Genomic DNA, 54,942 nt, shown 5'->3' on the forward strand with positions numbered 1-54,942 from the left:
TTGCTCATCGCTCCCCCTCCAGGACGGCGACCAGGTTCTGTTGCAGGCACGGCCCCGAGGTGGCGTGCGCCAGGGCGCGGTCCGCCTCGCCGCGCTGGACGGCGGCGGCGGCCGCGCCGAGCCGGATCAGGCCGGCGGCCATCATGGGGTTGGCGGCCAGCGCGCCGCCGGACGGGTTGATCCGGACCGCGCTGCCGGGCCCGTCCAGCCGCAGTGCGCGGCGCAGCACGACCTCCTGGGAGGTGAACGGGGCGTGGATCTCGGCGAGTTGGACGGGGGCGTCGAAGGCGCCGGCGCGCTCGGCGGCGAGCCGGGTGGAGGGCGAGTCGGTGAGGTCGCGGACGCCCAGGGCGTGCGCCTCGATGCGGTGGTCCAGGCCGCGGATCCAGGCAGGCCGGTCGGTCAGTCGGCGGGCGGTGTCGCCGGCGGCGAGGACCACCGCGGCGGCGCCGTCGACGACCGGCGGGCAGTCGCCGGTGCGCAGGGGCCCCACGACCTGTCGGCCGGGGTCGGCGTTTGGGCTGCCGCCCCGGCTGCGCGCGCCGATCGCGGCCAGTTCCCGGGCGTCGGTGTGGCCGGCGTCGAGCAGCGCCTGGGCCTGGAGGGCGGCGAGGGCCACGGAGTCGGGCCAGAGCGGGGCGACGTAGTACGGGTCGAGTTGGCGGGTGAGGACCTCGCGCAGGTCGCCGGGCGAGGACTTGCCGTACGCGTAGACCAGCGCGGTGTCGGCCTCGCCGGTGAGGATCTTGACCCAGGCTTCGTGGAGCGCCCAGGCGCCGTCCATCTCCACGTGGGACTCGGCGATCGGCGGCCAGGCACCGACGCCGTCCAGCGCCATGGTGAACGAGAAGGCGCGTCCGGCGAGGTAGTCGGAGGAGCCGGAACAGGTGAAGTCGATGTCCCGGGCCTTCAGGCCGGTCTGCGCGAGGACATCGTGCAGCACCGGCATCACCATCTCGACCTCGGAGGTCTCGGCGCTGTCCCGGACGTGCGGGCTCTGTCCGAAGGCGACGACGGCGACCTCGCGCACCGGGCCGCGCACTGGCTCGGGCATCAGATCAGCTCCTTGTAGCTGTCGTAGTCGGCGTCGGGTTCGCCGGTGGGGCGGTAGTGGTCGGGGAAGCGGGCGTCCTCGGTCCAGACGGGCTCGACCCGCAGCCCCATCCGCACCTGGTCGTAGGGGATGCCGCCGATCCGGGCGTGCAGCGCCAAGTCGGCGCCGTCCAGGGCGATATGGGCGTAGACGTAGGGCACCTCGATGTCGAGGTTGCGGGCCTTGATGTTGACGATGCAGAAGGTGGTGACGGTGCCGCGGGGGCCGACCTCGACCTGTTCGCCGGTGGCCACCCCGCAGGTGGGGCAGGCGCCACGGGGCGGGACGTACACCTTGCGACAGTCCGGGCAGCGCTCCCCGAGGGTGCGCCGCTCGGCGAGCGCCTGGATGTACCGGGACTGGGCACGACCGGGCGCGTAGGTGTAGTCGAGCCGGGCGGGGGCCGTGATGCCGGCGACGGGGTCGCGGAACTGGCCGGCGTGCGGCACGGGTTGACGCTCGCCGGCTTCTTGACGCCCGCCCTCTTGGCGCTCACCGGTTTCTTGACGCCCGCCGACCTCTTGATGCTCACCGACCGCTTTACGCTCGCCAACCTTTTGACGCTCGCCGGCTTCTTGACGCTCGCCGTCCGCTGCGGGAATACCACCCCGCCCGTCCACGTTGTGGCCCCGCAGGGGGCCCGCGCCACCCCTACGGGATCCGTTCGCCTCCCCCCTAAGTGCCCCCGCCGCCCCCTCCGTAGCCCCGCCCGTCGCCCCGCCCGTCGCCCCGTCCGCGGGCTCGAAGCAGGCGATGTCGGTGATCGCGCCGGTGCGTTCGGCGGCCCAGCGGATGCGGACCCGCATGCCGGTGCGCACGGCGTCCGGGCCGGGCGCGGCCAGGGCGTGCAGCAGCGCGGTGTCGGCGCCGTCGAGCCGGACCAGGACCCAGGCGAAGGGGGCGTCCAGCGGCTGGCCGCGGCGCGGGGACGGGTTCCAGGCCCAGGTGGTGACGGTGCCGGTCGGGGCGACCTCGACCAGGTCGCGGAGCTCGTCGGCGGTGACCGGGTCGTACTCGACGGGCGGCACCACCACCCGGCCGTCGCGGGCCCGGACGCCCAGGACGGTGCGCTCGCGCAGCCCGGTGAGGAAGGCGCCGATGACCGGGCCGAGCGAGCGGGTGAAGGGGAATTCCACGACGAGTGGCGCGGTGAGGACCTCTGGCATGGGGGACTCCTCGATGGGGTGGGGTCAGGCGCGCCGGAAGACCGGGGGGCGCTTCTCGGCGAAGGCGCGGGAGCCCTCCTTGGCGTCGGCGGTGTCGAAGATCGGCCAGCCGCGGGCGAGTTCGGCGGCGAGCCCGTCGGCCTCGGCCATCCCGGCTGTCTCGTAGACGGACGCCTTGATCGCCTCGACGGCGAGCGGGCCGCAGGCGTTGATCCGCTCGGCGATCTCCAGCGCCTTCTCCAACGCGGTGCCGTCGGGGACGACATGACCGATCAGGCCGATCCGGGCCGCCTCGGGGGCCGGGTACGGACGACCGGTGAGCAGCATCTCCAGGGCGTGGGTGCGGGGGATCTGGCGGGGCAGCCGCACGGTGGAGCCGCCGATGGGGAACAGGCCGCGCCGGACCTCGTAGAGGCCGAAGGTGGCGCCCTCGCCGGCGACCCGGATGTCGGTGCCCTGGAGGATCTCGGTGCCGCCGGCGACGCAGTGCCCCTCGACGGCGGCGATGACCGGCTTGCTCGGGCGGTGGTGACGCAACATCGCCTTCCAGTGAAGGTCCGGGTCGGCGCGCAGCCGCGCGCGGTACGCGTCGCCGCTCAGTCCGCCGCCGGCCAGCGCCTTGAGGTCCATGCCGGCGCAGAACGAGCCGCCGGCGCCGGTCAGCACGATCGACCGGATCCGGTCGTCGGCGTCGGCGGCGAGCCAGCCGTCGTACAGGCCGACCAGCATCGGCAGGGAGAGCGCGTTCTTGGCCTCCGGTCGATTGAGGGTGAGCACCAGCGTCGCGCCGGTGCGCTCCACGGTGAGGTGTTCGGTGGCCGCGTCCTCCGGCCGAGCCGGCGCGGTCGCGGCGTGTTCGGTCCCGCCCATTCGGTCCTCCCGTCTCACGACGTAGAACAGGTTGCAGTAGCCGCACGGCGAGTTCAAGGCTTTTCTGACGGCTAGTCAGTTTTCTTGGCCCGGACCCTTCCCTGCGTTCGGCTACGGCGCTCTAATGACGCCGAGCCGACGCCCCCGGTCTGGAGGAGCCATGGAGTACAACCTCGCCGACCTCTTCGAGTCGATCGTCGACACCGTCCCGGACCGCGAGGCGTTGGTATACCTTGACCATCCGGGCACCGGCGCCGAACGACGGCTCAGCTACGCGGAGTTGGACCGGGCCGCCAACCGCCTGGCCCACCACCTCGCCGACCGCGGCATCGGCCCCGGCGACCACGTCGGGCTGCACCTCTACAACAGCGTCGAGTACCTCCAGTCCGCCTACGCCTGCCTGAAGCTCCGCGCCGTACCGGTCAACGTCAACTACCGTTACGTCGAAGACGAGTTGGTCTACCTCTACCGGGATGCCGATCTGGTGGCGCTGGTCTTCGACGCGGAGTTCACCGACCGGGTCGCCGGGGCGCTGCCGAAGGCGCCGAAGCTGCGCCACCTGGTGCGGGTCGGCACCCCGCCCGCCGGGGCCGCCGAGCCGGCGATCGCGCCGGTGCCGCTGGCGGCGGCCGAGGCGACCGGCTCCCCCGCCCGCGACTTCGGGCCGCGCTCCGCCGACGACCGCATCGTGATCTACACCGGCGGCACCACCGGCATGCCCAAGGGCGTGGTCTGGCGCCACGAGGACCTCTTCTTCTCCGGAATGGGCGGCGGTGCCCCGACCGGCGAACCGGTCGCCCGCCCAGAGGAGTTGGCCGAGCGGGTGGCGGCCGGCGGCGAGGGCCTGGTGTTCTTCCCGACGCCCCCGCTGATGCACGGCACCTCGACGCTCACCGCGTTCATCGCCTTCCACTTCGGCCAGAAGGTCGTCGTGCACCGCAGGTTCGCGCCACAGGAGGTGCTGCGCACCATCGAACGGGAGCGGGTGACCAGCGTCTCCCTGGTGGGCGATGCGATGCTGCGCCCCCTAGTGGACGCGCTCGCCGGCCCGCTCAAGGGGACCGACTGCTCGTCCCTGTTCAGCGTCAGCAGCTCCGGGGCGATCCTCTCGGACACCGTCCGCGCCCAGTTCGCCGCGCTGGTCCCGAACGCGCTGCTGCTGAACAACTTCGGCTCCTCGGAGTCCGGCTTCAACGGCACCGCCACCGACGACTCGGGCCCCGACAAGGGCTTCCGGCTGAACGTCAATGCCCGTACGGCGGTGGTCGATCCGGCCACCCATCGGCCGGTCGCGGCCGGCGAGGTGGGCCGACTGGCACTGCGCGGCCATGTGCCGCTCGGCTACTACAACGACCCGGCGAAGACCGCGGAGACCTTCTTCGCGGCGGACGGGGACCGCTGGGTGTTGCTCGGCGACATGGCCACCGTCGACGCGGACGGCGTGGTCACGGTGCTGGGCCGGGGCTCGCAGTGCATCAACTCCGGCGGGGAGAAGATCTATCCGGAGGAGGTGGAGCAGGCCCTGAAGGCGCATCCGGACGTCTACGACGCGCTGGTGGCCGGCGTCCCGGACGAGCGCTGGGGCAGCCGGGTCGCCGCCGTCGTCCAACTCCGGCCGGACGCCGACCCGTTGGACCTGTCCGGCATCCAGTCCCACTGCCGGACCCGGCTGGCCGGCTACAAGATCCCCCGCCAGGTCGTCTTCACCGACCGGATCCAGCGGTCACCGAGCGGCAAGGCGGACTACCGGTGGGCGAAGGCGGTGGCGGCGGGGGACGGGGAGGCGTGAGGGGGTAGGTGAACGGGGGCCGCTCTCCAACGGCTGGTGCTATCTGTCCGTTCGCACACCTCCACCCTTGCCTGCCCATCCCGGTCCGACTTCCCCGCCGTCCGCCGTCCGCCGTCCGCCGTCGACTATCCCCCGCACACCGACCGCAACGAACGGGCCAACCCGGCCGCGTGCAGCAGGTCGAGCCGGCGCTCGTCGCCCACCCGCAGCGCGGCGAGCGCCAGCCGCGGCCCGCAGCCCGGTGCCGTACGGGCCTGCGGGGACGCGGCAATGGCCAGGACCAGCTCTCCGTTGAGGCGGTTGATCTCCTGGCGGACCCGGGTGAGATCAGGGCGGGTGGTGGGCGCGTGCGCCGGATCCGCGTCCCAGCGGCGGTGCAGCCCGCGCTGGACCAGCTTGTTCGCCTCGATCTGGTCCCGGAAGATCCGCACGGTCGCCTCCGGGGCGGCGCCCGCCTGGCGGGCCTGCGCGGCCACCGCGGCCAGCACCTCCCGCTCCCGCGCCGGGTCGTCGATCGGGCTGCCGGTGCCCCACTTCGCCGCGGCCACCAGGTCGGCGGTAGCCAGCCGTTCGGCGGAGAGCGCGGCCAGCGGCCGGAGTTGATCGGCCGGGGACGGCGCGAAAGCGGCTGACGGTGCGAGAGCGGCGGTGCCGGCCGGGCCGGCGGCCGGGCGCGGTACGACGGCCATGGGTGCCGCGGCGGCGCTGCCGGCCCCGGCCCCGGCGAACAGCACCGCCGCGGCGGCCCCGGTCAGCAACGCACGGCGCATCGAGGTGATCACCTGCACATCGAGCCTTTCATCAAGACGTCGAGCACTTGCCAATTCGCTCAACGATCCGCTCAGCGATCCGTTCAGCGCGCTTCCATGGAACCACGGCCGGTCGGCAAACCCGGCCGGTCACCCGCCAGTTGACCGCTCGTCAACCCCGCAGGAACGACGTCACCGCCGCCAGATACTCCCCCGGCCGCTCCTCGTGGACGAGATGGCCGGCGCCCTCGACGGTGACCAGGCGGGCGTCGGGGATGGCGTCGGCCACCTCGGCGAGGTGGTGTTGGGGGATGTGGCTGGTGGGGCCGCCGGCGATCACCAGCGTGGGGGCGGTGATCGCGGACAGGGCCGCCCGCCAGTGCGGCGCGGGGGCGTTCCTCTCGGCGACGACGGCGGCCTTGGCCCGCCAGTCGAAGGCCGCGAGGCCGGGCGGCGGTGCGGGGACCTGCTGGGGCGGGTCGGCGGGGACCGGCGGGGCCGGTTCCTCGGCGATCAGGCGGGAGACCAGGTCGGGGCGGTGGGCGGCCAGCAGCAGGGCGGTGGTGCCGCCCAGCGAGTGGCCGATCAGTGCGACCGGGCCGAGGTCGAGCGCCCGGACGAAGCCGATCGCATCGTCCCGCCAGTGCTCGAAGCCGTACTCCCCCGGCCAGTCGCTGCGGCCGTGCCCGCGCTGGTCGAGCGCGAAGACCCGGTGCGTGGTGGCCAGTCGGCCGACCACCCCGCGCCAGTCCTCACCGTCCTCACCGAGGCTGTGCAGCAGGACCGCAGGGGGCGCGTCCGCCTCGCCCCACCCGCGGTATGCCAACTGGACGTCACCGACCTGCACCTTCCGTACGTCACTCATGCGCGGGACGCTACCCGCGGGTGGTCCGCGGCACGCCCCTTGACGTGCTCGCCGCGCGCTGATTACTTGGTTCCGCAATCGCGGCTACCGAATGATCGGTAGGGAGACGAGGCGGTGAGATCCATGCCGGAAACGGCGACGGACAGCGGGACGGGCGACGGGGTCTGCGGGGCCGACTGGTGCGACGACGCGGAGCGGCTGTCGGCGGACGCCCTGCGCGCGCTGCAACTCACCAGGTTGCGCGCCTCGTTGCAGCACGCCTACGACCACGTCCCCTTCTACCGGACGGCGTTCGACCAGGCGGGCATCCGGCCCGAGGACTGCCGCACCCTGGCGGACCTGGCCCGCTTCCCGTTCACGGTGAAGGACGACCTGCGGGCGCACTATCCGTTCGGCATGTTCGCGGTGCCGAAGGAGCGGGTGCGGCGGCTGCACGCCTCCAGCGGCACCACCGGGCGGCCCACGGTCGTGGGTTACACCGAGCGGGACCTGTCGAACTGGGCGGATCTGGTGGCCCGTTCGATCCGGGCGGCGGGCGGCCGCCCGGGCCACACCGTCCATGTCTCCTACGGGTACGGGCTGTTCACGGGCGGCCTGGGGGCGCACTACGGTGCGGAGCGGCTCGGCTGCACCGTCGTCCCGGCCTCCGGCGGGATGACCAGCCGCCAGGTGCAGCTCATCCAGGACTTCCGCCCCGAGATCATCATGGTGACGCCGTCGTACATGCTCACCCTGCTCGACGAGTTCGAGCGCCAGGGCGTCGATCCCCGCACCACCTCGCTGAAGGTGGGGATCTTCGGCGCCGAGCCCTGGACGCAGGAGATGCGCCGGGAGATCGAGGGGCGGTTCGCCATCGACGCGGTGGACATCTACGGGCTTTCCGAGGTGATGGGGCCCGGTGTGGCGCAGGAGTGCGTGGAGACCAAGGACGGGCTGCACCTCTGGGAGGACCACTTCTATCCGGAGGTGGTCGATCCGATCACCGGCGAGGTGCTACCGGACGGCGAGCACGGCGAGTTGGTCCTCACCTCGCTCACCAAGGAGGCCATGCCGGTCATCCGCTACCGCACCCGGGACCTGACCCGGCTGCTGCCCGGGACCGCCCGCCCGGCCTTCCGGCGGATGGAGAAGATCACCGGGCGCAGCGACGACATGATCATCCTGCGCGGGGTCAACCTCTTCCCCGCGCAGGTCGAGGAGATCGTGCTGCGCACCCCCGGTGTCGCCCCCCACTTCCAACTCCGGCTGACCCGCGAGGGTCGGCTGGACCGACTGACCGTCCGCGCCGAGGCCCGGCCGGACGCCACGGCGGACGACCGCGCGGCCGCCGTCGATCGGATCGCCCGCGGCGTCAAGGACGGCATCGGGGTCACCGTCGCGGTGGAGATCGTCGATCCGGAGACGCTGGAGCGCTCGGTGGGGAAGTTCAAACGGATCGTGGACGCCCGCCGGGACGGCTGAGACGGATGACCGCGGGGCGCCGAACCGGCGTCCCGCCAGCCCGCCGTCCCCGCCGACGCGCCAACCCACCAGCCGCCCAAGCCGTTGCCCCGCCATCACGCCCTCCTCGGCTCCCCCTTGAGCACTGCGAAGGGCGCGCCGGCCGGGTCCATCACCATCGCCAACCGGCCGATGCCGGCCGCGTCCATCGGCGCGATCAGCGGCGTGGCGCCGAGCTGGGTGGCGGTGTCGTACATCGCGTCGCAGTCGGTGACGCCGAAGTACGGGTGCCACTCCGACGTCGAGCCGGCGTCCAGATGCATCTGCTGGAGCTGGAGGATGCCGCCGTGCGCGGTGTCGTCCCCGCTGCCGGCGCCGGGTGCGGAGGCGACGCTGTAGAGCAAGTCCCCGCCCATCGTCATGTCCTGGTAGGTCCAGCCGAACACGGTGCGGTAGAACTCCTGGGCCGCGGCGGCGTCGGTGGTGTAAAGCTCCGTCCAACACAGGGTGTTCGGCTCCATGACCGCTTCGAGGCCCTTGGTGTCGCCCGGCTGCCAGACCGCGAAGTCGGCGCCCGTCGGGTCGGTGAACGTCGCGAGCCGACCGGCGGTGAAGACGTCCATCGGCGCGGTCCGCACCCGGCCGCCGGCCTCCTCCACCGCCTTGCTGGTGGCCTCCGCGTCCGCGGTGTGGAAGTACGGCGTCCAGGACGGGTCGGCGCCCTCCTCCTGGCAGGGGCCGACCGCGCCGACCGTCTTGCCGTCGAGTTGGAAGAAGCCGTAGCCGCCGGCCTCGGGGTCGGCCGACTGGAAGGTCCAGCCGAACAGCGCGGAGTAGAACGCCACGGCGGCGTTGACGTCGGGGACGCCGAGGTCGAGCCAGTTCGGTGCGCCGGGGACGAAGCGGGTCGTCAACATGAGGTACTCCGATCACGTGCTGGTCAGTGCCGGTTCCCAGCATGGCAGCGGGCACTGACAGTCGCCCTCCGCGCGCCGCTCAGCGGGTGCCGAACCGCTCGCGCAGCGCCCGCTTGAGGACCTTGCCGCTGGCGTTGCGCGGCAGCGCGTCGACGAACAGCACGCGCTTGGGCACCTTGAACGGCGCCAGGCGGGCCCGCGCCGCGGCGATCAGCTCCGCCTCCCCCACCACCTCGCCGTCCCCGGCCCCGTCCTCATCCCCGTTCCCGTTGCCGCCCCCGTCGCCGGTGCGCCGGACCACCACCGCGGTCACCGCCTCGATCCACCGCTCGTCCGGCAGCCCGACGACCGCGACCTCGGCGACCTGTGGGTGCGCGTACAACACGTCCTCCACCTGGCGCGAGGCGACCAGCACGCCACCGGAGTTGATGACGTCCTTGACCCGGTCGACGACCGTGAAGTAGCCGGCCGCGTCCCGAATAGCCAGGTCCCCGGAGTGGAACCAGCCGTCCCGGAACGCCTCCGCGGTCTCCTCGGGCTTCCCCCAATAGCCCGTGCAGAGCTGCGGCGAGCGGTAGACCACCTCGCCCGGGGTGCCGTCGGGCGCCTCCCGGCCGTCCCCGTCCACCACCCGCGCCTCGACGAACAGCACCGGGCGCCCGCAGGAGTCCAGCCGGCCCTCGTGCTCGTCCGGCCCGAGGACGGTGGCCAACGGGCCGATCTCGCTCTGGCCGAAGCAGTTGTAGAAGGCGAGGTGCGGCAACCGGGCGCGGAGTCGCTCCAGTACGGGCACCGGCATGATCGAGGCGCCGTAGTACGCCTTGCGCAGCCCGTCGAGGTTCCGGGTGCCGAAGCCGGGGTGGTTGGCGAGCGCGATCCAGACGGTCGGCGGGGCGAACAGGCTGTCCGCCAGGCCCGCTTCCACCAGCTCGAAGATCCGCTCCGGGTCGGGCCCATCCAGGATGGTGTTCTCCGCGCCCACCGCCAGGTAGGGCAGGAGAAAGACGTGCATCTGGGCGGAGTGGTAGAGCGGCAGTGAGTGGACCGGACGGTCGTCTTCCGTGAGGTCGAGGGCGACGATCGCGCTGGTGTACTCGTGCACCAGCGCCCGGTGGGTCATCATCGCCCCCTTTGGGAGGGCGGTGGTCCCGGAGGTGTAGAGGAGTTGGACCAGGGCGTCGTCGGCCGGCGCCGGCAGCGCCTCGCCGTCGGCCGGTTCCCGGTGCTCCGCCAGCCGCTCCAACAGCCCGTCCGGCGCGCCGTACAACGGGACGGCGCGCATCGCATCCGGCAATCGGGGCGCCAGCGCGGCGTCCGCGAGCACCAGGGTGCTGCCGGACTGCGTGAGCAGGTACCCCAACTCCTCACCGGTCAGGGCGTGGTTGACGGGGACATGCACCAGTCCGGCGCGGGCGCAGGCCAGGAAGCCGATCAGATAGGCGTCGGAGTTGTGCCCGTAGGAGGCGACCCGGTCCCCCGGGCGCAGCCCCTCGGCACGCAGCAGCCGGGCGGCGGCGGTGACCGCGTCGTCCAGCTCGCGGTAGCTCCAACTCCGTTCGCCGTAGCGGACCGCCGTCCGATCCGGCACCCGGCGCGCGCTGCGCCGCAGGATCCCGTCGACCGTGTTGCCGCGCGCGTCCCTCGCATCCGTCATGCGGCGATCCTGAGGCGCGCCCGGATGCCCGGTCAAGGCACCGCGCGCCGCCCCTGGGTCCCGCGGCGGGTGCGCAACGGTCCCCGCTGCCCCGGAAGTCGCCGGCCCCCTTCACACGGCCCGCTCCCGGCCCTCCCAATACGGGGCGCGCAGCCGGCGCTTGTAGAGCTTGCCGTTGGGGTCGCGGGGCATCGCGGTGGTGAAGTCGACGGTGCGGGGGCGTTTGTAGCCGGCCAGGTGGCGGGCGCAGTGGTCGAGCAGGGCGGCGGCCAGTTCGGGGCCGGGCCGGTGCCCCTCGGCGGGTTCGACGACCGCCTTGACCTCCTCGCCCCAGTCGTCGTGCGGGATGCCGAAGGCGGCGGCGTCGGCGACGGCGGGGTGGGCGAGCAGCGCCGACTCGATCTCGGCCGGGTAGATGTTGACCCCGCCGGAGATGATCATGTCGATCTTGCGGTCGCGGAGGAAGAGGTAGCCGTCCTCGTCGAGGTAGCCGAGGTCACCGACGGTGAAGAAGTCGCCGATGCGGTTCTTGCGGGTCTTGCCCTCGTCCTTGTGGTAGCTGAAGCCGCCGGTGGTCATCTTCATGTAGACGGTGCCGAGTTGGCCGGCCGGCAGGCGGTTGCCGTCGTCGTCGAAGACCGCCAGTTCGCTGATCGGCCAGGCCCGTCCGACCGTGCCGGGCTTCTTCAGCCAGTCCTCGGCGGTGGCGAACGCGCCGCCGCCCTCGCTGGCCGCGTAGTACTCCTCGACGCAGCCGCCCCACCAGTCGATCATGGCGCGTTTGACGTGGTCGGGGCAGGGCGCGGCGCCGTGGATGGCGTGCCGCATGGACGTCACGTCGTAGCGGTCGCGGACCTCCTGTGGGAGCGCGAGCAGCCGGTGGAACTGGGTGGGCACCATGTGCGTGTGGGTGCACCGTTGGCGTTCGATCAGCCGGAGCATCTCCTCGGGCGTCCACTTGTCCATCAGGACGACGCGGTGCCCGATGTGCAGGGCGGCGCCGGCGAACTGCAGGACCGCGGTGTGGTACAGCGGCGAGCAGACCAGGTGGACGTTGTCGTCGAACGGCCGGATGCCGAAGATGGCGAGGAAGCCGCCGAGGTAGGTCTCCTCGGGCGGCTTGCCGGGCAGCGGACGGCGGATGCCGCGCGGGCGGCCGGTGGTGCCGGAGGTGTAGTTCATCACCCAGCCCAGGGTCCGGTCGGACGGCGCCGACTCCGGTTGCCCGTCCAGGAGTTGGGCGTAGGGGCGGAATCCGGCCACGGTGCCGACCGCGTACCGCCGCTGCGCCGCCAGCCCCGCCTCGTCGGCCGCCTGCCGGGCCGCGTCACCGAACCGCTCGTGGGCGATCAGCACCTTGGCCCCGGAGTCGGCGACGATCCAGGCGATCTCCGGGCCGACGAGGTGGTGGTTGACGGGGACGAGGTAGAGGCCGGCCTGGGCGGCGGCGAGGTAGGCGGTGAAGAACTCCACGCCGTTGGGAAGCACCACCGCGAAGGCGTCGCCGCGCTCCAGGCCGGCTGCGCGCAGCCCGTGGACCAGCCGGTTGGTGGCGGCGTACAACCGGCCGGCGCTCCACTCCTCGCCGTCCGGGGCGATCAGGACCGTCCGGCCGGGGTCGGCGGTGGCCTGGGCCCAGAAGCCGTTGGGGGTGTCAGTCATGGTCGGGTCCTCCTCAGGCTCTAGGCGCGGCCGGCGATCCGGTCGATGCGGTCGACGGCCCGCTCGAAGCCGCGGGTGAGGTCGTCGAAGACGGCCCTGACGCTGCGTTCGCTGGTCATCCGGCCGACGATCTGGCCGACCGGGGTGCCGAGCAGCGGCTCGACCTCGTGCCGCTGGATACGGGAGTTGGCCTCGGCGACCAACAGGCCCTGGAGCGGCATCGGGAGGGCGCCGGGGCCCTCGGGGTCGTCCCAGGCGTCGGTCCAGGCGGTGCGCAGTTGACGGGCGGGCTTGCCGGTCAGGGCGCGCGAGCGGACGGTGTCGCCGGGGCCGGCGGCGAGCAGCTTCGCGGTCAGCCGCCGGGAGTGCAGATCGGCCTCTTCGGTGGTGAGCCAGATCGAGCCGAGCCAGACGCCCTGGGCTCCCAGCGCGAGCCCGGCGGCGATCTGCTCGCCGGTGCCGATCCCGCCGGCGGCCAGCACCGGCAACGGGTCGACGGCCGCGACCACTTCCGGGGTGAGCACCATGGTGGCGATCTCCCCGGTGTGCCCGCCGGCCTCGTACCCCTGGGCCACCACGATGTCGATCCCGGCGGCCTTGTGGTGCCGGGCGTGCCGCGGGCTGCCGGCCAGCGCGGCGACCCGGACGCCGTGCGCATGGGCGCGCTCGATGACGTCCGCCGGCGGGGAGCCCAGCGCGTTGGCGAGCAGCTTGATCGGGTAGTCGAAGGCGACGTCGAGCTGGGTGCGGGCCACCTGCTCCATCCACCCGGTGATCCGCCACCCGGACGCCTCCCCCGCCGGCAGCGGCGGCACGTCGTACTTGGCCAACACCTCCTCGACGTAACGGCGGTGCTCCGGCGGGATCATCGCCTCCACGTCGGCCTCGGTGACGCCCTCCACCTTCGTGGCGGGCATCACCACGTCCAGCCCGTAGGGCAGTCCGTCGGTGTGCTGCTCCATCCAGTCCAGATCGCGGGCCAGTTCACCGGGCGCGGTGTAGCGGACCGCGCCGAGCACCCCGAACCCGCCGGCCCGGGTGATCGCCGCGGCGACCGCGGGGAAGGGCGTGAACCCGAAGACGGCGTGCTCGACTCCCAGCGCGTTGCTCAACTCCGTCTGCATGGGCGCAGGATGCCGCACCGCGCCGCACGAGGGAAGAGACTTTCTGACGCTACGTCAGAATTTCGCGAGGCCGCGCCCGTCACCCCTCCTCCAGCACCGCCCTCGCCGCGTTGTGCCCCGGGATGCCGCTGACGCCACCGCCGCGGAGCGCGCCGGCGCCGCAGAGCAGGATGGCCCGGTGGTCGGTGGCCACGCCCCAACGGGCCGCGGGGGTGGCCGGCGGCTCGGTGTCGTCGGCATACGGGAAGGCCAGCTCGCGGTGGAAGATGTTGCCGCCGGGCAGGCCGAGTTCGCGGTCGAGGTCGAGCGGGGTGCGGGCCTCGATGCAGGGGCGGCCGTCGGCGTCGCGGGCCAGGCAGTCGGCGAGCGGTTCGGCGAGGTGGGCGTCGAGTTGGGCGAGGGTGGCGGCCAACAGCCGGTCGCGGGTGGCGTCGTGGTCGGCGGCGAACAGTCGGGCGGGGGTGTGAAGCCCGAAGAGGGTGAGGGTGTGGTAGCCCGCGCGGACCAGGTCGGCGCCGAGGATGGAGGGGTCGGTCAGCGAGTGGCAGTAGATCTCCGAGGGCGGGGCGGCGGGCAGCTGGCCGGCCGCCGCCTCCCGGTGGGCGGTCTCCAACTCGCCGTAGCCCTCGGCGACATGGAAGGTCCCGGAGAACGCCTCGCGGGGATCGGTGTGCGGATCGCGGAGCCGCGGCAGGCGGGTGAGCAACATGTTGACCTTGAGCTGGGCGCCCTCGGCGGGCGGCGGCACCACCTCGCCGAGGAGCGCGGCCAGCTCCCGCGGGGCGGCGTTGACCAGCACCCGACGGGCGCCGATCGGGCCGCCCTCGGCGGTGGTGACCTCCGCGGTCCGGCCGTCGGTGGCCAGCCCGGTGGCCGGGCAGCCGGTGACGATCTCCGCGCCGGCCCGGCGGGCGGCGTCGGTGAGCGCGTCGGTGAGCGCGCCCATGCCGCCGAGCGGGACGTCCCAGTCGCCGGTGCCGCCGCCGATGACGTGGTAGAGGAAGCAGCGGTTCTGACGGAGCGTTACGTCATGGGCGGCGGCGAAGGTGCCGATCAGCCCGTCGGTGAGGACCACGCCGCGCACCAGGTCGTCGCGGAAGGTGGCCTCGATCAGCTCGCCCAGGGGCCGTTCGAAGAGGGCGTGCCAGGTGGCGTCGTCGTCGATCCGGGCGCGCAGCGCGGAGCGGGTGGGCAGCGGCTCGGTGAGGGTGGGGAAGACCCGCTCGGCGAGCCGGCGGGTGGTGCCGTAGAAGTCCTGCCAGGCGGTGAACTCCCGCTCGGAGCCGGTGAGTTCGGCGAACGAGGCCCGGGTGCGGGCCTGACCGCCGCCGACCAGCAGGCCGGTGGGGCGACCGTCGCGCACGGTCGGGGTGTAGGAGGAGACGGTGCGCTTGCGGACCGCGAAGCGCAGCCCGAGGTCCCGCACGATCTTCGGCGGCAGCAGGCTGACGAGGTAGGAGTAGCGCGACAACCGGGCGTCGATCCCGGCGAACGCCCGGGTGGAGACGGCGGCGCCGCCGGTGTGGTCCAGCCGTTCCAGCAGCAGCACGCTACGGCCCGCGCGGGCGAGGTAGGCGGCGGCCACCAGTCCGTTGTGCCCGCCGCCGACGATGACGACGTCATAGGAAGTCCGTTCCGGCATGCCCCTTGGTAGCACGCGGGATCGATGGCCGCCAGGGAACCGCCCGGGGGCACCGGAATGAATCATCTGTTCCGATCGGTGCGGCTTCTTGACCAGCACGCACGGCGCTCCTAGCGTCCCGGCGTGCGCCGCCCTGGAACCGTTCACCCGGCCGTACGCCACGGCCGCCCCACCCACCACGTGAGGTGACTCGTGTCCCATCCGTCGGTATCCCGCATCGGCCGCACCCTCACCGGACTCACCGCCGTCGCCGCCTGCTCGGCGGCGTTGCTCCCCACCACCGCCACCGCCGACCCCACCAGCCCCACCGGCACCCAACTCGCCTCCGGTTACCCCAACCTCGCCCCAACGCCCCCGATGGGCTGGAACAACTGGTCCTACTACCAATGCGGCGGCCTCAACGAGAAGGTGGTCCTGGACAACGCCCGGGCGCTGGTGCGCAACGGGCTGGCGCACAAGGGCTATCGCACCGTCACCGTCGACGACTGCTGGATGACCAAGCAGCGCGGCCCCAAGGGCGAACTGGTCCCGGACCGCACGAAGTTCCCGCACGGCATGGGCTACCTCGGCCGCGAACTCCACAAGATGGGGCTGAAGTTCGGCATCTACGAGGACGTCGGCACGCTGACCTGCGGCAAGTACCCGGGCAGCCTCGGCCACTTCGCGCAGGACGCCAGACTGTTCGCCAGCTGGGGGGTGGACTACTTCAAGGCCGACGGCTGCAACGTGCCGGTCGCCAAGGGGCAGAGCAAGGAGAAGGCGTACCACGACCTCTACGCGCAGCAGAGCCGGGCGCTGCGGGCCACCAAGCGACCGATCACCTTCTCCGTCTCCGCGCCCGCCTACTTCCAGTTCTCCGGTGACGCGGTCTGGCACCGGGTCATCAAGTGGTCGGCGCAGCTGGGCAATCTGTGGCGGGGCGGCGCGGACATCGCGGTACAGCAGAGCAGCTCCGCCGCGAAGTGGAAGTCCATCGAGGGCAACTTCCGCTACAACGCCAACCTCGCCGACCTCCAGCGCCCCGGCCGCTGGAACGACCCCGACTTCCTGCTGGTCGGCGACCCGGGGCTGCCGCGGAACGAGATGCAGAGCCAGATGTCGCTGTGGGCGGTGATGGCCGCGCCGCTGATCTCCAGCACCGATATCGGCAAGCTCTCCCCGGAGGCGCAGGCGATCCTCGGCAACCGCGAGGTGATCGCGGTCGACCAGGACCCGCTGGGCCTCCAGGGCCACATCGTGCAGCAGGACGGCGACGCGGCCGTGCTCAGCAAGCCGCTGCACAACGGCGACCGGGCGATCGCGCTGTTCAACGGGGGCGGCACCACCCGCACGCTCTCCCTCACGGCGTCCGCGGCCGGCCTGCCGGCGGCGGACTCCTACCGGCTGCGCGACCTGGTGACCGGCCGGAGCGGACGGACCACCCGGACCATCGTCGCCCGGGACGTCCCGCCGCACGCCACGGTCCTGTACCGGGTCCGGGCGGAACACTAGGTCCGGTCCGTTGGGTCAGGGTCAAACGGCCCTGACCCCGTACGGCGCGACGGCCCGGCGCGTCCGGGTCGGGCGGCCGTCCGCTACCGCCGGCGTCCGGCGCGCTCCCGGCGCAGCGCCGCGACCCGGCGGTAGAGGGCGGCCGCCTCGTCCGTGCGGCCCAGCCGCTCCAGGCACTGGGCCTCCTCCCCGCGGCTGGCCAGCGCGTCGAGATGGGCCGCGCCCAGGGCCCGTTCGCGGGCGTCGGCGACCGCGCGATAGGCGTCCAGCGCCTCGGCCCAGCGGTCGAGCCGGCCGAGCGCCACGGCGACCTCCCGGCGGCTGGCGAGGGTGTCGGGGTGGTCACCGCCCAGCACCCGGGCGCGGGCCGCGGCGACCTCGCGGGCCTCGGCCAGCGCCTCCGACCAGCGGTCCAGCCGCCCGTAGTTGACGCCCAGGCCGTGCCGGGTGCGCAGGGTCTCCGGGTCGTCGGGGCCCTGGGCGCGGGTCCGGGCGGCGATCAGCTCGCGGTAGTGGGCCAGCGCCTCCGCGCTGCGGCCCAGCCGGCCCAGCGCGACCCCGGTCTCGTAGCGGGCGGCGAGGGTGTCGGGATGGTCCGGGCCGAGCGCGACGGCGCGCCCCGCGGCCACCTGCTGATAGGCCGTCAACGCCTCCGGCCACCGACCCAACTGGCCGGCCACGCAGGCAAGTTCCCAGCGGGTGGTGAGGGTGTCGGGGTGGTGGGCGCCGAGCACCCGGGTGCGCGCCTCGGCGACGTCCCGGGCGGCGGCCCGGCCCTCCTCCAACCGGCCCAGCCGGCACAGGCCGACCGCGAGGTGATGGCGGCAGCCGAGGGTGTCGGGGTGGTCGGGGCCGAGCAGCCGCTCCCGGCCGGCCAGTACCTCGCCGTAGCGCTCCTGCGCCTCGAAGTGCCGGCCGGCCCGGGCCAACGCATGGCCCTGCGCCAGGTGCTCGGCCAGCGAGGCGAGGAGGGCGTGGTGGTCGACGGGCGGCGCGGGCCGGTCGGGGCCGAGGGCCGGCGACGCCTCGCCGCGCAGCGGGTCGCGGGCGGCGGTCCAGGCGTCGGTGAGGATCGCGGCCGCGGTGTCCGCCGGGGTGCGGCGGGGCGGCCGGGCGCCGGCGGACGGGGCGCCGGGGGTGATCCCGCGGGTCCAGGAGGGCAGCCGCGGGGGCGGGGTCGTCAGGTCGTCCGGCTCGTGGCCGGAGCCGAGGGGGGCACGGTGGGCGCGTCGGTGGCGGGCGTCGGCGAGGCGCTTGGCCAGTTCGTCGGCGTCCCGGGGGCGGTCGTCCGGATCCTTGGCGAGCAGGTCGAGGATGATCCGCTGGTACTCCTCGGGCAGGTCGGGCCGGGCCGCGCGCGGCGGGGCGGGCGGGGTGTCCCGGTGGCCGACCAGCACCGCCCAGGCGTCGCCCTGGGCGAACGGCGGTGCGCCGGTGGCGATTTCGTAGAGCACACAGCCGAGCGAGTACAGGTCGCTGCGGTGGTCGACGGTGCCGCCGCCGATCTGCTCGGGCGACATGTAGTGCGGGCTGCCCATGGCGACGCCGGAGCCGGTCAGCCGGGCGGTGAAGCCGATGTCGTGACCGAGGCGGGCGATGCCGAAGTCACAGATTTTGACCGTACCGTCGGTGATCCGCACGATGTTGGCCGGCTTCAGGTCGCGGTGCACCACGGCCTGTTCGTGGGTGTAGGCGAGCGCCGCGGCGATCTGCTCGGCGACCTCGATGACGTCCGGGACGGGCAGCGGCTGACGCCGGTTGTCGTCCAGGAGTTGACTGAGATTACGGCCGTTGAGCAACTCCATGACGATGAAGAGGATGCCGTCGTCCTCGCCGAAGTCGTGGACGACGGTGATGCCGCGGTGCTGGAGCGCCGCGGCCACCCGTGCCTCGCGGCGGAAGCGCTCCCGCAGCACCCGTAGGAAGCCCGCTTCCTGCCGCTGCCCCATGGGCTTGAGGCACTTGACTGCGACCTGACGGCCCAGCGCCTCGTCCCGGGCCCGCCACACCTCCCCCATGCCGCCGCGTCCGATGGTGTCGAGCAGTCGGTATCGCTCCTGGACGAGCCTGTGCTCCGCCATTCCTCTCGCCGCCCCCGCTCCCACGTTCAGCCGCGTGGATCCCCCGGTGTGTCCTGCCCGTCCAGTATGGCGGCCCAGTCGCGCAGCTTGAAGGTTCCCGGCCGCGTGCCGGGCCCGAGCCTGGCCACGGCCCGGAGGACGTGCCGCGGTGGGAGCTGCCAACGGACGGCGGGGGGCACCGCCCGCAGCAGCCGGCCGGCGATGCGCAACCGGCGGGTGGCGGTGGCCGGCGGGGGCGCCGGCCGGCCGTACAGCTGGTGCGCGTAGCCGGGCAGCGCCGCGTACGCCAGCCCCGTCACCGGCCCCCAGAGCAGGGCGCGGGCCGGGACGAGCGGGGCGGCGATCGGCGGGCGCCGCAGGAAGGCGTCGACCTGGCGGGCCTCGGGGGTGAGCGCCAACTCCGGCCGGACGCGGGCGAAGTAGGCGTCGAGCGCGGCCCGGTCGCCGGACGGTGTCCGGGTCGAGGCCGACGAGGCGGGCGGCGGTGCGCTGTTCGTCGAGGTAGCGGTCGGCCTGCCGGTCGGTGAGCGGGTAGCCGGAGCGGCGCAGCACCTGGAGGTAGGAGTCCACCTCGGCGCAGTGCACCCAGCGCAGCAGCTCCGCCTCGTCGATTCGGTAGCGGGCGCCGGTGGCCGGGTCGGTGGCGGTCAGCCGGCGGTGCAGGGCGCGGACCGCGGCGCCGGCCCGTTCAGCGGCGTCGGTGGTGCCGTAGCTGAGGGTGCCGACGAAGTCGGCGGTGCGCATCAGCCGGCCCCAGGCGTCGCGCCGGCCGCGCTCGCTCCGTTGGAACGCGGCGGAGTTCTGCAGCACGCCGCGGACCGCGCCGGGTGCAGCGCCTGGAGGTGGAGCGCCCGGATGCCCGCGATCCACATCATCGGGTCGGCGTGCAGCTGCCAGGTCACCGAACGGGGCCCGAACAGGCCGGGATCGCCCGCCATCACGGCACCTCCCGTAAGCCGGTCACCGTCGCACCCGCGGCATGCCGAGGCCGATCCAGGAGATGATCTCGCGCTGGATCTCGTTGTTGCCGCCACCGAAGGTGAAGATGACGGCGGAGCGGTAGCCGCGCTCCAGTTCGCCGCGGAGCACCGCGCCCGCCGAGCCCTCGGTGAACGGGCCGGTGGCGCCGGCCACTTCGAGCAGCCAGGCGTAGGCGTCCCGGCGGGCCTCGGAGCCGTAGACCTTGACCGCCGAGGCGTCCTGCGGGGTGAGCGTGCCGTTGTGGAGGGCGTCCACCATCCGCCAGTTGAGCAGCTTCATGGCCTCCAGCCGGGCGTGGGTGCGGGCCAGCCGGCCGCGCACCCAGCCGAGGTCGATGACCCGGCGCCCGTCGGTCAACTTGGTGTCGGCGGCCCACCGTTGGACGTCGTGGAACGCCCGGATGGCCATGGTGCCGTGCGCGGCGAGGGTGACGCGCTCGTGGTTGAGCTGGTTGGTGATGATCCGCCAGCCCTGGTTCTCCCGGCCGACGCGGCGGGAGGCGGGGACGGTGATGTTCTCGTAGTAGCTGGCGGTGGTGTCGTGCGAGGCGAGCGTGTTGATCAGGGTGCAGGAGTAGCCGGGGTCGCTGGTGGGGACCAGGAGCAAGGTGATGCCCTTGTGGGGCGGGACGCCGTCCTCGACGGGGGTGGTGCGGACGGCGAGCCAGACCCAGTCGGCGGTGTCGCCGTTGGTGGTCCAGATCTTCTGGCCGTTGACGAGGTAGTGCCCGCTCTCCTCGTCGCCCTCGCGCACCGCGCGGGTCTTGAGGGCGGCCAGGTCGGTGCCGGCGTCCGGTTCGCTGTAGCCGATGGCGAAGTCGAGCTCGCCGGAGAGGATCCGGGGCAGGAAGTACGCCTTCTGTTCGTCGGTGCCGTACCGCATCAGGGTCGGGCCGACGGTGTTCAGCGCCATCAGCGGCAGCGGCACCCCGGCCTGCGCGGCCTCGTCGAAGAAGATGAACTGTTCCATGGGGGTCAGCCCGCGCCCGCCGTACTCCGTGGGCCAGCCGACGCCCAGCCAGCCGTCGACGCCGAGCCGGCGCACCGTGTCGCGGTAGAAGCGCTTCCGGGCGGCCGGGTCGGCGTACCGGACGTGGGCATCGTCCGGCACCAACGTGCCGAAGTATGTGCGCAGTTCGGCGCGCAGCCGCTGCTGTTCCGGGGTGTATTCCAGGTGCACGGCCCCTCCACCAGTCGTCCGATCCGGTCCCCCGGTCGCCGCGACCACCGCTCGCTGACGGCCCGTCGGATTCCGGGGTCGGGGGCACAGTAGAACGCGTTCCAGTAATGCGGAAGGGTGCCGACCGGCCGGGCGCCGGCGCACGAAGGGCCCGGCGCGGCCCAAGTCGGGCGCTGCGCCGGGCCCGTTGCGGGCCCGCCTGCGGGCGGGCTCAGCCGGCGTGCTTGGCGGCGTCGCCCGGCTTGACGCGGTTGGGCTGGCCGTCCTTGCAGTACTTGACGAAGCCGGTGTTCACCACGTGCTTGGCCGAGATCCAGGTGCGCCGGCTCCCCTTGATCAGGTACCAGACGTCGTTGCCGCGGATGTTCTGGGCACGGACCTTGCAGACCAGGTAGACCCGGGCGCGGTTGCGGAGATAGCCCTGCGACGCGGAGTCCGTGCTGGGGTACTCGCGCTCGTTCATCCCGCGGGCCGCGCTGACGGTGCCGTAGACCGAGCCCGGACCGGTCTGTGGCTGGGCACTGTTGGCCTGCGGCTGGGCGCTGTTGACCTGCGGCTGGGGCCCCTTGGGCTGGGGCTGGGGCTTCGCCTGGGCCGGAGCCGCTACGAGCAGCGTCGCCCCCAGAGCGACAGCCGTGGTGAGTGCGCCCGCACCGGCCGCGAGCTTCTTGCCTCGGGCCACGAGGTCGTCGGTCGTGGACATAGGGGTCTCCTGTTCTTGACGCGCAAAGGCTTGACGCGCAATGCCACCCATTGACGCAGTGCGGACATTACGCGCAAACACCCCAAGAAATGTGGTGAAACGACGACTCGCGGCCGATCGTGTGAGGCCGTGTGGGGCCGGTGGCCGAAGGAAATCACCCGTCCCCCGGCGCGCCGGTGCGCGCGGTCAACCCTCGGTACCCGCCTGGTGGATGCCGAAGACGGCGCCCTGCGGGTCGCGCACCATCGCGATCCGCGGCCCGTCCGGGACGTCCGTCGGCGCCATCAGCAGCGCGCCCCCGGACTCGGCGGCCCGCGCCGCCGTGCCGTCCACGGACTCGACCGCGAAGTACGGCAGCCAGTGCGGTCGGACGTCCTCCCGGTCGCGCGCCTCCACGGTGCTCATTCCGCCGAAGTCGGCGCCGCCGATGCCCCATTGGGCATAGGTGCCGTGCGACCTGACGGTCCATCCGAAGACCCGGGTGTAGAAGGACACCGCGGACTCGGCGTCGCCGGTGGCCAGTTCCACCCAGCCGAGCGAGCCGGGCGCGTTGAGCAGCTCGGCGCCGGCGAAGGGGCCGGCCTGCCAGAGCGCGAAGGCCGCGCCCGCCGGATCGGCGAGCACCGCGAAGCGGCCGAGGTCGGGGACGTCCCGCGGGGGCACCAGGACCTTGCCGCCGGCGTCGGTGGCGGCCGCGGCCAGCGCCTCGGCGTCGCGGGTGGCGAACGTGACGGTCCAGGCCGTCTGTTGGCCGGGCGCGTAGAGCGGGGTCGCGGCGGCGACCTTGGCGTCGCCCGCGGAGAAGAGCGTGTAGCCGTCGGCCTCGGCGCCCGGGGCGGTCGCGGCGTGCCAGCCGAAGACCTGGCGGTAGTACACCGCGGCCGAGGCCACGTCCGAGGTGCCCAGCTCCACCCAGCACGGGGCGCCCGGCGTGGGCTCGGTGATCTTCACGCGCTGCTCCGTCCCTGAAGCGGTGGGGCCGGCGCGGCCCCGGTTCGTGCTGCCGATCGTGCGACGGCCGGATACCGCCCGCAAGCCGGCGACGGCGGGCGGGTCAGGACCGGTGCGGGTGCAGATGACGGCGGCGGAACAGGCGGTGGGTGGGGCGCGGAGCGTCCGGGGCGAGGGCGGCGTCCAGGTCGGCCGCGGCGGTCTGGGCGGCCGCCACGGAGCGGGGGAAGAGGTCCGTCTCGTACGCGCGGACCGCGTGGTCCGGGTCGGTCTGCCAGGTGTGCGCCTCGACCAGGTGCCGGGCGAGTTCGCAGCCGTCCTGGAGGGCCAGGTCGGCGCCCGGGCCGGAGAGCGGCGTCATCAGGTGGGCGGCGTCACCCAGCAGCGTCAGGCCAGGTGTGTGCGGCCAGGTGTGCGGGACCGGCAGCGCGAACAGCGGGCGGTTGACGAACCCGTCGTCGCTGTCCCTGAGGAGGGCGCGCAGCCGGTCGTGCCAGCCGTCGAAGGCGGCCAACAGGGCGGCCCTGACCGCCTCGGTGTCGGTGGTGAGCACACCGGCCGACCGCGCCCAGTCCTCGGCGCCGCGGAAGGCCGCGTAGACCCGGACCCGGCCGTGGGCGTCGCGCCGGGCGATCAGCCCCTTGCCGCCGGACAGCGCCATCATGGTGCCGCCGCCGACCAGCCGGGCGGCGTCCGGGTGGCGCGCGTCGACGTCGTCGAGCCCGGTCTCGACGAAGGTGACGCCGGAGTAGTGCGGGGTGGCGTCGGACAGCCCCGGCCGGACCCGGGACCAGCTTCCGTCGGCGCCGATGACCAGGTCGAAGGTGGCGGTCTCGCCGTCGTCGAAAACCGCCTGGTGGCGGCCGCCGCCGCGCGGGTGCAGGGTCCGCAGGTAGCGGCCCCAACGGATGGTGTCGGGCGCGAGGGAGTCCACCAGGAGCCGGCGCAGGGCGCGCCGGGCGATCTCGCAGCGCTCCTGCGTCGTGCCGGGCTCCGGGACCTCGCAGTGCAGCACCGCACCGGTGTGGTCGAGCAGCCGCGCCTCCAGGCCGGCGGGGTGGGCCAGCGCCCGGAACTCCTTCCCCAGGCCGGCCGCGCGCAGCGCCGCCAGCCCGGTCGCCGCCCGCAGTTCCAGGAGGTCGACGGGGGCCGAACCGACCGGGCCGAGGTCCCGTTCGTAGACGGTGACCGGCACGCCGTGGCGCTGGAGCACCCGGGCGCAGACCAGCCCGCCCGGGCCCGCCCCGATGATCGCGATACGGAAGGTGATGGGGGGCATGGCGCGGCGCTCCTAGGGTGCTCCTCGGTCCGCGGTCCGTCCCCGGTACCGGGACCGCCCTCGCTACCAGAGGAGCACAGCCGCCCCGAAAAGTGCGATCGGGCCGGCGGGCGGGCCGACCGGGGTCAGCTCGGGAGGCCGAGCAGCAGGACCAACGGGCCGTCCAGGAAGGGCCGTTGGCGCGGCGCGCCGCGGTGGGCGCCCGAGGTGTCGTCGGCGAGGCCGCGGTGGAGTGCGGCGGCGAAGCGGGCCCGGGCCGGGCCGTCGGCAAAGCCCCGCGCAGGCTTGGCGGGCGCCGGGGGCGGGGAGCCGCTCGGGGCGGCCGTGGTACGCCCCGTTGAAGCGTCCGAGCGGTCCGCGGGCCCCGCGTCGGATCGCAGGTCAGCACCGCGACCGGGCCGCGGGGTCGCTCCACGTATAGGCACTGACGGCGGTCGTCGCAGCGGTCGTCACCGTGGTCATCGCGGCGTCGAAGGAGCCGGCCGGGCGCGGCAGTTGCTCGGCGGCCGCGTCGAGCGCCGGGGCGAGGTGGGGCGGGCTCCGGGCGCGCAGGGCCGCGGAGGGTTCGACGGCGGTCACGTCGAGCGAGGTCGGCTCGTGGGGGCCGGAGTCGGGGCGCGACGGCCGGTTTGCGTCGGGGGGCGGTGGGCAGCGGACCGGCGGAGGATGGAACCACCAGGAGGGAGGGTCGCCAGGATGACGACGGAATCGACGGGCAACGGGCCGGCGCCCGTGCCCAGTACACCGCGACCGGTGCCCCGCGATCCGGGACAGCCCGACCCCAACCGGGAGCCGGCAGAGGAGCCCGAGCCGGAGCCCGAGGAGTCGCCCGGCACCCGGCCCGACGAGCACCCGACCCCCGTGGAACCGCCCGACTGAAACCGCCCGGAGCCGACCGCCACCGGGCCCACCGGCCGTCCGGTTGCAGCGCCCGCACGCCCGGCGCAAGGTGGAGCCACTCCGGTTACGGGCGCGCTCTCGACGCGCCGGTCGGCCGCCCCGGTACGCCGGGCCGACGTCGGGAGAAGACGGAAATGTTGCTGCCGGACAAGTCGGTGCTCGCCTCGCTGCTGCGGCGCTACCGCGTCTGCGAACGGGTGGTGCTCCATGATCCGCACGACCCGGTGGCCCGGGGGCAGTTGGAGGACCTCGCGTACACGCTGTGCGTGACGATGGGTCGGCAAAACGTCCACGAGGCGATCATCGAGGCCGAGCGCTACCTCGCCGAGGGCGAGGCCGTGCCCCGGACCGCCGAACGGCACCACGGCTAGGGTCTGTCCGATGGGTCAGGGCCGGGGCCGCGACCGCTCCGCCCGGGCGGAGCGGTCCGGGAGGTGGGTGCGGGGCCGGCCTCCTAGCATGGAACGGCATCGCACCGCACCACGAAGGCGGCCCCCATGCGCCCCACCGCGAAGTTCTCCCTCAGCTTCGGCCTGGTCACGATCCCGGTGGCGGCGTACAACGCCACCGACAGCTCCGCCTCGGTGAGCTTCGTGCGGATCCACGCCGCGGACGGCGGGCGGGTCCGCAACCAGCCGGTCTGCTCCCTGGAGGGCACCGAGGTCTCCCCCGACGAGATCGGCCGCGGCTACCGCACCGAGGACGACACCGTCGTCCCGTTGACCGACGAGGACCTGGACGCGCTGCCGCTGCCGACGGCCAAGACCCTGACCATCCTCGCCTTCGTCGCCGGCGGGGACATCGACCCGCTCCAGCTCGGCAAGGGCTACTACCTCGGCGTCGACGGGCCCGCGGCGGCCAAGCCCTACGCCCTGCTGCGGGACGCGATGGAGCGGCACCAGCGGGTGGGGCTCGGCAAGATCGCGCTGCACGGGCGGGAGTCGCTGGCGATGATCCGGCCGATGGGGGACCTGCTGGTGATGCAGGTGCTGCTGTGGCCGCACCAGATCCGTCCGATGACCGGGGTGCTCCCGGAGCGGGAGGTGAAGGTCGCCGCCAAGGAGGTGCGCGCCGCGGAAACGCTGATGGACTCCTTCGGCGAGCTGTCCGAGGAGGACGTGCACGATCACTACCGGGAGGCGCTGGAGGAGATCGTGGCGGCCAAACTGGCGCACCGCGAGCCGGAGTTCGAGGCCGGCGCGGAGCCGCCCGCGGGCCAGGTGGTGGATCTGATGACCGCTCTCCAGGACAGCGTGCGGGCCGCGAAGCGGGCGCGCGGCGAGACCGGGGAGGAGGGCGGGGCGGGCGGCGGGACCCGGCCGTCCGGCCGCGGCGCGACGAAGACCGCGGCCCGGAAGACCACCGCCGGTCGCACGGCCACGGGCCGGAGCACGGCAAAGAAGGCGACCACCGCGAAGGCAGCGACCGCCACGAAGAAGTCCGCCGGGAAGAAGGCCGCTGCGAAGACAACCGCAGCGAAGAAGGCCGCCCCGAGGAAGGCGACCGCGCAGCAGACGACCGCGGAGAGCGCTTCCGGGGCGGGGCGGAAGGCGGCCGCCGGCAAGGGTTCCGGGGCGAAGAAGGCGGCGGGCGCGGCCCGGAAGGCGACCGCCGGTCGCGGGCGGAAGGCGGGCTGAACCGCCCCAGGCGGCCGGTCAGCGACAGCCCGTGCCACCCACCGGCAACACCCCGTCCAGCAGGAACGCGTCCACCTTCGCCAGCACGCACGGATTGCCGGAGGTGTACGCGGCGTGCCCCTCGCCGTGGTAGGTCAGCACCACGCTGCCGTTGCCCAGCGCCCGGGCCATGTGCGCGGCGCCGTCGTAGGGCGTGGCGGGGTCGCCGGTGGTGGCGACGAGCAGGGTGGGCGGCGCGTCGTGGGCGGCCACCTCGCGGGCGGCGTCGTCGCCCGGGACCGGCCAGCCGTAGCAGTCCAGCAGCGTCGGGGCGATGTCGGGGCCGAACAGCGGGGAAGCCTGGGTGAGTTCGCGCTCGGCGCGGGGGTAGTCGGCGGGGCCGTAGCGCTCGGAGGTGTCCCGGCAACTGATCGCCCGCAGGGCCAGTTGGTCCTGCGGGGGCATGTTCGCGGTCGCGCTGCGTCCGGGGAGCGCGCCGCCATACGGGCCGCGCCGCTGCGCACCGCTGCCGCTGCCGCCGCTGCGGCTTCCGCTTCCGGTGCCGCTTCCGGTGCCGCTGAGTTGGAGGATCCCGGAGGCGTCGCCGTCGCGGAGTTGGGCCAGCGCGTTCCGGAGGGCGGGCCAGCTGGCCCGGCTGTAGAGGGACTCCCGCAGGGCGTAGACGTAGGCCGTCCCGTCGACCGTGGTGCCGTGCACCTGGAGCGGGCGGTCGGTCAAGGTGTGGTACCAGTCGGTGAGTTGGCGCCGGGCGCTGTCGGTGTCGGCGCCGAGCGGGCACCCCTTGATGCGGACGCAGTCGGCGGCGAAGTCGTCGAGCACCCGCTGGAAGCCGCGGGCCTGGGCGACGGCGGTCTGCCAGGTGTTGGCGGTCGGGTCCTCGACGGCGTCCAGGACGAGCCGGCCGGCGTTGCGGGGGAAGGTGTGGGCGTAGACCGAGCCGAGCCGGGTGCCGTAGGAGAAGCCGAGGTAGTTGAGCTTGCGGTCACCGACGGCGGAGCGCAGCAGGTCCATGTCGCGGGCGACGCTGACGGTGCCGACGTACGGCAGCAGGGCGCCGGAGTGGCGGCCGCACGCCTCGTTGATGCGGCGCTCGTTCGCGGCGAGGGCGTCCGCGCCGCTGCCGCCGACCGGCGGGTAGCTGGTGCCGCAGGAGATCGGGTCGGTGTGGCCGGTGCCGCGCGGGTCGAAGCTCACCAGGTCGTAGCGCTGCCCGAGAGGAGCGAAGGCATCGCTGTTGCTCATGAGGTAGTTGACGCCCGAATCGCCGGGGCCGCCGGGGTTGATGACCAGCGAGCCGAGCCGCTTTCCGGGGCCGGTCGCGGGCAGCCGGACCAGTTGGACGTGCAGGGTGCCGCGGTCCGGATGGGCGTAGTCGAGCGGGACCTCCAGCCGGGCGCACTGGAACCGGTGGGTCGCGCTGGACGGTGCTGCGGAGCCGCCGGGGGACGCGGCGCCACCGGGGAAGCCGGCGGGGCAGGTCTGCCAGTCGGGCCGCTGCGCGGCGAAGCGCGTGAGGTCGGGGCCGCCGCCGGACGACCCCGGGGCGGCGGCCGGCAGCGGGGCCGGGATCCCCACCAGGGCGCCGGTCAGCGCGCCCGCCGCCAGCACCGCGAGGGTTCCGCGAACACCCGGCATACCCCGAGGGTAGGGCCCCGCCACCGGATCCGCTCATTGAACACTTTGTTTACAACATTTCCTTGACAGTGGATGGTGTGGCCCCGCATCCTGACGCCATGTCACCGAAGCCAGAGCAGAAGCAGCAGTCGCGGCAGTCAGAGCAGCCGCAGCAGTCGGCGCCGGCCTCGCCCGCGGATCCCTTCACTCCGCCCGATCCCGAGCAGGCGCGGGCGCATCGGGCCGCCGCCTCGCTGTTCCGGATCGCCGAGCGGCACGCCGGCAGCGACGAGCAGCGCCGGCGCCAGATCCACCCGGCCGTCCTGAGCCCCCACGAGGCCGTCCGGCTGGTGTCGTTCCTGCTCAGCGGGGCGGCCCAACTCCACGACGGGGAACCGGAGGTGGACCAGGCCGACGTGACCGCCGCGCTCAGCCTGGTGCCGATGGTGCGCGGGGAGATGGACGAACTGGAGGCCGGGCTGCTCCAGATGGCGCGCGGGCGCGGGATGACCTGGCAGGAGATCTCCTTCGGCCTCGGGCTCGGCACCCCGCAGGCCGCCCGGCAGCGCTACGAGCGCCTGGTCGGCCGCACCGCCACCGAATCCGCGGCGGACTGAGCGGTGCCCCCTCCCCTGCCGACGCTGCCCGCCGGCTACCAGGGCCAGCCGGCGACCGCCGACGACATCGACGCCCTGCACGGCCTGGTCACGGCGTGCGAACGCGCGCTGCACGGCCGGGCGCAGACCGATCCCGGCGGCATCGCCGCCGACCTCAACCGGCCGGGCCTGATACCGCAGTTGGACACCCTGGTCGTCCACGACCGGGCGGGTCGGCTGGCCGCCCGGGCCTGGGTGAACCGGCGGTCCGAGGTGGACGTGCACCCCGCGCACCGGGGCCGCGGGCTGGGGGCCGCGCTGCTGCACTGGGCCGAGGCGCGGGCCCGCCGGGTGGGGAGCGAGGCGATCGTGCAGACCGTGCCGGACACCGACCGGCCCGCGGTGGCGCTGCTGCGCTCCCGCGGCTACCAACCGCTCGTGACGGCCTGGGAGTTGACATACGCGATGGCCGAGGAACCGGCGGTGCCCGGGCCCCCGGAGGGCGTCACGGTGCGGCCGTTCGACTCCGCGGACGCGCGGGCGGCACACCGGATGGTCGAGGACGCGTTCGCCCAGTGGCAGCCGCGGCGCCGGTCCTACGAGGAGTGGGCCCGGCACACCGTCGACCGGCCGACCTTCGCCGCCGACTGTTCGGCGGTGGCGCTGGTCGACGGCCAACTGGTCGGCGTCGTCCTCGCGTTGGACCTGCCGGACGCGGACGGCGGCTATCTCGAACAGGTCGCCGTCCGCCGCGACCACCGCAACCGCGGCATCGCCCGACTCCTGCTGCGCCAGGCGTTCCGCGCCTTCCACCGGCGCGGCCGACGCAGCTGCACGCTGTGGACCCACTCGGACACCGGCGCGCTCGACCTGTACCTACGGGTGGGCATGACGGTCAGCCGGAGCTCCACGGTCTTCCGGAAGGAGCTCAGACGGAAGGAACCCGTCCGAAAGGACCTCGTCCCTTAGGGGAGCCCGCCCCCTAGGGGAGCCCGCCCCCCTACTCCAGCGATGCCGTCGACTCCGCCCAACTGGGCAGCCACAGCTCGCCGTCGGGGCGCTTCGGGTGCAGGCCGGCGAGGTGGTCGCGGAGTGCGGCGAGCCCGGGGTGGGGGTTGTCGGCGCGCCAGATCAGGGAGTGCGGGTACACCGGCATCGGGTCACGCAGCGGGACCCGCCGCAGGTCGTGGCCGGCGGGCCAGACGAGCGGGGTCCGTTCGCCGAAGATGCTCACCAGCGTCGTGGAGTCCGCGATGGCGTCCAGGAGGGCCTCGACGCCGAAGTTGGGCCCGATGGTGTCGACGGTCAGGTCGAACGCGGCGGCGAGGTCGTCGTAGTAGGCGCCCCACTCCGTACCGGGGGCGTTGCCGGGCATCCAGATGCGGTGGCCCGCCAGGTCGGGCAGCGGGACCGACGGGGCGGTGGCGAACTCGTGGGCCGGCCCGACGCACAACTGGAGCGGCTCGTCGAACACCGGGACGGACCGGACGCCTTCGGGGAGTTGCCGGCCCGGCATGGTGACGGCGCGGAAGGCGGCGTCGATCGCCCCGCTGTGGACGGCGGCGACGGCCTCGTCGGCGTCGAAGAGCGTGACGACGTCGAGGGCGGTGTCGGGGTGTGCGCGGTGGAAGGCGCGCAACAGTCCGGCCGGGGCGACCCGCCGGCCGATCACGTCGACGCGCAGGGCGCGGCTGCCGGGCCGGACGGAGGCGGCGGCCCGCTCCTCGGCCTGGAGCAGGGTGCGGGCGTGCGGCAGGAAAGCCTGGCCGTCGATGGTGAGACCGGCGCCGCGCGCGGTGCGGGTGAACAGCCGCACCCCGAGCTCCGCCTCCAGGGCGCCGATGCGCTTGGAGACGGCCTGCTGGGTCAGCGAGAGGTCCACGGCGGCCTTCTGGAACTGGCCCGTCTCCGCGACCGCGACGAAGGTGCGCACGGCGTTGAGGTCCACGGCACCCACCCTAGCGCCACAGCGGATGGTTGTGGCTCGTCGGGCCATTGGTTGTTTGATCTGTCGGGTGGGTGCTCGCTTTGATGGCGGTCGTCAACGGGGCTCCCGGGCCGGACGGCGGCAAGTTGCGCGTATGCACTGGCCAGATGGGCGTCGGGGTGGCGGTGGGCGGGGCGCGGAGGGCGTGCCGCGCCCTCGTCGGTGCGCGGCAGCGCGGCGGCTGGATGCACAACGAGAGGTTGTTCACAAGATCACCGCCGCCCCTCTCCGTTGCGCAGTCGGCCATCCGTAAGGCCCGCACCACGGTTCCGGCCGGGTGGGGCCGCCCACTCGTCCCGGAGGTGACGCAGCCGTGCCGGATTCCTTCGTGCATCTGCACAACCACACCGAATACTCGATGCTGGACGGCGCGCAGAAGCTGCGGCCGATGTTCGGCGAGGTCGCCCGGCAGGGGATGCCGGCGATCGCCATGAGCGACCACGGCAACATGTTCGGCGCCTACGAATTCCAGCAGGTCGCGCGGGACTTCGAGGGGATCACGCCGATCATCGGCATCGAGGCGTATGTGGCGCCGTCCTCCCGGTTCGCCCGGAAGCAGGAGTTCTGGGGGCCGGGCGGCCGGCGCGCGGTGAGCGACGACGGCGAGGGGTCCAAGGACGTCTCCGGCGGCGGCCGCTTCACGCACATGACGATGTGGGCGCGGGACGTGCGGGGGCTGCGGAACCTCTTCTGGCTCTCCACGCAAGCCAGTTACGAGGGCCAGTTCCCGGCCGGCAAGCCGCGGATGGACCGGGAGCTGATCGCGCAGCGGCCCGAGGGGATCATCGCCACCACCGGCTGCCCCTCGGGCGAGATCCAGACCCGGCTGCGGCTGGACCAGTACGCGAAGGCGCGGGCGGCCGCCGGCGCGTACCAGGAGCTTTTCGGGCGGGAGAACTACTTCCTGGAGCTGATGGACCACGGCCTGGACATCGAGCGCACCGTCCGCGCCGATCTGCTGCGGCTGGCAGGGGAGTTGGCGATCCCGCTGCTGGCCACCAACGACGCCCACTACGTCACCGAGGACCAGGCCGACGCCCACGACAACCTGCTGTGCATCGGCGTCGGCAAGAACAAGAACGACCCGGGACGCTTCCGCTTCAACGGCTCCGGCTACTACCTGAAGTCCGCCGCCGAGATGCGCCGCCTCTTCGCGGAGCTCCCGGAAGCCTGCGACAACACCCTGGCCGTCGCCGAGCGCATCGAGTCCTATGACGCGGTCTTCGACTACGTCGACGAGATGCCGCGCTTCCCGGACGTGCCGGACGGCGAGACCCAGGAGTCATGGCTGCGCAAGGAGGTCCTCAAGGGACTGGTGCTGCGCTACGGCGACCCGGTCCCCCGACACGTGCTGGAGCGGCTCGAGACCGAGATGGCGGTCATCGGCCCGATGGGCTTCAGCGCGTACTTCCTGGTCGTGGCGGACATCTGCCGCCACGCGCGGGAGATGCGGATCCCGATCGGCCCGGGCCGCGGCTCGGCCACCGGCTCGCTGGTCGCCTACGCCACCCGCATCACCGAGCTCTGCCCCCTGGAACACGGCCTGCTCTTCGAGCGCTTCTTGAACCCGGAGCGGATCAACCCCCCGGACATCGACCTCGACTTCGACGACCGGCAGCGCGACCGGATGGTCCGCTACGTGACCGAGAAGTACGGCGAGGAGTTCACCGCGCTGGTCACCACCTTCGGCAGGATCAAGGCGAAGAACGCGATCAAGGACTCCTCGCGCATCCTGGGCTTCCCCTTCGCGCACGGCGAGCGGATCACCAAGGCGCTGCCGCCGGACCAGAACGGCAAGTCCGCCCCGCTGGACGCCGTGTTCGACCCGTCCCACCCCCGGTACGCCGAGGCCAGCGCCATCCGGCAGCTCTACGAGGCCGAGGCCGAGGTGCGGCAGGTGATCGACACCGCCCGCGGGGTGGAGGGGCTGACCCGCGGCACCGGCGTGCACGCGGCCGCGGTGATCCTGTCCAAGACCCGGCTGACCGACCGGATCCCGCTGCACATGCGGGCCGCCGACGGCGCGCGGATCACCGGGTTCGACTACCCGTCGTGCGAGGCGATGGGCCTGATCAAGATGGACTTCCTGGGGCTGCGGAACCTCGGCGTCATCGACCACGCCATCGAGAACATCCGCGAGAACCGGGGCGTCAAGCTGGCCACCGTCGACCCCATGGACGGCGATCCGGCGACCGTGCTCATCCCGCTGGACGACGCCAGGACCTACCAACTGCTCGCCGAGGGCAACACGTTCGGCGTCTTCCAGCTCGACGGCGGCGGCATGCGGGCCCTGCTCAAGCTGATGGCCCCCACCCGCTTCGAGGACATCGCGGCGGCCAACGCCCTCTACCGGCCGGGCCCGATGGCCGCCAACGCGCACACCAACTACGCCCTGCGACAGAACGGCAAGCAGGTCCCCGCCCCGATCCACCCGGAGCTCAAGGAGGCCCTGGAGCCGATCCTGGGCTCCACCCACCACCTGCTCATCTTCCAGGAGCAGATCATGGCCATCGCCCGGCAGTTGGCCGGCTACACCCTGGGCGGGGCGGACATGCTGCGCCGCGCGATGGGCAAGAAGAAACCGGAGGTGCTGGCCGCGGAGTGGGAGAAGTTCCACGGCGGCATGCGGGACAACGGCTTCTCCGACGAGGCGATCTCGGCCCTGTGGGACGTGATGCTGCCGTTCTCCGGCTATGCCTTCAACAAGTCCCACACCGCCGGCTACGGCCTGGTCTCGTACTGGACCGCCTACCTCAAGGCCAACTACCCGGCCGAGTACATGGCCGCCCTGCTCACCTCGGTCGGCGACGACAAGGACAAGGCCGCCGTCTATCTGGCCGACGCCCGCAAGAACGGCGTCCGGGTCCTCCAGCCCGATGTCAACGCCTCCGTCGCGGAGTTCACCGCCATCGGCGACGACGTGCGGTTCGGGTTGCGGTCCGTCCGCAACGTCGGCGACGCCGTCATCGACGCGATCGTCGAGGCCCGCCGCCGGAAGGGGACGTTCGCCTCGTTCTCCGACTTCCTGGCCAAGGTGGAGCTGCCCGCGCTGAACAAGCGGGCCGTGGAGTCGCTGGTCAAGGCGGGCGCCTTCGACTCGCTGGGCCACTCCCGCAAGGGGCTGACCGCCGTCCACGAGGACGCCATCGACGCGGTCATCCCGGTGAAGAAGGCGGCCGGCTTCGGCCAGGACGACCTGTTCGCCGGCCTCGGCGGCGCGGGGGACGACGGCCCCGCCTTCGGCCTGGACTTCCCCGTAGACGAGGCGGAGTGGCCGCGCCGCCAACTGCTCGCCACCGAACGGGAGATGCTGGGCCTCTACGTCTCCGCCCACCCGCTGGACGGCGCCGAGCACCTCCTCGTCGCCGCCCGGGACTGCTCGGTCGCCGAGCTGCTCGGCTCCGGCCGGACCACCGGCGAGGTGCGGCTGTCCGGGCTGATCACCGGCGTCCAGCGCAAGGTGACCAAGCAGGGCAACGCCTGGGCCATCGTCACCCTCGCGGACCGGGACGCCGCCATCGAGGTGCTGTTCTTCCCCGCCGCCTACCAACTCGTGCAGCAGGCGCTGGCCGAGGACACCGTCGTCACCGTCCAGGGCAGGATCGAGGACCGCGACGGCACCCTCAACGTCTTCGGCCGCGAACTGGGCGTCCTGGACGTCTCGTCGGCCGAGCACGGCGGGCGACCGCCGGTGCGCCTGGCGCTCCCCGCGCACCGGATCAGCGAGCGGGGGGTGCGCGAGCTGCGGCGCATCCTCGGCGACCACCCGGGCGACAGCCCGGTGCACCTCAGCGTCCGCGGCGCCCAACGGACCACCGTCTACGCGCTGGGCGCCAGGGTGAACGCCGCCACGCTGGCCTCGGACGTGAAGGGCGCGTTCGGCGCCGAGGCGTGGGCGGGGCTGGCATGACGCCCGACACCGGCCGGCCGACGGCCGTGACGCTGCGGCTGCCCACCTCCGCTCCCCCGCCCTGCCCGCGCTGCCGGGCCCCGGTGCTCCTGGTGGCGCGCCATCCGCACTCCTGGCACAACGGGTCCGGGGTGCGCGTCGACGGCCTGCGGGAGAGCGTGTTGTGCGCCGGGTGCGACGCCGATGACCCGGCGGCGGAGGGGCTGTTGGCGGTCGTTGCGGGGATCGGGGGCGGGGACGGTGCCCTGGCGGTGACGGCCGCTGGCGCGTTCGTGGCGCGCCTGGAGAGCTGGCTGACGGCCATGCGCCATCGGGCGCCGGACCTCGACGCCTTGGACGCGGAGGAGGTCCGGTGGCGGGCCGGGGAGCTCTAGCTTGATCTTCGACCTGTGTGCCGTGGGCAAGGCGCCGGCCCGTCACCGCGGGGCGGTGACGGGCCGGGACGTGACGGCTGGCCGGCGGGCCTAGCGGGGGTTGAAGACGACGCTGGCGAAGCGCGCGCCCGAGGGGGCCACCTTGCCCGGGGCGAGCCGCGTCTTCTGTCCCGTGCAGCGCTTGCCGGAGTAGACGGCCACCGGCTGCTTCAGCGCGTTGCGGGCCCCACGGGCCTCCTGGCTCATGTCGAGGCACCGGTTGTCCGGCGGGTTCTGGAGCGAGAACGTCTTGCCCCCGGGGCCCAGCCAGGTGAACGTCCCGTTGGAGGCGAGGGCCGTGCCGGCGGGCAGGGCGAGGGCCAGGACGAGACCGCCGAGACCGACGGCTAGTGGACGGATCAGACGCATGATGACGTGCCCTTCGTAGGAGAGGGAACTACCGACGCCGGGACCAACGGCGGGCCGGCGGGAAGGAAACGGTTCGGCGGGCCGTTCAGGGGTGGCCGGTTCGGGGAGTGACCAGTTCAGGGGCCATCCGTTCCAGGGCGGCCGGCCCGGCCCCGCACGCACTTCACGGCGCCGCGCGCCGCGCCAGAGCGACGTCCGATTTCCGCCGGATTCCGGTGCCGGAGGGGAGCAGAGTGGAGCCTGAGACACCAGAACCACTCCCGAGGGCCCACCATGACCTGGCACCGCACCGCGCACCACCGTCCCCCGGCCCAGCAGTCGGCCGCCGTTCGGGCACCGAGGAGGCACGGATGACCACCGACGCCGTCACCGACAACTCCGCCGATCACCCCGCCGACGCCGCCGACGCCGCCGTCATCGAGGGCGTCCAACGGCGCGTGGCGGGGGCCGACTGGACCGCCGTGGCCCGGGAGTTGGACGAGCTCGGCTGCGCCCTCACCCCGCGGCTGCTCACGCCGGAGCAGTGCCGGGAGATCGCGGGCTTGTACGAGCGGACCGACGCCTTCCGCACGACGGTGGACATGGCCCGGTACCGCTTCGGCTCCGGCACCTACCGCTACTTCACGCACCAACTGCCGCCGCTGGTCGCCGCGTTGCGCGCGGCCCTGTATCCGCCGCTGCTGGCGGTGGCCCGGGACTGGAGCGCGCGGCTGGACCGGCCGGCCCCGTGGCCCGACGACCTCGACGCCTGGTTGGCCGCGTGCCACGAGGCCGGTCAGGACCGCTCGGCGCAGATCCTGCTGCGCTACGAGCCGGGCGACTGGAACGCCCTGCACCGCGATGTCTTCGGGGAGATGGTCTTCCCCCTCCAGGTCGTCATCGGGCTGGACGCGTACGGCACGGACTACACCGGCGGCGAGTTCCTGCTCGTCGAGCAGCGGGCCCGGGCCCAGTCCCGGGGCACCGCGGTGCCGTTGCCGCAGGGGCACGGGCTGGTGTTCACCACCCGGGACCGGCCGGTGCGCTCCAAGCGGGGCTGGTCCGCGGGCGCGATGCGGCACGGGGTGAGCACCCTGCGCTCGGGCCGCCGCCACGCGCTGGGGCTGGTCTTCCACGACGCGTCATGACGGCGGCGCGCCGGATCGGGTACCGGCTGGTGGGGGCCGACGGGCAGCCGTACTGCAGCCCGGTGCCGGGCACGCTCGGTGGGCACCGACGCGCCCGGCTGTACGGACGGTTGGACTGCCCCTCGGCGCAACGGGCGCTGGCCCGCGGGGGATATGTCCGGGACCGGGTGTTCTTCGCCGACGAGGCCACCGCGCGCGCCGCCGGCTACCGGCCGTGCGCGGTGTGCCTGCCCGACGCCTACGCCCGGTGGAAGGCCGCCCGCGCCGGTAACGAGACCCGACCGGACGGCGGCGCCCACGAGCCCTCACCCCCCGGAGCCCCCTGATGGACCCCAACCGACCCGACGAGTTCCCCGACCTCGCCGACTCGCCCCGCTCCCCCCTCCTCGGCCCGGCCGAGCGCGCCGCCTACGGCGAGCTGCCGGTCCCGGCCCCGCACACCGCCGCTGAACTCGCCGCTCTCATGGGCCTGTTGACCGCGCCACGGGCCCGGATCGGGAGCGTGGTGGTCGGGCACGGGCGGGACGCCGCGTCGGTGGCCTCGGCCGCGGCCTTCGCCGAAGCGTGGGAGGCCCGCGGCGGCGTCGTGCTGGCGGCGGTCGACTGGCCCGAGACGGCGGCCTCTTGGCTGCGCCCGGCCCGCCGGCTGACCGCCCAGCGCCCCGACGCATGGGTGCTCGCCGCGGCCCCGTACGGCTTCGTGCAGTTGGCCCGCCGGCTGCGGCACAGCACCGACTGGGACCCCGCCCGCAGCTTCGCCTTCGCCGCGCTCCACGACCCCCGCGTCCCGGCCCTGGCCGGCCCAGGAGTGCTGCACGGCCTGCGCGGCGCGCTGCCCGACGGCGGCAGCTGGGAGGTACGCGGCGACTGGGTCGTCGGCTTCCCGGCGCGCGCCGAGGAGTGAGGCGACGGCGCGGGGTCCCGCTGGGCACACCGGCCTCCTCAGTCCCGGCCGAGGCGGCGCGCCCCGGTGGTCGCGAAGACGACGCCCATCAGGGCCGCGGCCACCGTGACCGTCACCGTCGGCTGCGCGGCGGCCAGTTCGCTGCGGTCGCGCAGTGCGCCCATGAAGTCGAAGAGCGGCAGCCCGTTGGCGACGGAGTACCACAGCGGTACGTAGACGGCCTGGAAGAGGCGGTGGGTGCGGCTGAGCGTGCCCAGGGCCAGCGCCAGGGACGGGATGAACAGGGCGCCGCCGAGCCAACCGGCCAGGGCGAGGCCGTCCCCGGCGGCGAGCATACGGACGAGCGGGCCGAGGCCGGCGACGGCGGTGACGGTCAGGCCGGCGGCCCACTCGGCCAGCACCCGGCGGCGCACCGCGGGGTAGGCGGCGAGCAGGCCCGCGACGCCGTGCTCGTGGCGCTGGGTGCCGAGCCGGGACCAGATCAGCACGGGCCAGAGCCAGGCCAGCGGCAGCAGGACGCGGACGACGCCGTGCAGGGCCGGGGCGGTGAGCCCGCTCAGCAGCAGGAAGGCGGCGCCCAGCCACCACCACCAGCGCACGCCCTGGAGCAGGATGCGGACCTCGCCGGCCCACAGTCGCCAGGTCACCGCACCCGGTTCCGGGCGGGTGCGCAGCACGCCGCCCAGGGTGGGGCGGGCGACGTCGGGCCCGAACTCGTCGATGCACACGGGTGGGTCGGGGGCGCCGTCGGGGCCTTGTGGTGCGCGTGGGGTGGCGGCCCGGTGCCGGCGGTCGCGCGCCGGGTCGAAGCGGCCGAACCACAGCGTCGGGAGCAGCGCGAGGAGGGCGGCGATCAGCAGCAGGGTCGCCCGGCCCAGGACATAGCCGGCGGTCGGCGCGAAGCCGTGCCAGGTGAACAGCCCCAGCGGCTTGTCCAGGTAGGTCAGGCCGAGGCTGAACGTCCCGGTGACGTCGAGGTGTTGGGCGAGCAGGTCGGCGTACATCGACCTGGCGACGCTGTGCACGCCGATGCCGTCGAGCGGTAGCCCGGGGCCCTGTCCGGCGGTGGCGACGACCAGCCAGATGCCGAACCACAGGACGTTGCCGACGCCCGTGCGCAGCACCGGGAGCGACTCGAAGAGCAGCGCGCAGCCGGCGGTCAGCGCGACCAGGGGCAGCGCGATCAGCGCGAACGGCTGCCACAGGGCCACCGGGTCGATGTCCCGGGACTCGCCGCGGGCCAGTTGCATGACCAGGGCGGTGACCGCGAGCGCCCCGAGCATGGACGCCAACAGCAGCAGATTGCCGAGGAACTTGCCGGCCAGGTAGGCGGGGGTGCGCAGCGGGGTGGCGGCGAGCAACTGGCCGACGCGGCTGCGGTGGTCGCGTTCGATGGAGTTGCGGACGAGGTAGAAGCCGCCGAGGGTGAGCCACAGGCCGGCCGCCAGCGCCGTCGCCATGCCGACATAGGCGCTGTTGTAGACCCCGCGGTAGTCGCCGACCTGCATGATCATCCACTGCGCGCCCGGGTCCGGCACCGCGACGTATCCCAGGGCGACGGCGGCGGCGAGCACCGCGAGGTAGCCGGGGCGGCGGATGCGGTCACGGAAGTCGGCCAGTGCGAGGCCGGTGAGCGCAGGGAGCACCGCGTCACACCGCCCTTGCGTGGAGCGGGCGTTCGCCGGGTCCGCCGGCGGGTGGGCCGCCCTCGCCGGACCGGATGATGCCGAGGTAGGCGTCCTCCAGGTCGGGCGTCAGCGGGGCGGCGCCCTCGTAGGGGCGGGTGTCCGACAGCAGCCGGATGCGGACGCCGTCGGCGGTGCGCACCAGGCGGCTGACGGTGTACTGCGCCCGCACCGCCGGCACGGCGGACGGGTCGACCAGCACCTCCCACACCCGGCCGGCCATCGGGCGCAGCAGCTCCTCGGGGGTGCCGCGGCGCAGCAGGCGGCCGCCGGCCAGCACCGCGATGTCGGCGGCCACCGATTCGACGTCGGAGACGATGTGGGTGGAGAGCAGCACCACCCTGTCGGCCGCCAGGTCGCTGAGCAGGTTGCGGAACCGGACCCGCTCCTCGGGGTCGAGGCCCGCGGTGGGCTCGTCGACGATGATCACCTGCGGGTCGGCGAGCAGTACTTGGGCGATGCCGACCCGGCGCAGCATGCCGCCGGAGTACGTGCCCAGCGGCCGCCTGACCGCCTCGGTGAGGTTGACCAGCTCCAGCAGCTCGTCGATGCGGGCCCGGGCGGTGCGGGCCGAGACGCCCTTGGCCGCGGCCAGGTAGCTCAGGAACTCGCGGGAGGTCAGGTTCGGGTAGACCCCGAAGTCCTGCGGGAGGTAACCGAGCGCCCGGCGCAGCCCGTTGGGGCGGGCCACCGCGTCCTCGCCGTGGAAGCGCACCCGGCCGCTGGTGGGCCGGGTGACGGTGGCGGCGATCCGCATCAGCGAGGACTTGCCGGCGCCGTTGGGCCCCAACAGGCCCACCATTCCCGGCTCCAGCCGCAGCGTCAGGTGGTCGACGGCGCGCTTGCCGCCCCTGTAGATCTTGGTGACGTCGAGGAGTTCGAGCACGGTCAGCGCTTCCCGCTGAGGGCCTGCCGGCCGTCCTTGGAGACCGCGATGCCCTTGGGGACCTCGACCCGGAACTTGGCGTCGCAGAGGGCCAGGCCGCTGCAACCCGCGTCGATGTCCAGGGTGTTGCCCTTGAGGTCCCAGGTGAGGTGCGCGGTGCCGGCGGCCGAGTCGAACCAGCGGGTGACCTTGATGTCCCTGCGGTCGGCCGCGACGACCTTGGTGGCGACCTCGTGTGTGGTCACGTTCAGGGACCGGCCGGCGTAGGCGAAGGTCTTCGACTCGGGCGTGACCTTCGAGGCGTCCACCGAGCAGCCGGTGAGGCCGAACGCGGCGGCGATGGCCGCCGCCGCGACGACGAGGGTGGCGGGCCGCGGCGCGCGGGCGCTTGAGAACATCGGTTCCTCCAGGATTGCGGGCGGTGCGGCGCTACGGGCGGCGCACCCTCGGGCAGGCCCTTGCGGGCGGTGCGCCGTTGTGGCCGGTGCACCGCTGCGAGAATCCCGGTTCCCTCCCGGCGCCACATCTGCCGATCGGCAGATATCGGCTGCCTCAGTGGCCGGCGGGCGCCGGCAGCAGGCAGCGCACCCGCCATCCGGGGCCGTGCGGGCCGGCGTTGAGCGTGCCGCCCAGCGCGCCGACCCGCTCGTCCAGGCCGGCCAGGCCGGTGCCGCCGCCCTGCCGGGGCCCGGCCGGTGCCGCGGGGCCGGCGTCGTCGGCGACGCGGACCTCCACCGCCCGGTCGGCGGTGCGGCCGGCGAACACCTCGACCCGCCCGGCCCCCGGCGCATGCCGCCGTACGTTGGTCAGGGCCTCCAGCACCACCCGGTAGGCGGTGTCCTCGGCCTCCTGGGACAGCGCGCCGGCCAACCCGTCCTCCAGGGACAGCGCCACCTCGGCGGTGGCCATCGAGGCGAAGCGGTCGACCAGTTCGGGCAGGTCGGCCAGGCCGTAGAGCCGGGTGGGCGGCGGCTCGCCCCACTTGCGGCGCTCCGCCTCGCGCAGCGTGGTCACCATCTGGTCCATGGAGTCCAGGGCCCGCAGCCCGGCCTGCTCGATGCGCCGGAGCAGCGCCCGGGATTCCTCGGGGTCGGCCTCGTCGACGAGTTGCGCCGCCTGGGCCTCCAGGACGATGCCGGTCACCTCGTGGGCGACGAAGGCGTGCAGGTCTCGGGCGACTTCCAGCCGCTGCTCGCGCCGGGCCAGGGCCACCGCGTGCGCCCGGCGGTTGTCCAGCGCCCGCAGGTACAGCCCGATTCCCGCCGCGAGGGCTACCGGGAACAGTGCGAACAGCGCCCCGGCGACCGACTCCTTCAGTCCCGTGGTGGGCGCGTGCAGGGTGAAACGCAGCGGCAGCAGCACCGCGGCGGCGCCGGTCAGCGGCGCGATGAACGCCACCTTCGGGTGGGGCACATGGCGCACCGCCCGCTCCAACAGGACCAGCAGCGCGAGGGTTTCGCACGGGTACCAGAGGATCACCAGGCCCGGCGGCCCGAAGTAGCCGGCGTCCACGGCGAGCGAGAGCAGCGCGGCGCCGCCCGCCGCCCAGCCCAGCGAGACCCGCCCGACGGGCCACACCCACAGCGCCGCGGCCAGCGTCAGCGCGGCAACGACCGCCAGCGGGGCGGCGCTCGGGGGCGCCAGGAGGGCGGGCACCAGCATCGCGCCGGCCGCCACTGTGGCCCACCGGCGTCCCCGTCTCCGTCGGCGAGCGTCCGACGAACCGACCGACGGCGAACCGACCGACGGCGTCATCCGGGCATCTCCCCCGTAGCCAGGCCCAGTTCCCAGGCCCGTACCGCGATCCCGACCCGGTTCCGGACCTGCAACTTACGCTGGATGCTGGCCACATGCGTCTTGACCGTGCCCGCCGAGATGAACAACTCGCGGGCGATATCGGCGTTGGACCTGCCCTGGGCGACCCGGCCGGCGATCTCCGCCTCGCGCCCGGTCAGCCCCGCGGTGCGCGGCGTGCGCGCGCCCCGGCCGCCGTTCGCACCGGTGACGTGGTGCAGGAGCCGCGCCGTGATCTGCGGGCTGATCAGGCTGTCGCCGGCCATCGCCGCCCGCACCGCCTCGACCAGCAGCGCCGGCCCGGAACGCTTGAGGACGAACCCCGAGGCGCCGAACCGCAGCGCGGGATAGACGTATTCATCGAGATCGAAGGTGGTCACGATGACGACCCGGACCGGGTGCGGGAAGGCGGGGTCGACCAGTCGGCGGGTCACCTCCAGGCCGTCCATCCGCGGCATCCGGATGTCCACCAGCGCGACGTCCGGGGCGAGGGCGCGCCCCAGTTCCACCGCCGCCACGCCGTTCGCGGCCTCCCCGACCACCTCGATGTCGGCCTGGCTCTCCACGATGCGTCGCATGCCCCGACGCACCATCTCCTGGTCGTCGGCGATCAACAAACGAATAGTCACGGTCGGAAATCCTGCCGTATGTCGACGGAAATGGGCGGGCCGCTGCCCGCGCATGACGCAGGGACCGAGCTGCTGCCCGGCCCCTGCGCCCCCTCCGGCTACGACGTACGTCGCGCTACGTCGTTCAGTGCCTCAATTCCTTCAACACCGCCTGTGCCATGACGCGTTCGCCGGTGGCGTTGGGGTGCAGCGGCACGGCGGGCGAGGTCGGCAGCAGGCCCTCGATCCAGCGGTTCGCGGAGCAGGCGTCGTGGCCCTTGGTCGGGCCGAAGGTGTCGACGTAGCTGGCGCCCGCGGCGGTGGCGGCCTTGGCCACCTTGGTGTTGAGTTCGCCGAGGACGGAGCGCAGGAAGCGGAGGTCGCCGGTGGTGGCGGGCATCTTGCCCAGGCACGCCGTCGGGTCGTCGGGGAGGACGGCCGGGTAGCCGACCACCACCACCCTGGCGTTGGGTGCCTTGGCGGACAGCTTGCGCAGCCCGTCGGTCAGCCGGGTCGCCGCGGAGTCGAGCCGCTTGTCGAGCGTGTCGCCGTAGAAGTTCTTGCAGGGCGTGCCGAACGGGTTGGTCACGGCCAGCCCGATGCAGGCGGCCACCACGTCGACGAAGCCGACGTCGGAGGTGCCGAGGTCGTTGCCGCCGAGGGTGAGGGTGACCAGGGACGTGTCGGGCGTGACGGCGTCGAGTTGGGGGCCGTTGACGACGATCCCGGCGTCCGTCTGACGCGTGGTGAGCGCGCTCACCTTGGCGGCGGCGCAGGTCTTGTCCGCGTACGAGGACGGGGCGAGGGCCGCGGCGACGAGATGCCCGTAGTTGTGGTCGGAGCGCAGGCACAGGCCGGCGGACTGTCCGGGGACGCCGGCTCCGGCGGCGTAGGAGTCCCCCAGCGCCACGTACTTGCCGGTGCCGGCGGGGGTCGCGGCGTGTGCGGAGGCCGGGAGGGCGGCCGCGGTGAGCGTCGAGGCGAGGAGCGCGGCGCCGGCCAGTAGGGACGTGCGCGGGGTGTTCCTGGTGCGTGTCCGGTGGGATGTTGCGGCTCTGGGCACGGTTCCTCCTTCGGGAGGCAGCACGGGGAAAGCGGTCCGATACCGGCCGGTAACGTCCTCGTATCGTGGCGTTCGAGAACCCCAGGGGCCATGTGCCGACGCACAGCACCACACCCGCCCCTGTTGTCCCAGGGCACAACCACCCCCCGCCCCGGACATCCCTTTGTAACCTGCGGGAATGAGCCGCACCCCCGACGCACCCCCCGAAATCGCCCCCGTAGCGGCTTCGTTGCTGACCCGCTCCGAGGAACTGGGCGCCCGAATAGCCCGCCGCATCCGCGCCCAGGTGCCGTACTACCGGCGCGACGAGCACGTCTCCTTCGAGGAGTTGACCGCCTCGTGCCGGCGCAACTGCGAGCTGGTGCTGCGGCAACTCGTCGACGGCCACAGCGACGACATGGCGTCGGCACAGGACACCGGCCGCGAACGGGCCCGCCGGGGCACCCCGTTGGCCGAGTTGCTGCACGCCTACCGCGTCGGGTCCGAGGTGCTGTGGTCCGCGATCGCCGACGAGGCCCGCGCCGCCGAGGGCCTGACCACCGAGACGATCATGTCGCTGGCCGCGTGGTGGGTGAACGGCGGCCTCGCGGCCTCGGCCAGCGACGCCTACCGCGAGGAGGTCTCCGAGCTGCTGCTGCAACGCGAGCGGGAGCGCTCGGCGATGGTCGAGGCCCTGTTCACCGGGCTGCTCACGGACCGCACCACGCTGTGGGAGGCCGCCGACGTGCTGGGCCTGCCGACCGGCGGGCCCTATCTCGTGGTGGCCGCGGAGGTACCGGGGCCCGGCCGGGAGGCGCTGCCCGGCATCGAGTCCCGGCTGCTGGGCGAACAACTGCGCTCGGCCTGGCGCCTCTTGCCTGACCTGCACGTCGGCGTGGTCGCCGTCCCCCACCCGGACGCCGACGAGGCGGTGCTGCGCGTCCTTACCCGATCGCTCGCCACCCGGGGAGGCATCAGCCCCGCCTACCGCGATCTGCGCGAGACCCCCCGGGCGCTCCGGCTCGCCCGTCTGGCGCTCACCGGCGCCCGCGCCCGGCCCACCGGGAGCATCGCCCGCTTCGACAGCAGCCCGGCCGCCCTGTTGGTGGCGGCGGCGCCGGACGAGGCCGCACGGATCGCCCGCGCCGCCCTGGAAGGCGTACTGCGGCTGCCGGCCGACGAACGGGACCGGCTGTTGGAGACCCTGGAGTGCTGGTTCGCCGCGGCCGGCTCCACGGCCGCCGCGGCGCGCCTGTTGTTCTGCCACCGCAACACCGTCCGCTACCGGCTCAACCGGCTGGAGGAGCTGACGGAACGCTCGCTTCGCGACCCCCGCGCGGTGGCCGACCTCGCCGTGGCCCTGCACGCGCTGCGCCTGACGCCCGGCGAGTAGAGGACCTCACCACCCGGGCGGTGAGGTCCTCTGGAGGGTGGCGCGCCCGGCCCCTACCCGGCCGACTCCTCCCAGGTGACCGGCAGTTCGTGGACCCCGTAGATGTTCATGTCGGTCCGCAGCCGCACCTCGTCGGCCGGGACGGCCAGCTTGAGGGTCGGGAAGCGGCGCAGCAGCCCGTCGAAGCCGGCGCGCATCTCGATGCGGGCCAACTGCTGGCCGAGGCACTGGTGGATGCCGTGACCGAAGGAGAGGTGACCGCGGGCCTTGCGGTGCAGGTCCAGGGTGTCGGGGTGGTCGAAGCGCTTGGGGTCGCGGTTGGCGGTCAGCAGCGAGACGACGACGGTCGAGCCCTTGCCGATCGTCTCCCCGCAGAGCTCGATGTCCTCCGTGGCGTAGCGGTAGAAGATGTCGCCGACCGAGAGGTAGCGCAGGAGTTCCTCGACGGCGCCCGGCAACAGCTCCGGCGCGGAGCGCAGTTCGGCCAGTTGCTCGGGGTGCTCCAGGAGCGCGAAGGTGCCCAGCCCCAGCATGTTGGCGGTGGTCTCGTGGCCGGCGAGCAGCAGCAGGAAGGCGACGCCGGTCAACTCCTCGATGCTCAGGTCGTCCTGGCGGGCCAGGTCGGAGAGTATGTCCTCGCCGGGCTCGGCCCGCTTGCGGGTGACCAGTTCGGCGAGGTACGAGGTCAACGCCCCGTACGCGGCCATCTTGTCGTCGAACGTCACCTCCTTCTCCATGAACGTCGCAAAGTTGGTCTGAAAGGTGTCCCGGTCCTCGTAGGGGACGCCGAGCAGCTCGCAGATCATCAGCGACGGCACCGGCAGCGCGAACTCCTTGACCAGGTCGATCGGCGGGGCCATGCCCGCCAGTTCGTCCAGTCGCCGCTCGGTGATGTCGACGATGCGCTCTTCGAGCTGCTTCATGCGCTTGACGGTGAAGGCGCCGGTGAGCCTGCGCCGCAGCCGGGTGTGGTCCGGCGGGTCCATGGCGACGAACAGCCCCGGCACCTGCGGGGACGGCTCGGTCGGTACGGGCATGCCGGGGGTCTCGTACGGCAGGTGCATGATGCCGAGGTCCTGGCGGGAGCTGAACCGGGTGTCGGCCAGGAGCTGGCGGACCGCCTCGTAGCCGGTGACGACCCAGCCCTCGTGGCCGTCGGGGAAGCGCATCGGGCAGACCGGGCGGGACTCGCGCAGCCGGGTGAGGTAGCGGGGCGGGTCGAACGGGCCGGCATCGCGCTCCGTGGGGAGGCCGTTCGGAATCGGAACGGGAACCTGGTCACTCATCGGACTTCCTTTCGTGGCGGAATTGCTGTGCGGAATTGCTGTGCGGAATTGCGGCGCAAACTCTGACGCAGGCATGACATAGAAAGGTGCGGCACCCATCCGTTGGAAGAGCTCGAAGAGCTCGAAGAGGGAGGGGTGAAGTCGCCCGAGGAGTGGGCGGGTTGAACGGCCGGCGCTCAGACGCGGGCGCGGCGCACGTCGATGTTGCCATAGCGGCTGCGGGCCCGGACCTCGACGGTGTCCTCGGCCTCCTCCGGGCTCTCGGAGGCGTCGAGCGTGTTGCGCACCTGCCCCCGCTCGGAGCTCACGTCGAGCCAGGCGGCGGTGCCCTCGCGGACGCCGATCTCGATGGCGCCGTAGGAGTTCTCCAACTGGACCGCGCCGCGGGCCACTTCGCCCACCCGCAGAGTGCCGTGGGCGGCGGTGGCGGTGACCGAGCCCTCGGCGCGCTGGATGTCGATGTCGCCGTGGGCGCCGCTCACCCGCAGCTCGCCGATCGCGGCGCCGACGACCGTGGAGCCGTGCGAGTTCTTCAGGACGGCGGGACCGTTGACGGTGCCGACGCGCAGGCTGCCGGAGCTGGTGGTGATCTCGGCCAGGCCCTCGACCCGGTCCACGGTGATCGAGCCGTGCGCCACGTTGAGTTGGAGCGGTCCGGTGGCGTCGAGCCGCACGTCGCCCGAGGCGAGCTTCTTCACGCGGACCTCGCCGAGCCGTCCCTCACCGAACAGTTGGGCCCAGTCGCCGGTCATCTCGACGTTCGAGCCGGTGGGCAGCTCGACGGTCACGTCGACGGTGCCGGTGCGCCCGACGAGGTAGCGCTGCTTGGGCGTCCGAACGGTCAACACGCCGCCGGCGTAGCTGACCTCGGTCCCCTCGGCGGCCCGCACGTCCTGATCCTTCTTCGGGTCGCGGGGCAGCACCTCGACGACGGTGTCGGCGCGGTCGCCGGCGGCGAACCGGAGGGAGCCGGCGGTCAGGTGGGCGGTGGTCGAAATCGGTTCGGGAGTGTCGAAAGAAGGCATGGCTGTACCGTCCTCGTGAGTCTTTGGGTCGTCCCCGGCGTTGGGGGACGTGAAGGAAGCGAAGTGAAGTGGCGCGGGCCGGGGTGTGGTTAGCGCACCCAGCCCGTGAAGCTCTGCCCCATGGTGCGGGTCCGCTCCGTCGCGCGCGGCTGCGCGCCACCGCCGACCGCGGCCGAAACCGCCCGCACCAGCCAGGCGTTGACCGACAGCCCCTCGCGGCCGGCGGCCTCCTCGGCGCGCGCCTTGAGGTGGGCCGGCAGCCGCAGATTGACGCGGGCGGTGCCGCCCTCGTCACCTTCGGCGGGCGCCGGCGCGGCGAGCGGTTCGACGGGCGGGGCGGTCGCCTCCGCGGGGCCGCCGCCGGCGGGCGGCGGCGTCACCACGAAGTCCGGGTCCAGCCCGCGCAGCCGTACGTCGACCGAGCCGGGGGCGAGCTCGCGGGTGATCTCGTCCATCGCGGCGGAGAGCACATTGAGCATGGTCAGCCGGGTCGCCGACTCCAGTGGAGCGGTGAGCCGCTCGGCCAGCTCGCGGGCGTCCTCCCCGCCGGCTTCGGCGGCCACCGCGAGTTCACGGCGGAGGGTCTCGACATACGGGGTGAGGTCCATGACGTCATCATGGCACCACGATGGCACCATGCGCAAGCGCGCATGGCACCGCACGCGAAGTCAGCGCGACTGCACCGCTCTGACCTGGGGAAACATCGGAGAGGTGCGCCGAGCCACGATGGCACCACGCCTCCTCGTCGCTCTCTAACGGCACGGAATGGCACCACGTGACGCCACACGGCACCGCACGGCGCCAGGCGACGCCGCGCGGTGCCACATGGCGCCGGGCGCCGCCGTTCAGGTGAGGACGGAGCGCACAGCACCCAGGGAGGCGCCAGGTCGGCGACCCAACGCGCCCCGCGTGACGCTGCGGTCGCCCCCGGCCGGCCCGATACTTGATCCCCCCGAGGTGGTCACGCAGGAAGGGCGTCACCCGATTGGCCGATGGTCGTTCGGGGAAGTCAGCAGCGCGAACGCCGGCCGGAGCTCCGGCTGTCGAGTCACCAGGAGGTACCCGTGAGGATGCTGATCAACGTCCCCGAGACCGTGGTGTCGGATGCCCTACGCGGCATCGCCGCGGCCCATCCGGAGCTGGTGGTGGACGTGGCGAACCGGGTGATCGTGCGGCGGGACGCGCCGGTGGCCGGGAAGGTGGCGTTGATCTCCGGCGGCGGCAGCGGGCACGAGCCGTTGCACGGGGGGTTCGTGGGGCCGGGGATGCTGGATGCGGCGTGTCCGGGAGAGGTGTTCACCTCGCCGGTGCCGGATCAGATGGTGCGGGCCGCGGCGGCGGTGGACAGCGGGCGCGGGGTGCTGTTCGTGGTGAAGAACTACACCGGTGACGTGCTGAACTTCCAGATGGCGGCGGAGCTGGCGGAGGACGAGGGAGTGCAGGTCGCCAGCGTGCTGGTCGACGACGATGTCGCGGTGCGCGACTCGACCTTCACGGCCGGGCGGCGCGGCACCGGGGCGACGCTGTTCGTGGAGAAGATCGCGGGTGCGGCGGCCGAGGAGGGGATGCCGCTGGAGCGGGTGGCGGCGGTGGCCCGGCAGGTCGTGGCGTCGTCGCGCAGCTTCGGGGTGGCGCTGAGCGCCTGCTCGACGCCGGCGAAGGGCGGGCCGACGTTCGAACTCCCCGAGGGCGAGCTGGAGTTGGGGGTGGGCATCCACGGCGAGCCGGGGCGGGAGCGGCGCGGGATGATGACCTCGCGGGAGATCGCGGACGTGGCGGTGGAGGCCGTACTGGAGGACCTCAAGCCGCAGTTGCCGGTGCTGGCGCTGGTGAACGGGATGGGGGCGACGCCGCTGCTGGAGCTGTACGGCTTCGGCGCGGAGGTGCGGCGGGTGCTCGACGAGCGCGGGGTGTCGGTGGCCCGTACGTTGGTGGGGAACTATGTGACCTCGCTGGACATGGCCGGGTGTTCGGTGACGTTGTGTCAAGTGGACGGCGAATTGCTGCGGTTGTGGGATGCGCCGGTCGAGACGGCCGGGCTGCGGTGGGGGCGGTAGACGGTGGTGGTGGACGGTGACCGGGGGTCACTGATGGGGTGTCGTCGGCTGGTTGTCGTGCGTGGAGAGGGGTGATGGGCGTGGTGGAGGCGGCGCTTGACGGTGGGTTCTTCGTGCGGTGGCTGACCGCGGCGGCCGGGCTGGTCGAGCGGGAGGCGGACCGGCTCACGGAGCTGGACTCGGCGATCGGCGATGCCGATCACGGGGCCAATATGCAGCGGGGGTTCGCCGCCGTGGTGAAGGCGATGGACGCCGAGCCGCCCGGGACGCCGGGGGCCGTACTGGTCGCCGCCGGGCGGCAGTTGATCTCGACGGTGGGGGGCGCGTCGGGACCGCTGTACGGGACGCTGTTGCGGCGGGCCGGGAAGAGCCTGGGCGAGGCGCCCCAGGTGTCGGTGGCTCAGTTGCAGGAGGGGCTGCGGGCCGGGGTGGACTCGGTGCGGACGCTCGGGGGTGCCGCGCCCGGGGACAAGACCATGGTGGACGCGCTGGTGCCGGCGGTGGAGGCGCTGGGCGACTCGCCCGACGCGGCGGCCGCGGCGGCCGAGGAGGGGGCGCGGGCCACCGTGCCGATGCTGGCGAAGAAGGGCCGGGCCAGCTATCTCGGGGAGCGGAGCATCGGGCACCAGGACCCGGGGGCGACGTCCTCGGCGCTGTTGTTCGCGGCGTTGGCGGAGGTGGCGCGATGAGCGGCGCGGCCCCGCTGGTGGGCGTGGTGCTGGTGTCGCACAGCAGGGCGGTGGCGGAGTCGGTCGCCGCGCTGGCGGCGGGGCTGGCCGGGGACGGCGGGCGGGTGCCGGTGGCCGCGGCCGGTGGCACGCCGGACGGCGGGCTGGGGACGAGCTCCGAGCTGATCGCGGCGGCGGCGCGGGAGGTGGACCGCGGCGCGGGGGTGGCGCTGCTGGTCGACCTCGGGAGCGCGGTGCTGACGGTGAAGGCGATGCTCGCCGAGGGGGATGAACTCCCGGACGGCGCACGGCTGGTGGACGCGCCGTTCGTCGAGGGGGCGGTGGCCGCCGTGGTCAGCGCGTCGGCCGGGGCGGACCTGGCGGCCGTGGTCGCGGCGGCCGAAGAGGCGTACGGCTACCGGAAGCAGTGAGCGCCGCGGGGCGGCTTCAGGGCCTCAGGGCTTGCGGGCGACGGCGGCGTAGCAGGCGGCCTCGGCGTCGGTGACGTGGGTGGCGTCCTCGGGACGCTCGGGGCGCCACTGGTGGGACAGCGCGATGCCGGGGTCGAGCAGCTCCCAGCCGTCGAAGAAGCGGAGGAACTCGGCGCGGGTGCGGAACTGCAGCTCGGTGCCCGCGTCGCGGTAGATGTCGATCAGTCGCTGCATGACGTCGGGGCTGAAGTCCCCGGTGGCGTGCGTCATCGCGAGCGTACTGCCGCTGGGGAGGGCGGACTTGAGGGTCTCGACGACGGTGTGCGCGCGGTCCTGGCCGTCATCGGTGACGAAGTGCATCAGGGCGTTGAGGCTGAGCGCGACCGGGCGGGTCAGGTCGAGGGTGGTGAGGAGGTGCGGGGCGGTCAGGATGCTGCGGGGGTCGGTGACGTCGGCCGGGACGTAGGCGGTGCGGCCCTCGGGGGTGCCGCGCAGCAGGGCCGCGGCGTGCGCGAGCACGATGGGGTCGTTGTCGGTGTAGACGACGCGGGCGTCGGGGGCGATGCCCTGGGCGATCTCGTGGAGGTTGGGCGGGGTGGGGATGCCGGTGCCGATGTCCAGGAACTGGCGCAGGCCGGCGGCGGCGAGGTGTCGGGTCGCCCGGTGCATGAACTCGCGGTTGATCCGGGCGGCCACCAGGGCGGCGGGGAAGACGCCCAGGACCCGGCCGGCGGCCATCCGGTCGGCCAGGAAGTTGGTCTTGCCGCCCAGCATGTAGTCGTAGATCCGGGCCGAGTGCGCCCGGTCCAACTTCAGGTCCACCACGGGCTCGTGCTCGGTCATCGCGCGCTGCCTCCCGCCACCGGGCGGGTCGCCGACCGGCCGCCGGTCCCCCGCCGCTCCCCGCTCCGCCGCCGGGAGCGTTGTCGTAGCAGCACCTTGCCCTGCGCGCCGGTGTTCATGCGCCGGAAACGCTGTGCGCGCGGGCGTCACCGGTGCGCGCCGGGCGGACGGTGGTCGCATGGCGCACACCCGGGCGCGGGTTTTGATCGTTCCCGGTCAGGAGTAGTCATTTGCGTACGGAGCGCAGGAATATCTGTCGCCCCGTGCCACAAATCAATGGGGTTTCCTGTTGATTGGAAGGTGAGGACAGACCGTCCTCCCGGCGCGGCCACCGCCCTCGGTGCCGCCGCGACGGTGCACGGCGACGGGAACGAGGACGGCGCGTGAGCACAGACCGGGACCGACTTCTGCCGGCCAGGAGGCCGGACCCTGCTGCCATGGTGGAGATAGCCGTTCCCCAGGAATCGGGGCGGGAGTTGGCGCTCACCTTCGAGGCGTTCCTGGCGACCCACGCCCGCAAGTGGCTGGCCTACGCCTATCTGCACACCGGCAGCCGGACCGCCGCCCGCGAGGTGACCCTGGCGGCGTACGAGCAGTTGGGCCGGGTGTGGCCGCACGCGTTACGGCAGGCGTCGGTGGAGGCGTACGCATGGTCGGTGCTCAAGGAGCGGGTCACCGAGTGGCTCTACGACCGTCGGCAGCCGACCGCGCTCACCGAGACCGCCGCCTTCGCCGTCGTCACCCAGGCACTGCTGCGCGAGTGCCAACAGCAATTCGCCATGCTGGAGAGCCAGTTGGGGCTCTATGCGGCGATCGCCCGGCTGCCCGAGCGGCAGTGCGACGTGATCGTGCTGCGGCACGTCATCGGGTACGGCGACGCGCAGATCGCCGCGCTGCTCGGGGTGGACGAGGTCACCGTGCGTTCGTACGCGAGCCGGGGCAGGCGGAGGCTGGCCGCCGCGCTCGGCATCGATCAGGGTTAGCCGGCCGGGCAACGGCCGGGAGTTCAGCGGGAGTCGGACATGGGGGAACGTGAGATGACGAGGACGCACCGGGACCAGGGCGAGCGCCGGGAGACCGTCGAGTCGCTGCTGAGCGCCGCCGCGGCGGTGGCCGGGATCGACGGGCTGGCGGACTTCGGCGCGCTGGACGACGCCGGGGCGCTCGACGGGCTGGGCTGCCTGGCGCCCGCCGCGGCCGTGCCTCAGCGGTCGGCGGTGGTACCGCCGGGGCGGGCCGCGCCCAGTGGCTACCCCACCGCGCGGGACGAGGCCACCGGGGAGCTCCAACTGGCCTGCGCGCTGGTCATCAACGCCGCGGCGGCCGCGGCGAGCCTGGAGCGGCTGGTGGACGACCACCACATCGACCCGGAGGGCGCGCTGGTCTTCGGGTGCCTGCTGCACCTCACGGGCCGGGCCCAGGCGGCGCACTTCTGGTGGCTCTTCGGCGCGGGCGCCGGCAGCCGGACCGCCGCGTACTGCCTGTACCTCGCGCACCGTCGGGACGGCGAGTTCCGCGACGCCGCCTACTGGCGCGAGCAGGCGGCGCACCCGTCCGAAGAGGAGCCCCGGGCGCTGGCGGCCTTCGACGAGAAGCAGTTGCTGCCCGACGAGGCCCGGCACAACCTCCTCGTCCAGTGGCACAGCGGGCTGGCGCCGACGCTGCCGGCGGCGCTGGAGCACGTGATCAACCGGCTGGTGGTGGAGGGCGACGACGAGGACTTCGGGGCCATCCCCCGGCCCTCGCCGACCCTGGTGCAGGACCTGGGCCGCGCCGCCCTCCGCTGAGCCGGGCCGCCGCCCGCCCGGGGTTTCAGAGGAAGTTGACGCCCTGGGCGAGCGGCAGGTCGGCCGAGTAGTTGACGGTGTTGGTGGCCCGGCGCATATACGCGCGCCAGGCGTCCGAGCCGGACTCCCGGCCGCCGCCGGTCTCCTTCTCACCGCCGAACGCGCCGCCGATCTCCGCCCCCGAGGTGCCGATGTTCACGTTGGCGATGCCGCAGTCGGAGCCGTCGGCGGCCAGGAACCGTTCGGCCTCCCGCTGGTCGCGGGTGAAGATGCTCGACGACAGGCCCTGCGGCACGCCGTTGTGCAGGGCGAGGGCCTCGTCCAGGGTGCGGTAGGTCAGGACGTAGAGGATCGGGGCGAAGGTCTCGGTGCGGACGATCTCGGCCTGTTCGGGCATCCGGACGAGGGCGGGGCGGACGTAGGCGGCGCCCGGGGCCTCGGCCTCGAAGCGGCGGTCGCCGCCGGTGAGCACGGTGCCGCCGGCGCGCCGGGCGGCGTCCAGCGCCCGGGCCATCGCGGTGTGCGCGGCGGGGTTGATCAACGGGCCGACGAGGGTGGCCGGATCGTCGGGGTTGCCGACCGGGAGCCGTTCGTAGGCGTGCACCAGGCGGGTGGTGAGGGGGTCCGCGACGTCCTCGTGGACGATCAGGCGGCGCAGGGTGGTGCAGCGCTGGCCGGCGGTGCCGGCGGCGGCGAAGACCACGCCGCGGACGGTGAGGTCGAGGTCGGCGGTGGGGGTGACCACCGCGGCGTTGTTGCCGCCGAGTTCGAGCAGGCAACGGCCGAAGCGGGCGGCGACCCGGGGCGCGACCTGGCGCCCCATCCGCACCGAGCCGGTGGCGCTGACCAGGGCCACCCGGGGGTCGTCGGCGAGCAGTTCGCCGAGTTCCGCGCCGCCGAGCAGCAGGTGGTGGACGCCGGGCGGGGCGCCGGCGTCGGCGGCGGCCCGGGCCAGCAGCGCGGTGCAGGCGAGCGCGGTGAGCGGGGTGAGTTCGGACGGCTTCCAGACCACCGGGTCGCCGCAGACCAGGGCGATGGCGGTGTTCCAGGACCACACGGCCACCGGGAAGTTGAAGGCGGAGATCACCCCGGCGACGCCGAGCGGGTGCCAGCTCTCGGAGAGCCGGTGGCCGGGGCGTTCGCCGGCGATGGTGCGGCCGTAGAGCTGGCGGGAGAGGCCGACCGCGAAGTCGCAGATGTCGATCATCTCTTGGACCTCGCCGAGCGCCTCGGAGCGGATCTTGCCGGCTTCGAGGGTGACCAGGTCGGCGAGGTCGTCCTGGTGGGCGGTGAGCAGCTCGCCGAGCCGCTTGACCAGGGCGCCGCGGACCGGGGCGGGGACGGCGCGCCAGGTGTGGAAGGTGCGTTGGGCGTCGGCGAGGACGGCCTCGGCCTGCTCGGGCGTGGTGGCGGGAAGTTGGGCGAGGACGGCGCCGGTGAGCGGGGTGCGGGCGGTGACGGTGGCGCCGGGCGCGGCGGGGGCCTGCGCGGCGTACGCGTCGAGGCCGGCCGCGCCGCAGCGGCGCAGCGCGGTGCTGGCGCGGGCCCGCAGGGCGTCGGTGCCGGGCAGGCCGAGGGTGCCGGGGTGCGCACTGGTGGCGGTCATGGGGTCTCCTCTGAGGGCGGTGGGGCGGGTAGGGCGCGGCCATGACCCGGCGGGCGGGCCCTAGTTGGCGGCCCGGGCGTCCAGGGCTTGGAGGGCGGCGTCGGCGCCCAGGGTGGTCAGGGCCTCGCGCAGGGCGCGGTCTTGCTGCGCGGCGTAGAGGGCGAACGGGTCGAGCACCGGGCGGTCGAGGGCCTCGGCGAGGCGGTGGGCGTCAAAGGGGGCGGCGTCGCGGAGCGGGTCACGGGTGCCGTCGCCGGTGAGGTTGGAGTGGAAGATGCCGGCGGCGGAGCGGGGCAGGAAGTCCTCGTAGACGAGGGGCTGCGCGGTCAGCCAGCCGTCGGCGAGCAGACCGGCGAGGTCGGCGGGCGGGCGGCGGCCGTCGCGGGGGCGGTCGGTCACCGGCCGGTGGGCGAAGAACGCCAGCCCCTCGACGGCGAGTTGGCGCTCGGTGCGGGGGAAGTCCCGTTCCCACAGGGCGCGGGCGATGCGCTCCCGTTCGGCGGCGGGGCGGCCGGCGGCGGTGCGGTCGACCTCCGCGGTGAGGGCGTCGTAGCGGGCCCGGCCGGCGCGGGTCAGGGCGATGCCGCGGGCCTCGACCTCGCCGAAGCGGACCCGCAGGGCGCCGCGGGTGAGCCGGCCGTCGGGCTCGCGGAAGGTGCGGGCCTCGTCCAGCGCGCGGAAGGAGGTCTGGCGCAGCAGCACGTCGGGACCGGCCCAGCGCGGCGGTCCCTGGATGCG

The 54,942-nt window shown here is 73.7% G+C and carries 51 protein-coding genes and 1 pseudogene (2 of these 52 cut by a window edge); 19 read left to right on the forward strand and 33 right to left on the reverse strand.

Features of this window, described 5'->3' with window-relative positions; all coding sequences use genetic code 11:
- The 4 genes in view from ACFVFQ_RS23135 to ACFVFQ_RS23150 are tightly spaced (at most 24 nt apart) and all read right to left on the reverse strand, a layout consistent with a single transcriptional unit that may run on beyond the window.
- Positions 1–8 carry the beginning of a thiolase domain-containing protein gene (locus ACFVFQ_RS23135; protein ID WP_383419040.1) on the reverse strand. Its footprint begins 1,174 nt before the window's first position, so 8 of the gene's 1,182 nt are visible here — the first part of the coding sequence; the start codon lies at positions 6–8; the stop codon falls past the left edge of the window.
- Positions 5–1,054 carry a thiolase domain-containing protein gene (locus tag ACFVFQ_RS23140; protein ID WP_383419042.1) on the reverse strand — a complete coding sequence of 350 codons (1,050 nt, stop codon included), beginning with the start codon at positions 1,052–1,054 and terminating at the stop codon, positions 5–7. Before ACFVFQ_RS23140 ends, ACFVFQ_RS23135 begins: the two co-directional genes overlap by 4 nt.
- Positions 1,054–2,259, reverse strand: coding sequence for a Zn-ribbon domain-containing OB-fold protein (locus ACFVFQ_RS23145; protein WP_383419043.1), 1,206 nt, complete (start codon positions 2,257–2,259; stop codon positions 1,054–1,056). Before ACFVFQ_RS23145 ends, ACFVFQ_RS23140 begins: the two co-directional genes overlap by 1 nt.
- A gap of 24 nt (positions 2,260–2,283) precedes the next feature.
- Complete coding sequence (locus ACFVFQ_RS23150; protein ID WP_383419044.1) at positions 2,284–3,129, reverse strand: crotonase/enoyl-CoA hydratase family protein; 846 nt, start codon at positions 3,127–3,129, stop codon at positions 2,284–2,286.
- Positions 3,130–3,289: 160 nt separating this feature from the next.
- Here ACFVFQ_RS23150 and ACFVFQ_RS23155 point away from each other — a divergent pair, with 160 nt between their 5' ends.
- Positions 3,290–4,918 carry an acyl-CoA synthetase gene (locus ACFVFQ_RS23155; RefSeq protein WP_383419045.1) on the forward strand — a complete coding sequence of 543 codons (1,629 nt, stop codon included), beginning with the start codon at positions 3,290–3,292 and terminating at the stop codon, positions 4,916–4,918.
- A 125-nt stretch (positions 4,919–5,043) separates the two neighbouring features.
- Here ACFVFQ_RS23155 and ACFVFQ_RS23160 read toward each other — a convergent pair whose 3' ends face one another.
- Together ACFVFQ_RS23160 and ACFVFQ_RS23165 are read right to left on the reverse strand one after the other, a co-directional pair.
- Positions 5,044–5,688 (reverse strand): chorismate mutase, encoded by a 645-nt coding sequence (locus tag ACFVFQ_RS23160; protein ID WP_383419048.1) that lies wholly within the window; start codon positions 5,686–5,688, stop codon positions 5,044–5,046.
- Positions 5,689–5,839: 151 nt separating this feature from the next.
- Positions 5,840–6,532, reverse strand: coding sequence for an alpha/beta fold hydrolase (locus ACFVFQ_RS23165; RefSeq protein ID WP_383419050.1), 693 nt, complete (start codon positions 6,530–6,532; stop codon positions 5,840–5,842).
- 123 nt (positions 6,533–6,655) lie between these two features.
- Between ACFVFQ_RS23165 and paaK the strand changes: the two genes are divergently transcribed.
- A complete protein-coding gene (gene paaK / locus ACFVFQ_RS23170; RefSeq protein ID WP_383419263.1) occupies positions 6,656–7,993 on the forward strand; it encodes a phenylacetate--CoA ligase PaaK in 1,338 nt (445 codons plus the stop codon).
- Positions 7,994–8,088: 95 nt separating this feature from the next.
- Here the strand turns inward: paaK and ACFVFQ_RS23175 are convergent, their stop codons facing one another.
- The 5 genes from ACFVFQ_RS23175 to ACFVFQ_RS23195 all read right to left on the reverse strand — a co-directional run bounded on the left by ACFVFQ_RS23175 (position 8,089) and on the right by ACFVFQ_RS23195 (position 14,971).
- Positions 8,089–8,889: a VOC family protein gene (locus ACFVFQ_RS23175; RefSeq protein ID WP_383419052.1), complete on the reverse strand. Its 801-nt coding sequence runs from the start codon at positions 8,887–8,889 to the stop codon at positions 8,089–8,091.
- Positions 8,890–8,968: 79 nt separating this feature from the next.
- Entirely contained in the window at positions 8,969–10,543 is a 1,575-nt protein-coding gene (locus tag ACFVFQ_RS23180) for a fatty acyl-CoA synthetase (RefSeq protein ID WP_383419054.1), read from the reverse strand.
- A gap of 111 nt (positions 10,544–10,654) precedes the next feature.
- Entirely contained in the window at positions 10,655–12,205 is a 1,551-nt protein-coding gene (locus ACFVFQ_RS23185) for an acyl-CoA synthetase (protein ID WP_383419057.1), read from the reverse strand.
- 20 nt (positions 12,206–12,225) lie between these two features.
- Positions 12,226–13,329, reverse strand: coding sequence for an NAD(P)H-dependent flavin oxidoreductase (locus ACFVFQ_RS23190; protein WP_383419059.1), 1,104 nt, complete (start codon positions 13,327–13,329; stop codon positions 12,226–12,228).
- 79 nt (positions 13,330–13,408) lie between these two features.
- The gene (locus tag ACFVFQ_RS23195) at positions 13,409–14,971 is read right to left on the reverse strand and encodes a phytoene desaturase family protein (protein ID WP_383419061.1); all 1,563 of its coding nucleotides are present in this window, start codon (positions 14,969–14,971) and stop codon (positions 13,409–13,411) included.
- 192 nt (positions 14,972–15,163) lie between these two features.
- Between ACFVFQ_RS23195 and ACFVFQ_RS23200 the strand changes: the two genes are divergently transcribed.
- Positions 15,164–16,462, forward strand: coding sequence for a glycoside hydrolase family 27 protein (locus ACFVFQ_RS23200; protein WP_383419063.1), 1,299 nt, complete (start codon positions 15,164–15,166; stop codon positions 16,460–16,462).
- A gap of 83 nt (positions 16,463–16,545) precedes the next feature.
- Here ACFVFQ_RS23200 and ACFVFQ_RS23205 read toward each other — a convergent pair whose 3' ends face one another.
- The 7 genes and pseudogenes from ACFVFQ_RS23205 to ACFVFQ_RS23235 form a co-directional block, all read right to left on the reverse strand.
- Positions 16,546–18,543, reverse strand: a complete 1,998-nt coding sequence (locus ACFVFQ_RS23205; protein WP_383419064.1) for a tetratricopeptide repeat protein — start codon at positions 18,541–18,543, stop codon at positions 16,546–16,548.
- 26 nt (positions 18,544–18,569) lie between these two features.
- Positions 18,570–19,481, reverse strand: a pseudogene (locus tag ACFVFQ_RS23210) (oxygenase MpaB family protein).
- 22 nt (positions 19,482–19,503) lie between these two features.
- The gene (locus tag ACFVFQ_RS23215; protein WP_383419066.1) at positions 19,504–20,703 is read right to left on the reverse strand and encodes an acyl-CoA dehydrogenase family protein; all 1,200 of its coding nucleotides are present in this window, start codon (positions 20,701–20,703) and stop codon (positions 19,504–19,506) included.
- A 211-nt stretch (positions 20,704–20,914) separates the two neighbouring features.
- A complete protein-coding gene (locus ACFVFQ_RS23220) occupies positions 20,915–21,406 on the reverse strand; it encodes an SH3 domain-containing protein (RefSeq protein ID WP_383419068.1) in 492 nt (163 codons plus the stop codon).
- Positions 21,407–21,592: 186 nt separating this feature from the next.
- A complete protein-coding gene (locus ACFVFQ_RS23225) occupies positions 21,593–22,357 on the reverse strand; it encodes a VOC family protein (protein ID WP_383419070.1) in 765 nt (254 codons plus the stop codon).
- A gap of 103 nt (positions 22,358–22,460) precedes the next feature.
- Complete coding sequence (locus ACFVFQ_RS23230; protein WP_383419072.1) at positions 22,461–23,636, reverse strand: FAD-dependent oxidoreductase; 1,176 nt, start codon at positions 23,634–23,636, stop codon at positions 22,461–22,463.
- Positions 23,637–24,017: 381 nt separating this feature from the next.
- A complete protein-coding gene (locus ACFVFQ_RS23235) occupies positions 24,018–24,215 on the reverse strand; it encodes a hypothetical protein (RefSeq protein WP_383419074.1) in 198 nt (65 codons plus the stop codon).
- Positions 24,216–24,332: 117 nt separating this feature from the next.
- Between ACFVFQ_RS23235 and ACFVFQ_RS23240 the strand changes: the two genes are divergently transcribed.
- From ACFVFQ_RS23240 to ACFVFQ_RS23250, 3 genes are all read left to right on the forward strand, one after another.
- Entirely contained in the window at positions 24,333–24,515 is a 183-nt protein-coding gene (locus ACFVFQ_RS23240; RefSeq protein WP_383419076.1) for a hypothetical protein, read from the forward strand.
- 155 nt (positions 24,516–24,670) lie between these two features.
- Positions 24,671–24,907 (forward strand): DUF5133 domain-containing protein, encoded by a 237-nt coding sequence (locus tag ACFVFQ_RS23245; protein WP_383419078.1) that lies wholly within the window; start codon positions 24,671–24,673, stop codon positions 24,905–24,907.
- A gap of 126 nt (positions 24,908–25,033) precedes the next feature.
- Complete coding sequence (locus ACFVFQ_RS23250) at positions 25,034–26,173, forward strand: Ku protein (RefSeq protein ID WP_383419083.1); 1,140 nt, start codon at positions 25,034–25,036, stop codon at positions 26,171–26,173.
- 18 nt (positions 26,174–26,191) lie between these two features.
- On the opposite strand, the gene ACFVFQ_RS23255 is transcribed toward ACFVFQ_RS23250, so the two are convergent.
- Complete coding sequence (locus ACFVFQ_RS23255; RefSeq protein WP_383419086.1) at positions 26,192–27,808, reverse strand: alpha/beta hydrolase; 1,617 nt, start codon at positions 27,806–27,808, stop codon at positions 26,192–26,194.
- Positions 27,809–27,906: 98 nt separating this feature from the next.
- On the opposite strand from ACFVFQ_RS23255, the gene ACFVFQ_RS23260 reads away from it, so the two are divergent.
- A complete protein-coding gene (locus ACFVFQ_RS23260; RefSeq protein ID WP_383419088.1) occupies positions 27,907–28,404 on the forward strand; it encodes a DNA-binding protein in 498 nt (165 codons plus the stop codon).
- 3 nt (positions 28,405–28,407) lie between these two features.
- Positions 28,408–29,352 (forward strand): GNAT family N-acetyltransferase, encoded by a 945-nt coding sequence (locus tag ACFVFQ_RS23265; protein WP_383419090.1) that lies wholly within the window; start codon positions 28,408–28,410, stop codon positions 29,350–29,352.
- A 31-nt stretch (positions 29,353–29,383) separates the two neighbouring features.
- Here ACFVFQ_RS23265 and ACFVFQ_RS23270 read toward each other — a convergent pair whose 3' ends face one another.
- Positions 29,384–30,331, reverse strand: coding sequence for a LysR family transcriptional regulator (locus ACFVFQ_RS23270; RefSeq protein WP_383419092.1), 948 nt, complete (start codon positions 30,329–30,331; stop codon positions 29,384–29,386).
- 352 nt (positions 30,332–30,683) lie between these two features.
- Here ACFVFQ_RS23270 and dnaE point away from each other — a divergent pair, with 352 nt between their 5' ends.
- On the forward strand, positions 30,684–34,280 hold the full coding sequence (dnaE, locus tag ACFVFQ_RS23275; RefSeq protein ID WP_383419094.1) for a DNA polymerase III subunit alpha: 3,597 nt from the start codon (positions 30,684–30,686) through the stop codon (positions 34,278–34,280).
- Positions 34,277–34,654, forward strand: a complete 378-nt coding sequence (locus tag ACFVFQ_RS23280; protein WP_383419096.1) for a DUF6300 family protein — start codon at positions 34,277–34,279, stop codon at positions 34,652–34,654. Before dnaE ends, ACFVFQ_RS23280 begins: the two co-directional genes overlap by 4 nt.
- 90 nt (positions 34,655–34,744) lie before the next feature.
- On the opposite strand, the gene ACFVFQ_RS23285 is transcribed toward ACFVFQ_RS23280, so the two are convergent.
- Positions 34,745–35,062 carry a hypothetical protein gene (locus tag ACFVFQ_RS23285; protein ID WP_383419098.1) on the reverse strand — a complete coding sequence of 106 codons (318 nt, stop codon included), beginning with the start codon at positions 35,060–35,062 and terminating at the stop codon, positions 34,745–34,747.
- 350 nt (positions 35,063–35,412) lie between these two features.
- Here ACFVFQ_RS23285 and ACFVFQ_RS23290 point away from each other — a divergent pair, with 350 nt between their 5' ends.
- From ACFVFQ_RS23290 to ACFVFQ_RS23300, 3 genes are read left to right on the forward strand one after another with little or no spacing between them, the layout of a single operon-like run.
- Positions 35,413–36,189: a 2OG-Fe(II) oxygenase gene (locus ACFVFQ_RS23290; protein WP_383419100.1), complete on the forward strand. Its 777-nt coding sequence runs from the start codon at positions 35,413–35,415 to the stop codon at positions 36,187–36,189.
- Positions 36,186–36,515 carry an Ada metal-binding domain-containing protein gene (locus ACFVFQ_RS23295; protein WP_383419102.1) on the forward strand — a complete coding sequence of 110 codons (330 nt, stop codon included), beginning with the start codon at positions 36,186–36,188 and terminating at the stop codon, positions 36,513–36,515. Before ACFVFQ_RS23290 ends, ACFVFQ_RS23295 begins: the two co-directional genes overlap by 4 nt.
- Complete coding sequence (locus tag ACFVFQ_RS23300; RefSeq protein ID WP_383419104.1) at positions 36,515–37,093, forward strand: hypothetical protein; 579 nt, start codon at positions 36,515–36,517, stop codon at positions 37,091–37,093. Before ACFVFQ_RS23295 ends, ACFVFQ_RS23300 begins: the two co-directional genes overlap by 1 nt.
- A gap of 38 nt (positions 37,094–37,131) precedes the next feature.
- Here the strand turns inward: ACFVFQ_RS23300 and ACFVFQ_RS23305 are convergent, their stop codons facing one another.
- The 6 genes from ACFVFQ_RS23305 to ACFVFQ_RS23330 all read right to left on the reverse strand — a co-directional run bounded on the left by ACFVFQ_RS23305 (position 37,132) and on the right by ACFVFQ_RS23330 (position 43,129).
- Positions 37,132–38,739, reverse strand: coding sequence for a hypothetical protein (locus ACFVFQ_RS23305; RefSeq protein WP_383419106.1), 1,608 nt, complete (start codon positions 38,737–38,739; stop codon positions 37,132–37,134).
- 4 nt (positions 38,740–38,743) lie between these two features.
- Positions 38,744–39,664 carry an ABC transporter ATP-binding protein gene (locus tag ACFVFQ_RS23310; protein ID WP_383419108.1) on the reverse strand — a complete coding sequence of 307 codons (921 nt, stop codon included), beginning with the start codon at positions 39,662–39,664 and terminating at the stop codon, positions 38,744–38,746.
- A gap of 2 nt (positions 39,665–39,666) precedes the next feature.
- Positions 39,667–40,062, reverse strand: coding sequence for a hypothetical protein (locus tag ACFVFQ_RS23315; protein ID WP_383419110.1), 396 nt, complete (start codon positions 40,060–40,062; stop codon positions 39,667–39,669).
- A 154-nt stretch (positions 40,063–40,216) separates the two neighbouring features.
- Positions 40,217–41,326, reverse strand: coding sequence for a sensor histidine kinase (locus ACFVFQ_RS23320; RefSeq protein WP_383419112.1), 1,110 nt, complete (start codon positions 41,324–41,326; stop codon positions 40,217–40,219).
- An 89-nt stretch (positions 41,327–41,415) separates the two neighbouring features.
- Positions 41,416–42,087 (reverse strand): response regulator, encoded by a 672-nt coding sequence (locus tag ACFVFQ_RS23325; protein ID WP_383419114.1) that lies wholly within the window; start codon positions 42,085–42,087, stop codon positions 41,416–41,418.
- A gap of 124 nt (positions 42,088–42,211) precedes the next feature.
- Complete coding sequence (locus ACFVFQ_RS23330; protein ID WP_383419116.1) at positions 42,212–43,129, reverse strand: SGNH/GDSL hydrolase family protein; 918 nt, start codon at positions 43,127–43,129, stop codon at positions 42,212–42,214.
- Between the two features lie 178 nt (positions 43,130–43,307).
- Between ACFVFQ_RS23330 and ACFVFQ_RS23335 the strand changes: the two genes are divergently transcribed.
- Complete coding sequence (locus ACFVFQ_RS23335; protein WP_383419118.1) at positions 43,308–44,501, forward strand: PucR family transcriptional regulator; 1,194 nt, start codon at positions 43,308–43,310, stop codon at positions 44,499–44,501.
- 53 nt (positions 44,502–44,554) lie between these two features.
- On the opposite strand, the gene ACFVFQ_RS23340 is transcribed toward ACFVFQ_RS23335, so the two are convergent.
- From ACFVFQ_RS23340 to ACFVFQ_RS23350, 3 genes are all read right to left on the reverse strand, one after another.
- Positions 44,555–45,787 (reverse strand): cytochrome P450, encoded by a 1,233-nt coding sequence (locus tag ACFVFQ_RS23340; RefSeq protein WP_383419120.1) that lies wholly within the window; start codon positions 45,785–45,787, stop codon positions 44,555–44,557.
- 176 nt (positions 45,788–45,963) lie between these two features.
- Complete coding sequence (locus tag ACFVFQ_RS23345) at positions 45,964–46,812, reverse strand: DUF4097 domain-containing protein (protein ID WP_383419122.1); 849 nt, start codon at positions 46,810–46,812, stop codon at positions 45,964–45,966.
- 89 nt (positions 46,813–46,901) lie between these two features.
- On the reverse strand, positions 46,902–47,420 hold the full coding sequence (locus ACFVFQ_RS23350) for a hypothetical protein (RefSeq protein WP_383419124.1): 519 nt from the start codon (positions 47,418–47,420) through the stop codon (positions 46,902–46,904).
- 456 nt (positions 47,421–47,876) lie between these two features.
- Between ACFVFQ_RS23350 and dhaK the strand changes: the two genes are divergently transcribed.
- The 3 genes from dhaK to ACFVFQ_RS23365 all read left to right on the forward strand — a co-directional run bounded on the left by dhaK (position 47,877) and on the right by ACFVFQ_RS23365 (position 49,968).
- Positions 47,877–48,869 carry a dihydroxyacetone kinase subunit DhaK gene (gene dhaK, locus ACFVFQ_RS23355; RefSeq protein WP_383419126.1) on the forward strand — a complete coding sequence of 331 codons (993 nt, stop codon included), beginning with the start codon at positions 47,877–47,879 and terminating at the stop codon, positions 48,867–48,869.
- 74 nt (positions 48,870–48,943) lie between these two features.
- On the forward strand, positions 48,944–49,558 hold the full coding sequence (dhaL, locus tag ACFVFQ_RS23360; protein WP_383419128.1) for a dihydroxyacetone kinase subunit DhaL: 615 nt from the start codon (positions 48,944–48,946) through the stop codon (positions 49,556–49,558).
- On the forward strand, positions 49,555–49,968 hold the full coding sequence (locus ACFVFQ_RS23365) for a PTS-dependent dihydroxyacetone kinase phosphotransferase subunit DhaM (RefSeq protein ID WP_383419130.1): 414 nt from the start codon (positions 49,555–49,557) through the stop codon (positions 49,966–49,968). The genes dhaL and ACFVFQ_RS23365 overlap by 4 nt, the downstream gene beginning before the upstream one ends.
- 24 nt (positions 49,969–49,992) lie before the next feature.
- Here ACFVFQ_RS23365 and ACFVFQ_RS23370 read toward each other — a convergent pair whose 3' ends face one another.
- Positions 49,993–50,811, reverse strand: a complete 819-nt coding sequence (locus ACFVFQ_RS23370) for an SAM-dependent methyltransferase (RefSeq protein WP_383419132.1) — start codon at positions 50,809–50,811, stop codon at positions 49,993–49,995.
- Between the two features lie 437 nt (positions 50,812–51,248).
- Here ACFVFQ_RS23370 and ACFVFQ_RS23375 point away from each other — a divergent pair, with 437 nt between their 5' ends.
- Positions 51,249–51,794 carry an RNA polymerase sigma factor gene (locus ACFVFQ_RS23375; protein ID WP_383419134.1) on the forward strand — a complete coding sequence of 182 codons (546 nt, stop codon included), beginning with the start codon at positions 51,249–51,251 and terminating at the stop codon, positions 51,792–51,794.
- 54 nt (positions 51,795–51,848) lie between these two features.
- Positions 51,849–52,598, forward strand: coding sequence for a hypothetical protein (locus ACFVFQ_RS23380; RefSeq protein WP_383419136.1), 750 nt, complete (start codon positions 51,849–51,851; stop codon positions 52,596–52,598).
- Positions 52,599–52,623: 25 nt separating this feature from the next.
- Here ACFVFQ_RS23380 and ACFVFQ_RS23385 read toward each other — a convergent pair whose 3' ends face one another.
- Together ACFVFQ_RS23385 and ACFVFQ_RS23390 are read right to left on the reverse strand one after the other, a co-directional pair.
- Positions 52,624–54,204: an aldehyde dehydrogenase family protein gene (locus ACFVFQ_RS23385; RefSeq protein ID WP_383419138.1), complete on the reverse strand. Its 1,581-nt coding sequence runs from the start codon at positions 54,202–54,204 to the stop codon at positions 52,624–52,626.
- A gap of 60 nt (positions 54,205–54,264) precedes the next feature.
- Positions 54,265–54,942, reverse strand: the 3' end of a protein-coding gene (locus ACFVFQ_RS23390) for a 2-oxoadipate dioxygenase/decarboxylase family protein (RefSeq protein WP_383419140.1). It continues 741 nt past the right edge of the window; only the last 678 of its 1,419 coding nucleotides appear in the window; its start codon lies off the right edge, out of view; its stop codon occupies positions 54,265–54,267.

Origin of the sequence: Streptomyces sp. NPDC057743, from assembly GCF_042798755.1 — a bacterium.
Lineage (GTDB): Bacteria > Actinomycetota > Actinomycetes > Streptomycetales > Streptomycetaceae > Streptomyces.

Coding starts and splice junctions, on each gene's coding strand:
- ACFVFQ_RS23140 (WP_383419042.1), bottom strand. CDS start 1,054: ATGCCCGAGCCAGTGCGCGGCCCGGTGCGCGAGGTCGCCGTCGTCGCC.
- ACFVFQ_RS23145 (WP_383419043.1), bottom strand. CDS start 2,259: ATGCCAGAGGTCCTCACCGCGCCACTCGTCGTGGAATTCCCCTTCACC.
- ACFVFQ_RS23150 (WP_383419044.1), bottom strand. CDS start 3,129: ATGGGCGGGACCGAACACGCCGCGACCGCGCCGGCTCGGCCGGAGGAC.
- ACFVFQ_RS23155 (WP_383419045.1), top strand. CDS start 3,290: ATGGAGTACAACCTCGCCGACCTCTTCGAGTCGATCGTCGACACCGTC.
- ACFVFQ_RS23160 (WP_383419048.1), bottom strand. CDS start 5,688: ATGCGCCGTGCGTTGCTGACCGGGGCCGCCGCGGCGGTGCTGTTCGCC.
- ACFVFQ_RS23165 (WP_383419050.1), bottom strand. CDS start 6,532: ATGAGTGACGTACGGAAGGTGCAGGTCGGTGACGTCCAGTTGGCATAC.
- paaK (WP_383419263.1), top strand. CDS start 6,656: ATGCCGGAAACGGCGACGGACAGCGGGACGGGCGACGGGGTCTGCGGG.
- ACFVFQ_RS23175 (WP_383419052.1), bottom strand. CDS start 8,889: ATGTTGACGACCCGCTTCGTCCCCGGCGCACCGAACTGGCTCGACCTC.
- ACFVFQ_RS23180 (WP_383419054.1), bottom strand. CDS start 10,543: ATGACGGATGCGAGGGACGCGCGCGGCAACACGGTCGACGGGATCCTG.
- ACFVFQ_RS23185 (WP_383419057.1), bottom strand. CDS start 12,205: ATGACTGACACCCCCAACGGCTTCTGGGCCCAGGCCACCGCCGACCCC.
- ACFVFQ_RS23190 (WP_383419059.1), bottom strand. CDS start 13,329: ATGCAGACGGAGTTGAGCAACGCGCTGGGAGTCGAGCACGCCGTCTTC.
- ACFVFQ_RS23195 (WP_383419061.1), bottom strand. CDS start 14,971: ATGCCGGAACGGACTTCCTATGACGTCGTCATCGTCGGCGGCGGGCAC.
- ACFVFQ_RS23205 (WP_383419064.1), bottom strand. CDS start 18,543: ATGGCGGAGCACAGGCTCGTCCAGGAGCGATACCGACTGCTCGACACC.
- ACFVFQ_RS23220 (WP_383419068.1), bottom strand. CDS start 21,406: ATGTCCACGACCGACGACCTCGTGGCCCGAGGCAAGAAGCTCGCGGCC.
- ACFVFQ_RS23230 (WP_383419072.1), bottom strand. CDS start 23,636: ATGCCCCCCATCACCTTCCGTATCGCGATCATCGGGGCGGGCCCGGGC.
- ACFVFQ_RS23240 (WP_383419076.1), top strand. CDS start 24,333: ATGACGACGGAATCGACGGGCAACGGGCCGGCGCCCGTGCCCAGTACA.
- ACFVFQ_RS23245 (WP_383419078.1), top strand. CDS start 24,671: ATGTTGCTGCCGGACAAGTCGGTGCTCGCCTCGCTGCTGCGGCGCTAC.
- ACFVFQ_RS23250 (WP_383419083.1), top strand. CDS start 25,034: ATGCGCCCCACCGCGAAGTTCTCCCTCAGCTTCGGCCTGGTCACGATC.
- ACFVFQ_RS23255 (WP_383419086.1), bottom strand. CDS start 27,808: ATGCCGGGTGTTCGCGGAACCCTCGCGGTGCTGGCGGCGGGCGCGCTG.
- ACFVFQ_RS23260 (WP_383419088.1), top strand. CDS start 27,907: ATGTCACCGAAGCCAGAGCAGAAGCAGCAGTCGCGGCAGTCAGAGCAG.
- ACFVFQ_RS23280 (WP_383419096.1), top strand. CDS start 34,277: ATGACGCCCGACACCGGCCGGCCGACGGCCGTGACGCTGCGGCTGCCC.
- ACFVFQ_RS23285 (WP_383419098.1), bottom strand. CDS start 35,062: ATGCGTCTGATCCGTCCACTAGCCGTCGGTCTCGGCGGTCTCGTCCTG.
- ACFVFQ_RS23290 (WP_383419100.1), top strand. CDS start 35,413: ATGACCACCGACGCCGTCACCGACAACTCCGCCGATCACCCCGCCGAC.
- ACFVFQ_RS23295 (WP_383419102.1), top strand. CDS start 36,186: ATGACGGCGGCGCGCCGGATCGGGTACCGGCTGGTGGGGGCCGACGGG.
- ACFVFQ_RS23300 (WP_383419104.1), top strand. CDS start 36,515: ATGGACCCCAACCGACCCGACGAGTTCCCCGACCTCGCCGACTCGCCC.
- ACFVFQ_RS23315 (WP_383419110.1), bottom strand. CDS start 40,062: ATGTTCTCAAGCGCCCGCGCGCCGCGGCCCGCCACCCTCGTCGTCGCG.
- ACFVFQ_RS23320 (WP_383419112.1), bottom strand. CDS start 41,326: ATGCTGGTGCCCGCCCTCCTGGCGCCCCCGAGCGCCGCCCCGCTGGCG.
- ACFVFQ_RS23335 (WP_383419118.1), top strand. CDS start 43,308: ATGAGCCGCACCCCCGACGCACCCCCCGAAATCGCCCCCGTAGCGGCT.
- ACFVFQ_RS23340 (WP_383419120.1), bottom strand. CDS start 45,787: ATGAGTGACCAGGTTCCCGTTCCGATTCCGAACGGCCTCCCCACGGAG.
- ACFVFQ_RS23345 (WP_383419122.1), bottom strand. CDS start 46,812: ATGCCTTCTTTCGACACTCCCGAACCGATTTCGACCACCGCCCACCTG.
- ACFVFQ_RS23350 (WP_383419124.1), bottom strand. CDS start 47,420: ATGGACCTCACCCCGTATGTCGAGACCCTCCGCCGTGAACTCGCGGTG.
- dhaL (WP_383419128.1), top strand. CDS start 48,944: ATGGGCGTGGTGGAGGCGGCGCTTGACGGTGGGTTCTTCGTGCGGTGG.
- ACFVFQ_RS23365 (WP_383419130.1), top strand. CDS start 49,555: ATGAGCGGCGCGGCCCCGCTGGTGGGCGTGGTGCTGGTGTCGCACAGC.
- ACFVFQ_RS23370 (WP_383419132.1), bottom strand. CDS start 50,811: ATGACCGAGCACGAGCCCGTGGTGGACCTGAAGTTGGACCGGGCGCAC.
- ACFVFQ_RS23375 (WP_383419134.1), top strand. CDS start 51,249: ATGGTGGAGATAGCCGTTCCCCAGGAATCGGGGCGGGAGTTGGCGCTC.
- ACFVFQ_RS23380 (WP_383419136.1), top strand. CDS start 51,849: ATGACGAGGACGCACCGGGACCAGGGCGAGCGCCGGGAGACCGTCGAG.
- ACFVFQ_RS23385 (WP_383419138.1), bottom strand. CDS start 54,204: ATGACCGCCACCAGTGCGCACCCCGGCACCCTCGGCCTGCCCGGCACC.